The sequence below is a fragment of the Bacillus sp. 196mf genome (assembly GCF_003217275.1).
Lineage (GTDB): Bacteria > Bacillota > Bacilli > Bacillales > Bacillaceae_G > Bacillus_A > Bacillus_A thuringiensis_S.
The window spans coordinates 1-48,731 of record NZ_QJTG01000030.1; the positions used below are offsets into that span (position 1 = coordinate 1).

Below are 48,731 nucleotides of genomic sequence, written 5' to 3' on the forward strand. Positions count from 1 at the left end.
CGACCGGTGCTTCTTCTTCAACTGATTGCTCTTCTACGACCGGTGCTTCTTCTTCAACTGATTGCTCTTCTACGACCGGTGCTTCTTCTTCAACTCGTTTATTTTCTTCTGTTTCTGCAATTAAAACATTCGCAAAGCTTTGAACATCGTTCTTTGTCTGTTCATCAGCCTCAGCTACATGTATGAATTCATTGTTTTGTTCAATTACTTCATCTTCTTGCTGAATTTCCTCAAGTGCTACAAATGTCTCTACTACAGGCGCTTTTGTTTCTGCGATCACTTCTACTTCTTCTAGCTCTTCTGTTTCCGCAATTACTTCCACTTCTTCTAGCTCTTCCGTTTCCGCAATTACTTCTACTTCTTCTAGCTCTTCTGTTTCCGCAATTACTTCCACTTCTTCTAGCTCTTCTGTTTCCGCAATTACTTCCACTTCTTCTAGCTCTTCCGTTTCCGCAATTACTTCTACTTCTTCTAGCTCTTCTGTTTCCGCAATTACTTCCACTTCTTCTAGCTCTTCCGTTTCCGCAATCACTTCTACTTCTTCTAGCTCTTCTGTTTCCGCAATTACTTCCACTTCTTCTGACTCTTCTGCTTCTGCGATTACTTCTACTTCTTCTGACTCTTCCGTTTCTGCAATTACTTCTACTTCTTCTAGCTCTTCTGTTTCTGTAATTACTTCCACTTCTTCTAGCTCTTCTGGTATTTCCACAATGATTGTTTCTTCAAGTTTTTCTTCTGCTTTGACAATCACTGATTCTTCTGGAGCTTGCTTTTCTACTTCAATAGTAGGTTGTTTTATTTCTGTATTACGTTTAATTTCTTCTGATAATATTGTATCCTCGTGCTCTACTTTAGAAGCTACTAATTCTTCTTGTAGATTGTTTTCGTTTAACACCACTACATCTTTTTCTAGCTTAGCACTTTCCATCTGCTCAGCTACTGTTTTATGAAGTAATTCATCCGCTGAAACTTCCTGCGGTGTACTCATTTCTTTAATCACTTCTTTTTCTTCTACTAAAGGCACTTGGCGTTCAATTTCATAACCGTTTTTCTCTAGCCATTGATCAACAACTGATTTTTCTTCTTTTTTGCTCTGTTGGCCTTTCTGTTCAACTACTTCACCTGGAGCAGAAGACGTTGCTTGTCCTTCTGAGAAATCAGATAATTTATATCCTTTTTTCTCTAACCATGCATCAACAACTGCTTTTCCCTCTACAGATATTTCAAGATCTTCTCTTTCTTTTACTTCCTCCTGCTTTTCAACCTTTTTCTCTACTGAAGGACGATTATATCCATAAATTGGCGAAATCATTTCTGTTGGACGAAATGGTCTACGGTTACTCTCTTGCGAAGGTGCAGATACCTTTTTAACGATAGACTCCCGCACCGGTTCATATTGCACTTCCGGCTCTTCATATGTAGAAACTACCTTTTCCACATACGGTCGTCTGCTTCTTTCCACCTTTATTCCTCTTTGGGCAGTCGGTTCTTCATATGCTACTCCTTGAACAGGTTGTTCTTCAAAGCGATTTACTTCGCTTTCATCCTCTTCATCGAACCCATTATCCGGTACTAAAGGAAAACGGCATTTACCTGCATTCCTACTTGCCATTTGTGCTTCTCTTGCTTCAGTGTAGTGGTTTACACGAGGAATTTTCGGCTGACTTTCAATTTGCTTTGGTACTTCTTTATTCATCGCTGTTTGTTCTTCCTCTTTGTTAAACAGCTTTTTCATCCAATCTAACATGCTTACCACTCTTTCTACTAAATAGTAACATCCTTTATTGTATCAGCATTCGGCAAAAAGTGCAGGTAAAATTAAGCATGTCATATTTATCCACAATATTCTAATTTACGAGTGTTTTCATATGGAAAAACGCAGCCTTTCATGTAAGACTGCGTTTAAGCTTTACTCTTCCGATATGCATCTACACTATCCGTTACACTTTGCAATAAAGAATTTACATACTGCGGGTCAGATAATTTTTTGTCTTCTTCATAGTTTGACATAAACCCAAGTTCTAATAGTACGCCAGGTACTTTGGACCAATTGAATCCAGAAAGGTCATCCCTAAATTTAATTCCATTTACTTTCACTTGCTGATTTTCTCTCATTTTATTTACTATCGTTTGAGAGATTTGAAGACTTTCCGCATAAATCTCTTTCGTATACGGACTTCCTTCTGCCGGCGTCAATACAGCAAATCCACTTTGGTTTGGATTTTCAGAACCATCTGCATGAAGACGTAAAAATAAATTAGCCTTATGATTATTTGCGAATGTCGCCCGTTCTTTATTACTTATATCAACGTCTTGTGACGTTCTTGTCATTAACACTTGTATCCCTTTTTCTTCAAGCTTTTCTTTTAATAAAAAAGCCATTTCTAATACAAGTACAGCCTCTCTCTTTTTCGTCACAACACCTGTTGTACCGTCTGTCACTTTATATTTTTGCGTTGTTGCCCCCGGTCCAATCGGCTCTAAATTTAAATTCGCTTTTTGTTGATGCCCTGGATCAATAACGACGAGAAACTTTCCTTGCTTTTCATTACTCTCTACTTTTTGTTCATTATTTTGCACTGGTTGCTCAATTGGCTGCACTGGCGTAGTTTCTTCTTTCTTTCCCTCGGCTGATACTTCCTCTTGCCTATGTTCTACTTGCGATACTTCGTTCTTTTCTTGTTCTTGCTGCTTTTCTACCGGTGCGTCTTCTTTGGTATCTTTGTTTTTCTCTTGTATAGAAGATGTAGTTTCTTTTTTCGGCTGCTCTTGTGAACAACCGGCCATATATATTCCAATGAATGCAATCATGCTCATTATTTTTATATACTTCATACTTCTCTCCCATCACTTTGCACCGGATTCAAAGTTTTTCTTATAATTGCCCTATAATCTCATCCATATTTCCAATATAAACTGGCTGCCATGTTTCTGTACCACGTTCTGCAGTATAAACTGGATAAGCGTCATCATCTATATTTACGAAAACTGGATCGCCCATATCCGTTTCATATCCAATTGCAATCCATCCTTCTTGCCACTTTCCGTTTTCTTCACTTATTAATGACTTTTTATGTTTATCATATCGGTAACCGATTTGTCCTTTTTCTAATTCACTTTCACTAAACACATATATTTCATAAGTACCTAGCTCAACATCTTGCTGTTTTGAAGCTTCAATTCGTTTTAGAAGTTCTGCGATTTTTGGTTGTTGTTTCATACGTCTATCCCCTTCTATTTTTCTAAATTTTAACTAGTTTGTTTATAAAATACAATATAGATTTTAAGACAAAAGGTGACACCTTTATCATATTTACGATTTTTTGAGTATATCTATCACAACTCTCAATATATTAACGATTCAACACGAAATTTCGACTTACCAACAAAAATGACAAAAAAGAGAGGCTGCCCAAAAGGACAACCTCTCTTTTCTTATATCAATTAAAATTTAAATTCTTGTCCAACTTCAAAACTATCTTCTAATACAAGAATACCTTTTTCTTGTGGAGCGTCTGGAAGCTCTAATTCACGTGCAGAGCAGATCATTCCAGAAGAAGGAACACCGCGAAGCTCAGCTGGCTTGATTAACATACCGCTTGGCATTACAGCACCGATTTTTGCAACGACAACTTTTTGTCCTGCATCAACGTTTGGTGCGCCACATACGATTTGTAATGTTTCTGTACCGATTTCTACTTTACAGATGTTTAACTTATCAGCATTTGGATGCTTTTCTTTTTCAGCTACATAACCTACAACAAATTTTGGAGAAAGATCTGCTTCTACTGTTTCTTCAAAGCCGTTCTTCGCTAAAATTTCGTTGATTTTCTCAACAAGCTCTTTCGTTAATGTAAGGTTACCTGTTTCTGTTACTTCTAAATAAGAAGATGCATTAAAGATGTTGAATCCTCCCGTTACGTTGCTTTCACGATCATAAACGCGAGCAACATCTCCTTTGCGATCAAAAGTACGGTTCTCTAAAGTAATATCTTGTAAGGCAACAATTAAAGTGTCACCAATTCCTTCAAGGTTGTAAAAAACGTTCACTTCGTTCATCCTTTCTCTTTTCCATCTGTCTTCTTCCGATTCTTCGCTAAAATAAAGATTGGTTCAAAGTCTCCATCTTCATATACGAATGAAAGTGATGTAATCGGAACATGCCCTTCGGCAAAAAATTTCATTGTCATTTGTGCAATAATATCATAACCGATTTCGTTAACGATATCAGCAATAATTAATACATCTTGGTGAGGAACAGCAACAACCATGTCACCAGAAATCTTTTCACGCATCGATTGTAGTAACGATTCGTTTAAAATACGCGTCGCGTCATATCCATCATTTGTGTTTAAAAAGTAGAATGTATTACCCGCTACTGTGTCTTGTTTAAATTCATAACCTAATGAACGAGCATTGAATAATGCCATTTCACGTACTTGCTGTTCTGTAAGTTCTAATTTTTGTAACAGACGCTCATCGATTAGTCGATACGTTTTATTCGAATCTAACGCATAGTAAATACGTGTTTCCGCCGTATGATCCGTCATAATAAACGGATTTCCTTCTTCTGCTTGTTTCGGGAAAGAAGTAGAGCGAATAACAGGTAAAATTTTCGCTCCGCTATTTTCTTCTTTATGCATCGCAATTAGCGCTTCTTGTACATAATAAGCAACCTCTTCAATTGCTTTTTCTTTATTCACTTCCCATTTTGCCACAACTCCTGGAAGCGATACGTTAATACCTTTTTTAGAGTCTTTCTGTTCAATACGTAGAACTTCTTTCTCGCTATCATACTGAAAGTCCCATTCTGGGCGAGATAATTTCTTCATTAACTCGTCTTTCATCTTTTTACTTGTCATCTTCATCTCTTTTTCCTCCCTTCCAAAAAAATAACCTCCCCCGCGAAGGTAGAGGTTGTTTTACAATTCAATTGGCAAATTGCCTTATTTTAAACCTTCAATAAACTCTTCGATTTGTTCTTGTGTTTTACGATCTTTGTTTACATAGCGACCAGTTTCTTCACCCTTATTGTACGCTACAAAGCTCGGAATGCCAAATACGTCTAATTTTACACATAGATCAATAAACTCATCACGATCTACATAGTAAAATGAGAAATCACTATATTTCTCTTCTACTTCTGGCATAAATGGGTCTACAAAACGGCAGTCTGGGCACCATTCTGCTGAGAACATAAAGACTACATTCTCTTCATTTTTTAATTGTTGGAATTGCTCCATGCTTTCTAATGACTTCATCTATATTTCCTCCTCTAACGAGTGCATGTTTTCATGTTATAATCTTTCTTTTATACTACCATACATCACGCATGGTGCAAGGTTTATGCTTGCTTTTCGTCATACTTATATTGCCCAACAAGTAACTTAACAACGTGTACAAATAATTCCGTGCGATCAACATAATCATCTGTAAAAATACCGATTGCACCTTCGTGACTACGAATATCTTTTCTATGTACAAACTCTTCCATCACTTCACTTAACTCCTTGCCCTCTTCAAGAGGTGCTAAAAAATCATCCGGTAACGTAATACGTGCCCCGCCGGCAACAAATATTTTACCATCACTTGTTGCTAGCGCGCCCCAATTACACATAAATAAACCGTACTCCGTTTTCATTACGCCGCCTTCTAGCCCAATACCAATTTGAGCTCCTCCTTCCTCTAGCGCTCGCTTCGCTCTATTAATCGCTCCTTGCATCGTCTCTTCATCTGAAAACGGCTGATTTGCTACTCCTGAAGGAACAGAAAGAGATGTAATTTCAGCATCTTTCCAAACCTTCTCCACAGCGCCAACCTTCGTTTTATTCTTCGATCCAACTACTACCTTCATTTCGTTCACCTCTATAAAAATTCATCATTCTATTCTAATATCCGCATCAGATACGAATTAAGTATCAACCACTACCACATATCACCAAGTCATCTATTCAGCCTAAAAAAGAAGGTTTTTTCTAGCAACATTACCGTCTTCGAAAACAAAAACAGCCTTCCTCTCACTTCCTACTTGGAGTCTTCATACATCATTCGAACACCAATTAAGCACTGACCGCTCCCAATCATCGCTGGGTCATCTATTCAACCTAAAAAAAGAAGGGTTTTTCTAACAACATTATCGTCTGCGAAAACAAAAACAGCCTTCCTCTCACTTCCTACTTGGGGTCTTCATACATCATTCGAACACCAATTAAGCACTGACCGCTCCCAATCATGGATGGGTCATCTCTTCAACCTAAAAAAAGAAGGGTTTTTCGCCCTTCTTCTCTACGCGTTATTCTTAATTGTCTCTAACGTCGTTTTATCTGTTGTTCTTACAAGCTTCGTAATTAATTCTTTCGCCGCTGCATAATCATCAACATGTAAAATTGAAGCATGTGTATGAATGTAGCGTGCACAAACACCAATTACTGCTGATGGGATACCAGAGTTACTTGTATGTACACGGCCAGCATCTGTACCACCTTGTGAAATAAAGTATTGGTACGGAATGTTGTTTGTTTCTGCTGTATCTAAAATGAATTCGCGCATTCCTCTATGTGTTACCATCGTGCGATCGTAAATACGAAGAAGGGCACCTTTTCCTAATTGACCGAACTGCGTTTTGTCACCAGATGCATCGTTTGCTGGACTTGCATCAAGCGCATAGAAAATGTCTGGTTGAATCATATTTGCAGCGGTTTGCGCTCCGCGAAGACCTACTTCTTCTTGTACAGTAGCACCAGAATATAATGTATTTGGTAATGTTTCATCTTTTAATTCTTTTAACAATTCGATTGCAAGACCACATCCGTAACGGTTGTCCCAAGCTTTCGCCATAATTTTCTTCTCATTTGCCATCGGTGTGAATGGGCAAATCGGCACGATTTGTTGTCCTGGTTTTACACCAATTTCAATCGCATCTTCATAACTATCTGCACCTATATCAATTAACATATTTTTTATATCCATCGGTTTTGCACGTTGCGCGTCACTTAATAAATGAGGAGGAATAGAACCAACAACCCCAATAACAGGACCATTCTTCGTCATAACTTGTACACGCTGCGCTAATAAAACTTGGCTCCACCAGCCGCCTAACGTTTGAAAACGAAGCATTCCGTTTTTCGTAATTTGCGTAACCATGAAACCTACTTCATCCATATGACCTGCTACAAGAACACGCGGGCCAGTTTCGTCCCCTTTTTTCAGACCAAATACGCTACCTAAACCGTCTTGTACAATTTCATCCGCATATTTGCTTAATTCTTGTTTCATAAAACGGCGTACATCATGTTCAAAACCTGATGCACCTTGTAATTCTGTTAACGTACGAAATAATTGCAATGTCTCTTTATTCACGAAGTCCCCTTCTTTCAAACCTTAGTAGAATACCTCTTTTATTGTAACGAAATTTTCGAAATGTTTCTAGTTTCTTCTTTTTTAGCTGTATTTGCTTTATAATTATTATTGGTACACTATTTTTATTTTATAGAATTGAGGTGAATATATGAGCTGGAAAGGTTTAGTAGCAGGTCTTGGCGTCGGGTTCGCAGCTGGTTATCTCGTTGCAAACAAAGTACAAGAACAATCCCATATTTCTTCAGAAAAAGCATTGAAAATGGTGAAACAAGCATTAAGTCATAAAGGTGAAATTACTGGCTCTTGGGTACATATGGTTCCAGAGACATTTGAAAAATATGATGTCGCATATGAAGTTTATCGCGGCGGTCTTACAACAATGTTAGATGATATACAAGAACGATTTGAATTTTTAGTTGATGCTAAAACAGGTACTGTTTTAGAGGTTATAGCAGCATAAAACGGAGGGTTCCCATTAGGTGAACCTCTTATTTTTTTGAAATTGCGGGTATTGATTAAAATTATATCAGCGTAACTCAAATTATATCGGCGATTTTTTAAATATATCGACTTACCAACAAAACCCGACAATAAAAAAGAAGCTGCTCCAATAAATATGATGGAACAACCTCCTATTTTTATGCTTCTATACTCGTTTTCCGTTCTATTTTTTCTACGATATGACCTTCCTCATTCCACTTCACAGCGCGATAATATGCGTCATGGTAAAACGTAAACCATGCCTCTTTTTCAGCACCATACTTCATCCATTTTTGTTTATTTTCAATCGAGGTCATCGGATAATCATCGTATGCCATTACCCATAATACATTTTGATGCGCGTGCGTCGGCAAGAGATCTGCTAAATGTAGCATCGTTTCCCCTTGACTCTCCAAAATGATGACTGCATGTCCATCACTATGCCCACCCGTATGTGCCATCTTGATTTCATCTGTAATTTCTATTTCTTGCTGAAATGTAACAACTTGATCTACAATCGGTTCCCAATTTTCCTTCCAATATGTATTACGGGATCTAATATTTGGGTTCCTCATTTCATTCCACTCTGTTTCACTTACGTAAACTTTCGCATTTGGAAACGCTGGTACAAGTTGATCCCCATCCCATTTTGTTAGGCCAGATGCATGATCAAAATGAAGGTGTGTCATTAAAACATATTGAATATCTTCAGGCTTTAATCCCTGTTTTTCTAACGATTCATAAACCGATGATTCTTCTGTTACACCTTGATTTCGTTTCATCTTCTCATCCAACTTACCGTTTCCTATTCCTGAATCAATGAGTATATTTCCATCTTTCGTTTGTAAAAGTAACGGATCTGTTCGTAAGTAAATATGATTTGTGTCATTATGTTTATATTTACGTGACCAAAGTACTTTCGGCACAACACCAAACATTGCCCCTCCATCTAAATGTGTATTTCCGCCTTTTAACCACGTTACTTTTATATCTCCAATTTGTAACTGTTCCATTACACATCCCCCTTTCAATTAATCTTAACATAAAATTCTGATTATTTTAGATGTAAAAAAACCTATGCATTACTGCATAGGCTCTGTACGATATTTTGCTTCAACTCGGTAAATACGATGACCTTTACTAGAGAATTTCTCTTCGTATTCAGTCATGATGTTACCTTCAAAGTCGCTGTTATGAAGATCTAAGCTTAAGTAAGTTAGTAACATACCATACTCAGCCATACTCATAAGAGAATATTCAAATAAACCTTGGTTATCTGTTTTGAAATGAATTTCTCCGCCTTCTACTAACACTTCTTCATAATTGCGTAAAAACGTTTTATACGTTAAGCGACGCTTCGTATGACGCTTCTTTGGCCATGGATCTGAGAAGTTTAAATAAACGCGATCAATCTCACCTTTTGCAAAGAAAACTGTTAAATCTTCAGCATCTTTATTAATTAACTTTAAGTTCGGCACTTCTTCTTCAATTAATTTATCAAGTGCATCTACAACAACACTTGTGAATTTTTCAATTCCAATATAATTAATATGTGGATTCGCTTTTGCCATATCATACATAAAGCGGCCACGACCTGTACCTACTTCAATATGAATTGGTTGTTCATTTCCAAATACTTCTTTCCAGTTACCAGCGCGCTCCTCTGGGTTTCCGATTACGATATGTGAATACTCGTTAATTCGATCCATTGCATATGGTTTATGTCTTAAACGCATAGATGTCTCCCTCTCTTTACAAAACTATTTTAAAGGAATAATTCCTTCTTTCTTTTTTTAATCAATCTACCAAACAAAAAACCAAGTACGTACGAGCACTCGGTCCGTTTCTTTCAAGTATAAGATGTACCATTTTGATAAAAACTACATACAGCATTAAACATTCCATGACGAAACAGCTTTTTCTCTTACATTTGAAGAGAAAAACAATCGAAAGGATGATCCGTTCATGCCAATTAATCAACAACATCAATTAGAAGTGCTGAAAGATATTTTAGTCAACCACCAAAGTGATTGCTGCGGGACAGTTTCAGAATGCGAGCAATTAGAGCGCCTCATTCAATCGTTACTCGCAAACGATAATATAAGTAGTGACGCTAAAACAATGCTAAACGATGTATATTCTTATAGTCAATCGGGTAAATCTTCCTCTAATTTGGACAACCATATTTCCAATAATCAAGAACAACTTACTCAGTGGATTGCTGGAATGGACAATTTTTCTTAAGTATTATTCTGAAGCAAGTAGTTGCTGTAAATATTGATGCCAATATTCAGCTTCTGCTTGCTGTTTTTTTGTTGTATGCCATTGAATAGACAAAATCGTTTGTGCTATCACATACCATCTCATGCGCCTAAGCAGCGATTCATCCATTTCAATATCATAAAAACCGAGCCACTCACTCCACTCCTGGCGCGGAATGTACCAATATAATAACATACCAAGGTCTAGAGCTGGGTCAGCAATTACAGCTCCATCCCAATCAATTAAAAACAACTCATCTTCATCCGACAATATCCAGTTGTTATGGTTTACATCACAATGGCATACAACGAATTCATTGTATTCAATAGCTTTTAATGAATCCATTAAATATTGAAGGCCTTGCTGAATTGTTTCATCATCCCTTATATCTCCTCTTAAAACCAGTTGCAGTTGTTGTAATAACTCTTGTGCGTGAAGCGGCTGCTTCCCAAGTCTTTGAATCATCTGTACAAGCGCTTTAGAGGAGTGAATTTTCTTCAAAAGTTTCGCAACACGTTCTAGTTTCATATCCTCTGGCTCTAACTTCTGTCCCGGAAGCCATTTTTGAGCAGAAATTACATCACCGTTCGTTACCCTTCTTGTCCAAAGTAATTTTGGAACAATTCCTTCTGCTGACAATACCGCTAAAAAGGGCGATGTATTCCGCTTTAAAAATAACTTCTGTTGTCCGTTTTGCGCAATATATGCATCGCCCGTTACTCCACCAGCCGGTACAAGACTCCACTCTTTTCCTAATAATTGTTCCAACCATTCCATATTCATTACCCGTTAACAAATCCTTATCTTTTATAGTTATGAAAAGAAAAACCGCAACATTTCTACACATGTTGTGGATTCATATATTTTACTGTAAATGAAAAGAAAAATTAGCCTCAGCCAAAAATTCTCTATTTTATTTTACAAAACCTGTCATAGAATGACAACTTATCAAAATCGTCACCTTTGTCAATTCTACATTTATTACATTCTCATCGTCAAGTAGCGATTTGTCACATTATCGTCAATATATACGTGCTAATTGGAGCGAGCCTAAGTTCCTTTCCTCTAAATGAAGAAATTGGCTCTATTTTCGCTTGCTTTTCGTCTACTATCACATGCCACGTTTCTTCTTTCGGAAGTTGCACAGTTTTAGCTTCTAAACCGCTATTAAATAAAACGACAATCTCTTTCCACGGCCCAAACGATTCTGCATGCTCTAGGTGATATGCAAGTACTTCTGTAGATGTTTGTAAAAAAGTCATATGTTTTTTTATAAGGTCTGCGTTTTGTAATCGGAATGCCCCATGCTCTTTACGAATCGCAATTAAACCTTTTATATAGTTAACGGTCTCTATTTCTTTCTCTTTTTGATCCCAATCTAATTGATTGATCTCATCATTTGCATTATAGCTATTTTCATTTCCTTTCTTCGTACGATAAAACTCTTGTCCTGCATGTAAGAAAGGAATACCTTGTGAAAGAATAACCATTGCGCTCGCTAGCAGGTGACGTTTTTTCAAAATCGCTTCTGATTCTTCATTACTGCGCACTAGTTTATCCCACATCGTCATATTATCATGACATTCTACATAGTTAATGCTTTGCGCCGGCTCTAGAAACAGCCCTGTTTCTTTCATACTTAAAAGACTTCCTGCTGCAATATACTGCAAATGATTACAGTCTACATGCCCACCAAATGCAAAACCACGCTTATTTATATGAAATGTACTCCCTTTTATCCCATCACGAAATTGATCATTAAACTGCGCCATATGCGGCATTTTCTTCGCATTATTTAACGTTGCTTTTTCCTCACGAGGAAGCGGTGTTTGTAAATCCCATCCTTCTCCTAATAACAAAGCATCTCGTTTTATGTTTCGCACTTCTTTTTCTATCATATTCATTGTATCAACATCTAAAATTCCCATTAAGTCGAATCGGAATCCATCGACATTGTATTCAGTAAGCCAATATAAAATAGACTCTACAATGAATTTCCTCATCATTTTCCGTTCAGATGCTATATCATTTCCGACTCCCGTCCCATTAGAAGGCATACCATCTTCACCATGACGAAAATAGTATCCTGGAACAAGCTTTTCAAATGATGATAGCTCTCTTTCATAAACATGATTATATACAACATCTATAATTACCCTAATGCCATGCTCATGAAATGTCTCGATCAACTGTTTACACTCTACTATCCTGTTATACGGATCAGAGGGATTTGTAGCATAAAATCCTGTTGGTGCATTGTAATATAATGGATTATACCCCCAATTATAGGAAGATGAAGGATTCGCCTCATCTACACCACCGAAACAATATAACGGTAATAGTTCAACATGTGTAACACCTAAATCTTTTATATGAGACAACCCTGTTAAAGTCCCGTTCCGTCCTGTTGTTCCCTCTTCCATCAATCCTTTATATGTTCCCTTTTGAATCACTCCACTATTTTGATGTATAGTCGCATCACGAATATGCAGTTCATACAATATGGCATCTGTCATTGATTGTAATGGTGGTAATCCTTCTCTTCTTGTTACATTCGTTTTTTCTAAATCGATAACAACACCGTGTTTTCCGTTTACCGTCACCGACTTTGCATAAGGATCTACAGCTTCGTTCCATATTAAATTAATACAAACAAGAAATGTATAGCGTGCTCCGTCTAAATCACCTTGTAATGTTTGAATCCAAACTCCGTTTTCTCCCCTGTACATTTCATGATCGGCATATTCTTTATCGCTCTTATAAATTCTTACTTTCGCAAGCCTTGCAGTTGGGGCCCATACTTTAAATGTCGTTTCTTCTTTTTGATACACAGCACCTAAATCTGTACCTTCGTAATAATACTTTTCATCGAAAATTGTTGTTCGAATAACAGCACCTATTTGTAAATCCGTTTCTTCATTCCGTTCATCTCGTACTGTATAATACTTTCCCACATCTAGCGGCTCTTCTATAAAGCACTCATACTTCGTTGCATCTGGAAGCGCAATCGTATGAGCAATCGGTAAATCTTTCACATTACTTCCTTCTTGCAAACGAAATGTCCGACTTGTTCCATACGCATGTGGGAGCAAAATTGTAATTTTATTCATTTCATCTAAATAGGCATCAAATGGACGTTTTACTTTCAACATAAAAAAATCACCATCATTCTCAAAGTTAAAATAAAGTGAAACTTTAATGAGCGAGATAAAATGAGCTGCAAATGATAAGGCTTTTCTTATCAACAAGACTCTATACAGTAACTCCATTCTTCTCTATAGTATATTCACCTGCATAAAAAACGTTTTCACCATTCTATTTTTGTAATTTTATTTCAGCAATCGATTTATACTTCGGGGTTTCTTTCACGTGGGATTCGTATAAAGTAATTGTATCTGCTTGAAATGATATTTCAGGGACTTCTTTTATACTTTCTAAATGAAACTTTTCTTCTCCTATCCATTTACGAGCAACAGTAATATGCGGATGATATGGGCGTGTTTCTAGAGAAAATCCATTTTCTTCACAAATGGCATGTACTTGCTTTTGCAACTGAAACAAATCGTGATTCTCACTTACCTTCGCCCAAAAAATACGGGGCTGATCTTCTCTACCAAACGTTGAAAAACCTTGTAACGTGAACGATAGTTCTTTTGTTTTTGTAAGTGTTTGTAATCCATTCTTTATCCCTTTTAACTGTTCTTCTGTCGCACCTCCTAAAAAGGAAAGGGTAATATGATAATCTTCCTTATGTACCCACGAGCGAAATGGTAATTCCTCATTCGTATCCTCTTTATAGTTAGACAGCACTTCTTTTATATGATTTGGTAAAGTAATTGCGACAAAATAATGCCTATCCATGTACACCGTCTCCTTCTTTCTATTGTTTCTTTTCTTTCTTATCTCATTCAATTAAAAAGAAGCCGCCCTCTAAAGTAGAGAGCGGTCATTATTCATATATCGGCGATTAAAGTTTCACTTTACTTCGCTAGTTCATGAATTGCTTGCGCATAAATTGCTGTTGCTTTTAATAAGTCTTCAATTTCAATGTACTCATCTTTTTGATGCGCAAGTTCTTCTTTTCCAGGGAATAGCGGTCCAAATGCCACACCAGCTTTTAATGAGCGAGCATAAGTACCTCCCCCGATTGCTAATAATTCAGCTTTTTCACCTGTTTGTTCCTCATATACACGTTGCAACGTACGAATTAACTCGTGATCTTTATCAACGTGATGCGGACGAGAGTTAGAATAGTCTACTACTGCAAATCCATACGTACCTACATATTCTTTTAACTTTGCAATCATTTCTTCAAAGTTAGTCGTAACTGGGTAACGTACGTTTAATCCTAAATTACCACCATTCTCTTTCGTATAAGAAAGGCGACCAACATTCACTGTTAATGGACCGCTAATTTCATCTTTATAAGCAATAGTAGCTTTTTCACCAAAAATATCACCAGTAAATGTTTCTGTTGCAAATGTCGCAAATGCATTTGCTTTTCCATCAAGTGAAACTGTAGTTAAGAAGTTTGCTAATAATAAACCTGCATTTTCTCCTTTTTCAGGAGTAGATCCGTGCGCTGAAATTCCTTCTATTTGCAACGTCACTGTATTGCCTTCTATAGTCGATTTCCCTATTTTTTTAGCAGTGTGTAAATACTCTTCATATGCTACTGTAAGTGCATTTACATCTTCTCCTGTAATAACCGCTTCTGCAAAATCAGGAACCATATTTAAACGACGCCCTGAATCAAATGAAACAAGTTCATATGTACCTTTTTTCTCTTCACTACCATTTTGCACAACTTGTATATCAGAAATTCCTTTTTCTGCATTAATAATTGGAAAGTCTGCATCTGGTGCAAAACCGATTGTTGGCATTTCTTCGTTTTTAAAGTAGTGATCTACACATTTCCAATTGCTTTCCTCATCTGTTCCTATAATCATACGAACACGTTTTGAAAGAGGTAAGCCTAATTCTTTCACAATTTTCATTGCATAATATGCTGCCATCGTTGGGCCTTTATCGTCAATTGCACCACGTGCAAAAATCTTTCCGTCGCGAATATCCGCACTATACGCAGGAGTCGTCCAGCCATCTCCTTCTGGTACAACATCAACGTGACAAAGAATACCTACTAACTCTTCTCCTTGTCCCATTTCAAGATGACCTGCATATCCTTCTAAATTTTTAGAAGCAAAACCTTCAGCTTCTCCTTTATGTAACATGAAAGATAGCGCTTTTTCTACACCTTCACCGAATGGTGCGCCTTCTTTCGCCGATTCTTCTTCCCATACACTTTTAATTTGTAAAAATTGTTGTGTATCACGAATTAAATCATCTTTTCGTTTTGCAACTTCTTCAGTCCAATTAATCGCTGACATCACGCATCCATCCTTCACTATATTATCTCTTTCATCATAGCAAACCGAAATCCCTCATGCCATACACGAAAACTAAATACCGAACAATTGTAATATTTCAGACATTTCTTATTAGTTTTTCTTTTATTTTTTCAAAAAAATTTGCAGGAATTTGGCGTTTTACGTAGAATTTTATGTGTTAGTTGACTGACCATATATACAATGTCAACTACCAATATTTTTCTATATAAATATTTGTTAAACTTTTGTAAAATTTAAGTAGATTAAAGCATGAATTTTATCATGTAGAGTACAATGGTAGTAACGACCTTCTTTCCTGAATGGGGTCAAAAAAACTAGTAGAGGAGTGGTTTTCTCTTGAAACCTACAACTACTCGTATGCTAACACGCATTAAATCAATTTATATGTACATCAATGAAAACGGAACGGTAACGACGAAAGACCTTGTAGATGAGTTCGGGATCACACCGCGAACGATACAACGTGATCTAAATGTGTTGCAGTTTAATGAACTCGTGTATAGCCCTTGCCGCGGTAAGTGGACAACAACAGGAAAGAAAGTGAGAATGACCTCATAACGAAAAATAATTGTATGTAAATAAATACATACCCCTTTCTAACTATTAGAAAGGGGTTTTTTCTGCACCTATAAAGGTACTACTTTTCAGTATCTACTTGATATGTTCTTAACATTTCTACTTCTTCATCTGTTAGCTCTCGGTATTGTCCAAGTTCTAGTTCTTCATCTAATACTAACGGACCCATCTCCGTTCTTTTTAGGTAGACTACTTTTTTCCCTACCGCTTCAAACATACGCTTCACTTGATGGAATTTCCCTTCCGTAATCACAAGCTCAATTTCAGAAATATCATCGCTTTTCAATATTGTAAGCGTACCTGGCTTTGTTTCATAGCCATCGTCTAAAATAACACCTTTAGCAAACTCTTTTACATCCTCTTCTGTTACTACTCCTGCAACGTGTGCATAATATTTTTTCGGCACATGCTTTTTCGGAGATAATAATTGATGTGATAACTTCCCATCATTTGTTATCAATAAGAAACCTTCCGTATCGATATCAAGTCGTCCAACTGGGAACGGATCAAAGATTGCATCTTCTAATTCTAATAAATCTATTACTGTTTCATGATTATCATCTTCCGTCGCTGAAATAACACCTTGTGGTTTATGCATCATTAAGTAAACAAACTCTTTGTATTCCACAACTTCACCGTGAATCATAACTTCTTGCTCTTCTACATTTACATGAACTTTCGCATCTTTTACTGGCGTTCCATCAATTTTCACAACGCCATCTTTCAATAATTTCTTTACTTCTTTTCTACTTCCATATCCCATATTCGCTAATAATTTATCTAATCTCACGTTTTTCACCTTCTTTATTTATCATAGAAAAGGGGACGTAATTACGCCCCTCTTGATTTCAACTTTATTTTAAATCTACTACCAAGCTTACGTTGAATTTTATCTAATGCTTCTCCGCCAAATACTCTTTCAAGTACTCCTGTGCGAATTGCTAACAATCCGTAAACAAGACCGCCAATACCTGCACAAATCGCAACTGTTATAAGAGCACCAATACGGCCATCAGGCGAAATCATGAAGGATAGAAGCCATTGTGATAGTTTTACAGCAACGACCATTATAAGTGTCAGTACTGCAATTTGGAATGTTCTTTTATATACAACACCGAATGAATAGTGTGCGTATTTTTTAATTTGTCGATTTGTATACCAAACAGAAGCTAAGAAACCAACTGCGGTCGCTAGAATTGCTCCTACTGTACCGAAATAACGAATAAAGATTACGTTACATACAAATTTCAAAATAACACCCATAATAAGCGCGACAATCGCATGCTTTTGCTGATTAATCCCTTGAAGAATTGCCGCTGTTACTGTAAATAAAGCAAATAACAATGCAACTGGTGCATACCACATTAATACTTGTCCACCTAATGGATCTGAGTCATAGAAAGCAGTGTAAATTGGATATGCAAGTGTTGAAATACCGATAACTGCTGGCAATGTTAAAAACATATTTGCTTGGAATGTTTGTGTAATTTGTAATTTCAAATAGCGGTATTGTTTTTCAGTAAATGATTTTGTAATTGCTGGTACAAGCGTTAAACTAAACGCTGTTGCAAGTGATACAGGAATCATAATTAACTTATGCGTCCACATTGTGAAAATACCAAGCGCTCGCTCTGCGATATCACCTTGACCAATCGCCTGCATAATTGAGTTAAATGTCAATGTATCAATTTGTTGATATAAAGGAATTGTTAACCCAATTACAACGTAAGGAATCGCATATGCGAATAACTCTTTAAACAATTGAACAGTACTTACTGTTGATTCTGGTACAGTTTGTTCAATTAAATATTGATCCAAATATTTTTTACGTTTTAACCAGTACCAAATTAATACACCGAGTGCTCCAACCGCTGAAACGAACGCAGCAAATGTCGCTACTCCAACTGCTGTTGCAACTGTACCGCCAAGTACTTTAATAACGATAAAACTACCAGCTAATAAAAAGACGATACGAATAATTTGTTCAATAATTTGTGAAACGGTAGTTGGTCCCATAGACTGGTGACCTTGGAAATAACCACGAATTAAACTCGCTGCTGGTACAACAATAAGTGCGAAACTTACAAGACGAATGATCGTCGTAACTTCTCCTACATTATTGTGTATACTTTGTTTACCAAGCATCGCTTCTGCAAACAGTGGCGCCGTCATGTACAGTACTAGGAACGAAAGAACTCCTGTTACTATCATCATAACCATTCCCGAGCGGAACATTCTCCGGCTCGTTTTATAATCGCCAAGCGCATTATATTTGGAAACAAATTTTGAAACAGCAAGCGGCACACCTGCCGTTGCGATACTTAAAAAGATCGTATATGGAATGTATCCATATGTATAGAGCGTTCCGCCTTCTGTGCCTACTAATGCATGAAACGGAAAGACGTAAATCATGCCTAAGAACTTTACTAAAAATGTCCCTAGCGTAACAATAAGCGTTCCGCGCAGAAATTTCGAATCGGACATACAAAAATCCTCCTACATCTACATAAAGTGAAACTATAATTAGTTGGAGACTTCTCTCCTACTCCTTATTAGTTGAACCATTCGAGCATTTACAGGCTAACAGACTCCCTATTTACTTCTCCTAAATCTTGAGGTTTTAGTCTTATCGCCTACAAATAGCAGGATAGTGCTGAACTCTAACTTTTGTATTGTACCACAATTCTCTCATTAAGCAGTACTTCACTCTATTTTTCTTTTAAGGGAAAACATGCTATTCTTTTAGGCAGGAAATGTAGAAAATGAGGTCGATATATTATGCATTATGATGTTATTGTCATCGGCGGCGGTCCTTCTGGGCTAATGGCTGCAATTGGTGCTGCAGAAGAAGGCGCAAATGTCTTACTTCTTGATAAAGGAAATAAACTTGGGCGTAAACTTGCGATTTCTGGTGGCGGACGCTGCAACGTAACAAACCGTCTACCACTTGATGAAATTGTTAAACATATACCAGGAAACGGTCGCTTCTTATACAGCGCTTTTTCTATTTTTAATAATGAAGATATTATTACATTCTTCGAAAATCTCGGTGTTAAATTGAAAGAAGAAGACCACGGTCGCATGTTCCCTGTGTCAAACAAAGCGCAATCTGTTGTAGACGCACTTTTAACACGATTAAAAAACTTAGGTGTAAAAATCCGTACAAATACGCCTGTTGAAACGATTGAATATGAAAATGGTCAAACGAAAGCAGTTGTACTGCAAACAGGCGAAGTGTTAGAAACAAATCACGTCGTTATCGCTGTTGGCGGAAAATCTGTTCCTCAAACTGGTTCCACTGGAGACGGATACGCTTGGGCTGAAAAAGCAGGTCATACAATTACAGAATTATTCCCAACAGAAGTACCTATCCTGTCAAACGAGCCGTTTATACGTGATCGCTCATTACAAGGTCTTGCTTTACGTGATATAAACTTAAGCGTATTAAACCCGAAAGGAAAAGCTATCATTTCTCACAAAATGGACATGCTCTTCACTCATTTTGGCCTATCTGGTCCTGCTGCTCTTCGTTGTAGTCAATTCGTCGTGAAAGCACTGAAAAAGTTTAAAACGAACACAATACAAATGAGTATTGATGCATTGCCAGAGGAAAATAGTGAGCAATTATTTCAGCGCATGCTGAAACAAATGAAAGAAGATCCGAAAAAAGGAATTAAAAACGTTTTAAAAGGTTATGTCCCTGAACGTTACTTCCTATTCTTATTAGAAAAAAATGAAATTGACAGTAGTGAACAAGCTGGACAAGTTTCTCACGAAAAGATTCGTGCACTTGTGAAAGACTTTAAAGAGTTTACTGTGAATGTAAATGGTACGCAGTCAATTGAAAAAGCATTCGTTACTGGCGGAGGTGTATCCGTGAAAGAAATTAATCCGAAAGAAATGTCTTCTAAATTCACGAACGGCTTATATTTCTGCGGAGAAGTTCTTGATATCCACGGTTATACTGGTGGCTATAATATTACATCAGCCCTTGTTACTGGTAGAATTGCTGGAACGACAGCTGGAGAAAACGCGAAAATGCAATATTAAAAAAAGAAACAGGGATTCCTGTTTCTTTTTTAATATTGCCATGAAATCATTATCGGCAATTCCACAGATATATCAGCGATTCTGTAATTATATCGGCGATTTTCCAAATTTATCAGCGATTCTACAACTTATATCGGCGATTTCTCAAATATATCGACTTACCGACAAGAAGCGACAAACATCTGCTCCATGTAACTTTCCATTGCTTTTTTGTTGCTTTATATACCTCAGTACCTTTATATTTTATATTGTTGAATATTTAAAAAAGGGTAAGGGGAAAACAAATGAGAAAAAAAGTCATGATGTCTTTAATGTTAATGACGTTTCTTTCTGCGGTAGAAGGAACGATTGTTAGTACAGCAATCCCTCGTATAACGAGTGATTTGTCAGGCGTCGAACTTGTTAGTTGGGTATATGCAATTTATATGCTTGCAACAGCTGTTTCGACTCCAATATACGGAAAGCTCGCTGATTTATTTGGTCGTAAAAAGGTTTTACTGATCGGGGCTACAATCTTTTTAGTCGGTTCTGCACTTTGCGGAGTCGTTACATCGATGGAACAATTAATTTTCTTCCGCGCGCTTCAAGGTATCGGTGCTGGTGCTGTTATGCCAATCACAATGACGATTATTGGAGACTTATATAGCGAAGCGAAAGACCGCGCGAAAGCACAAGGTTGGATGAGTGCCGTTTGGGGTGTATCCGGTGTTATCGGACCGTTAGTAGGTGGATTTTTAGTTGATTCCCTTTCTTGGCGTTATATCTTCTTCTTAAACGTTCCATTCGGAATTATCGCTTGCTTAATGATTGTAATTTACTACAAAGAATCTATTAAGCCCGCTAAACACCATATCGACTATCTTGGTGCGACAGTCTTCTCATTAAGTACAATCGCTCTACTATATGCATTATTAACAGGTAGCAGTAAGCAAAACTGGGGAGACATAACAATTATCGGCCTATTAATCTTCGCCGTCGTTTCATTTATTATTTTCTTATTCATCGAGAAAAAATCTCCGGAACCATTAATTCCGCTAGCACTTTTCTCTAACCGTACATTATCTACGATAAATATATTAACTCTTATTGCTGGCGCAATGATTATTAGTATTACTGTGTATCTTCCAATTTGGAGCCAGGGTGTTTTAGGAAAAAATGCAACAGAAGCTGGACTCATTTTAATGCCAATTCCTGTTATGTGGACATTTGGGGCTATGTTCTCGGGTAACTTAGTTGGTAAGTTAAAAACGAAACAAATTATTTTACTTGGAGCTAGCATCTTATCAGTTGCTACGTTCTTATTATTTACACTATCAACAAATTCACCATCGTTCCTTATTTATGTAGCAGTCGGATTATTCGGCTTAGGAATGGGGCTTGTGACACCGATTTACATGGTAACAATTCAAGCAGCCGTGCCAGCTCATACACGCGGGACAGCTGTTGGTTTAAATACATTTATTAATACATTTAGTCAAACGTTAGGTGCTGCAATATTCGGTACAATCTTTAATACGATGATTCATGCACGTGGTATTAAAAATCTTGATCTTGTATCTGGTGGACATGGCGGTACTACAGCAAACGTAGTAACCGAATCACAATCCGCATTAGCATCAAGCGTACATGTCATTTATATGAGCACTTTCGTATTAGCAGTATTTACATTAATTATTGCTTGGCTTTTATTAAAGCCAGCTACACAAACAAGTGAGCAACAATAAAAAGGATGACCATTTTGGTCATCCTTTTTTTATTCTTCATTCTCCACAATATGTTTCAGCATGGATAATTTATTATCCCAAAAACGTTCATAATACGAGAGCCACTGTTGTAATTCTTCTAATGGTTCTGGATGCAAACGATATATCTTCTCTCTTCCACTTTTTCTTCCACTTACTAAATTCGCTTCCGAAAGAATATGAAGGTGCTTTACAACCGCAGTACGACTCATCGGAAAATAATCCGTTATTTTGGAAATCGGTAACTCTTTGTCACTTAATAACCGTATTACTTCTCGGCGGGTTGGATCAGCAATTGCTTGAAATACATCATATTTCGCTGCTGACGAGGACACTTAGCCTTCGACAACCTTTTTCAGTTTTTCATTTACAATCGCTACCCAACCACCGCTCATTCTATCGCGAATAATAGAGCTCTTCGCATTCGCTTTCGGAAGAATTTCATCAGGATGTTTCCAGCCGCCGTGAATTAACGTAAATTCTGTTTTGTTATCTCCTAAGTCTTTCAAATTAAATGAAACAACCCAGCCATCTGTATCCCATGAGAAAGATAAATGGTTTGGCTCATCAATTTCTAACACTTTACATGGTGATGGCCCAAATGGCGATTGCACATGAAATTCATGCCCTACCTCTAATACAAAATCATTTGGCATAAACCATGACGCAATCCCTTCTGCAGTTGATACTACACTCCATACCTTTTGAAGAGACGCGTTAAAAATGATTGTTTGTTTAATATCATTTAATGTATTTTGTTGTTCCATTTTCATTCTCCTTTACTCGGCGTTATAACATAACACCTTTTGGTTTCACTTCGATAATATAACACCTTTTAGTTTCATGTCAACACTAATTCTTTTACTGTTGAGAAATTCTCAACATTTTTTCAACAGGACAAACACCCTCTTAGCATTTCCTCATAATATACTCACAAAGGCAATACAAAATAAAAACTTCTCTCAACATGAAACTCCATCATTCATATTGAAAGAAACGCCTTACTTATATCATGCGTACTTCGTCTCTCCTCCTTCCCTCAGGGACAATACGCGAGATATGACAAATCAGAAGGAATATGCCCACCATTTGAGTAGGTAGTTATTTCTCTTCTCCTCAACATTTCCTTAGGAGCGAAATGACTACCGACTCACTTTTTTCAAACAAAATAAAAAGGGGTTGAACGCTATGTTCTATTGCATTAACTGCTCTGATATTCACCATGAAAAACATCCGAATGATAAAGTATTTAAAAACGGTTTTTATATTGATCCATTTTTAGGTGATCGTTATCACCTTGGTATGTGTAAAGATGCCCAAAATCATGAAACAGGGGAGCCTCTTTTAACGACAAAGAAATTAGGCACACCCCAATCTATTATGAACGTATTACCGACACATGTTGTCCCAACATAAAACATAAAAAAGAGCTGGGTGAGCCAGCTCTTTTTTATGCTTTATAAACGATCATTGCTGAAAAACAATAAATTTGGTTTTCATCGTCGTTAATGGAAACACCAACTTGATACTTAATATCTACAAAGTTGCTATCATCAATCTTTTTCAAAAAAACATTTACAGCGTCTTCTAAGTCTTTTTCGTGACTTTCATCAAATACTTTCACACGAATCATGTTAACACCGTCCTAGATCGCAGCCCTCCGCCGCTTGATTATTGCCACGGTGCGTATCTATGATGCGATAAAACTTTCCATTCTCATATATATATCCGTCTTCTAACACATATTCTTTATCTTCAGTATAGACATAAAACTTACCTATCATAAATTTACTCGTATATAATTCCAAATAATTTTGTCTAAATTTAGCTACAACTTTATTTGTAATATCAATTTTTATTGTGCGCCCCACCTTCTCTCCCTCCTTTGCAAAGAACGGATTTAGGTATATTGTATTAGCGCTTTTACATTTTATGCTTAAAAATAAGTGGATATGCCTTCTTTCTTCACCTGTACTATTTTTCTAAAAAAATCACTATAAATAAGGTCCCAAAAAAAACATAAAAAAGCACTTTATCTTATTGACTCGAATATAAATATTATGTTATTATATAAAATTTGACATTTTTACATACGTATGCTATCATTAAAAGTGGTTACCACATATGGAGGTGGATGATTTGTTTCAAATTGGTGATAAAATCGTTTATCCAATGCACGGTGCAGGAATCATTGAAGCAATTGAAGAGAAAGAAATATTAGGTACTTCACGTCAATATTGTGTGATACGCATCATTAGTAAAGATATGCAAGTAATGCTTCCGATGGATCAATTAAAAAAATCGGGTATTCGTTATATCGTTGATCGAGGTACGTTAGATGATATACTTCTTGAATTTCAAAACGGGGAGTCAGACCCATCACTCTCATGGAAACAAAGATATACAATGAATATGGAAAAAATGAAAAACGGCAATCTGCAAGATAGCGCAGAAGTTGTTCGGGATTTACTTCGCCGCAATAAAGAGAGAGCATTAAATGCGAGCGAAAAACAAATGCTAGATAATGCACGAAAAATGATGATTAGCGAAGTCGCGCTCGTACAAAATGTTACTGAACATCAAGCAACAGAATTTCTTCAAGATACAATTAATCACTAAATTTAAAATAGCTGGCCGCTATTTTTTTTGTAAAAAAAGGACGAAGAGTTTTATCTCTTCGTCCTTTTATATTACCCACGCCCAGCTTGAAACGATGGATATAACGTCATTCCACCATCTGCAAATAGCGTAATGCCCGTTACATAACTCGCCTCTGAAGAAGCGAGCCAAGTTGCTACTGCTGCAATTTCTTCAGGGTTTCCAATATAACCCATCGGTATCATACTTTCTACGTCAGCACGTTTTTTAGGATCAGCAAACTTTTCTGCATTAATCGGCGTATTAATTGCACCTGGTCCAATATTATTTACTCGAATACCTTTTGGCGCATATTCTAGCGCTAACGTTTCTGTCATCAGTTTAATACCACCCTTACTCGCTGCATAGTGCACAAATAGTGGCCACGGAATTTTCTCATGAACACTAGACATATTAATGACAGAACCTTTAATATCATGTTCTACAAAATATTTAATCGCTTCACGACTTCCTAAAAAAGCACCTGTTAAATTTGTATTAATTACCCTATTCCAATCTTCAAGCGGCATTTCATGCGACGGTACCGCGTTTTCTATCCCTGCATTATTAATCATAACGTCAAGCGTACCAAACTCTTTCACAGCAGATTGAATGAGATTCACAACATCTGATTCGACGGTTACATCACCTTTTACAGCAATCGCTTCGCCGCCTACCTTTTTAATTTCTTCTAACACATCATTCGCTTCTGATTCTCGTGAGCGATAATTAATAACCACTTTCGCTTTTTCCTTAGCAAACCTCACTCCCATCGCTCTTCCAAGACCAGTTGCTGATCCTGTAATAACGACAACTTTCCCTGCTAAATCACTATACATTTCCATACCTCCTTTAACTTTTGGCTATACCTAACATAATTCCGGCTGCGATAATAAAAACAATACCGACAACGATACCCGTTAATTGACGTTTCGTTTTCTTTTCACCTAATATAAGGATCCCACCAAGCGTGGAAATAATAATTCCCATTTGCGATAGCGAGAAACTTGTTGCGACTCCAACACGCGGCTGCGAAATGAATAAGAACATATTTCCAGCTGCCCAAATTAATCCTGGAATAATATTTCGGATTGCATATTTATTAAATGGATGATGTTTAAAGGTAAGCAAAATCCCACCTAACACCATACCAACTGCTTGTGGCAACAAAGCTGACCAACCATCTACGTTAAATAGTCTAATCACTACTACGTAAACTAAATAGCCGACTGTTGAAATTAATAAAATTACGATACCTCTTTTAAAGTTTGCTGCTTGCTCTGCATTCTTTTCTTCTTCACTTTGAAGTGATGTTAAAATAACACCGACAATAATACAAACGAGCGCTAAAATCCCAAGGACGACCGATATTGTCGTGGACCATTCATGAAATACGATAACGCCAAATAAAGTCGTCGCAACTAATTGAAGTCCTGTTGAAATTGGCATCGTCCTCGAAACGCCCATTAAATCAATACTTTTCAATTGATTCGCCTGACCAAGCGCCCAAAATAAACCTGACACAACTCCAACTCCGATAACGGTAGGTGTTAATACTGGCTTCATAAAAATATAAACAACAATTGAGAAAATAAGTGCTCCAAACGTTGTTCCGAGCGTTTGACTATACGGTCCCCCGCCCAGTTTTACGTTAAATAGCACAATACTTCCCCAAAATATAGCTGGTAAAATCGCTAAAAATATATCCATCACTCATTACCTTTCTTTACTAAATGCATAGGTTATCACTCTAAGTCATTAGAGTGAGCTTTTATTTTTTCTTTTTCCCGTTCACAAACTTTTTCTGCAATAGCGTCAGAAACATTCTTTTCTCGCTCCACTTTCTTTATCTTTACGTGATCTAAATGGTCTTCCAAAGTAAGCGTAACTTTATCGTTCGGGGGATTATGCGCTCCTTGAAATGTAAGAAATTGTAGCTTCACTTCATACCTAGGAACAAATTCATCTTTCTTGCCAAGACGCTTTATATTTATGACTGAAGCACATTCATATTGATCTTCTGTCACTTGTCTAATAACTGAATAGTACCTATTTGATAATGCACTCTCTAAAAGCTGTTCTCTTGATTCTTTCGCGAAAGAATCACTTGGAGAAGAGAAAAAAGACGCACATAGCATTGTCATAACTACACATATTTTTTTCATAATTCCCTCCTTGTTCTATAGATTAGTGTTCTCAAAACTGCCATAAAAAAACGACTTTCCCTATATAGGAAAGTCGTTTTAATGAATCCAATATTAACCACCGCTCACTGGTGGGATTAGTGCAACCACATCACCATCTTGGACCCTGTCATCTTCATTTGCGTATTCTTCATTAATCGCAATCATAATTGGCTCTGAAACTGGTACATTATATTCTTTCGCAACAACATCTTTTAACTCTGCAACCGTAATATTTTCTTTCTCTATTTGTAATTCACTTGTTCCTGCCTCTTCTTGCAAGTGCGCAAATAACAATACTCGAATCATACTTATAGCTCCTTCCCAGGCTCTCCCGCCGGATATGGTGTTTTTTCTAATTGATCACCAATCCATGAGTCACCATCTTCCCAAAACTCCTTTTTCCAAATCGGAACAATTTGTTTTATGCGTTCCATAATATATTCGTTTGCTTCATAAGCCGCTTTACGGTGTGGTGTTGAAACAGCAACAACAACCGCTATATCAGAAATTTGCAACGTACCGATGCGATGTGTAATCGCAACATATGTACCCGGCCATTTCTCTTTCACTTCCAGACCAATTTTCTCTAGCATCTTTTCTGCCATCGTCTTATAAGCAACATACTCTAAGTATAATGTACGACGCCCTTTCGTAAACTCTCTAACCGTTCCAATAAATGTTGTAACAGCACCGCATTCACGTCGAATCACTTTCTTCGTTACCTCTTCAATCGAGATTTCTGTATCAATTACTTCATAATATGTATTTGTCATTTCGCACTCCTAACCATTTGTAAAAACCAGTCTATGTACAACTCTTCTTCTGTTATATGAAATACTTTATATTCTTCTCGTATATTTGCCGGGACATCATACCACGTAATAATCGCCACTATATTTTCTACTTCATGTAAAAGTTCAACGTCTTCCGCAGAACGAAGTAACACTACTTTCGGGTAGTTCTCTTTTTTATAGCCCTCTATTAAAATTGTATCCACTTCAAAAAACTCATATAAGCGAATAATTTCTTGCAAGGACCATTTCTTTCTTAGTGAAGAAAGTGAAAGCAATCCAGCACCTTCTACACTACTTACGACAGCACCAGCTTTACGGTGCCTTTCGCTATCTTTTTGCGCTACTTCTGGAAAACCTCCGTGCCCGTGATGTTTAATTGTAGCAACTTTCATTTCACTTTCAGCTAACACATGCACAATTTTCTCTACAAGTGTCGTTTTTCCGCTATTTTGATATCCTACTATTTGTAAGATTGAAGGGGCTTTGCCCATGGCCAATCACATCCCTCAGAGTGCTCTAACAATAATACGGATACTTTCATTCCGGTCTCAAATCCTCTCGTTCCTCCAGGTAACACGATAAAAGCATTCGCATCTGCAAGTGAAGATACCGCACTCGATTTATCTAAACCAACCGGCATCGCTTGTAACGCTCCGTCCACAATTGTTACGTTCGCTCTTACGAAACGAGTAAATGGATTTGGCTTTGGAAAATCTTTTTGTAAAATAGCATCCGCTCTATATACGTGAGGTTCCTTCGCATACAAATATGTTTTTATAATTGGATGCACAAATAATTCAAAGCCTACATAACAAGCAGACGGATTTCCTGATAAACCGAAGAGTAACTTCCCATCAACTTCAGCTACTGTCGTTACACTTCCCGGTCTCATCGCTATTTTATTAAAGAGTACATTCGCCTGTAACCTTTCATAAATAGCTGGTAAATAGTCATAATCTCCTACTGATACACCGCCTGTTGTAATTAAAATATCGACCTCATCCATCGCTAATTGAACAGCTGTAAAACATGCATCTAGCTCATCGGCGAGTTGACCATAATAACGAACTTTCCCGCCAGCTTTCATAATTTGAGCTGCGATCATATACGAGTTACTATTTCTAATTTTCCCCGGCTGTAACGGCTCATGTACTTCTAGTAATTCACTTCCTGTTGTTACAATACCGACAACAGGCTGTTTTACAACTTTCACAGTGCTATATCCAAACGTTGCTAATAAGGCCGCAACACCTGGATTAATTGCAACACCTTTCTTAACGAGAACTTGATTTTGTTTTATGTCTTCTCCTTTAAACGACACATTGTCACCGTTATTAAAAGGGCGTTTTAACTTCATATATGTTTTCCCGTTCTTCTCAAACCCTTCTGTCAGCTCGAGCATTACGACTGCATTACATTCTTCTGGAATAGCTGCTCCTGTCATAATACGAATCGCTTTAAAAGCTCCTACTTCTTCTAAAAAAACAGACCCCGCCCCGATTTCTCCTATTACTTCAAATTCAATTGGATTCTCTTGGGTTGCTCCTTTCGTATCTTCTGCTCGAATGGCGAAACCATCGTAAGGGGAACGATCAAAATGAGGAACGTCATGATCTGAGACAACATCTTCCCCGAGAATTCTCCCGTAACTTTCCGTAATAGAAATTTCTTCTACTTCACCATGCTTCGCATATTTCATTACCCGTTCTACTGCCTCAGCAACTTGAATTGGAATTCGTTTTTCTACCATCGTTTCTCACCTCATATTTGCAATTTTTTTTATCTCGATTAAACTTTATGTATTCAATAGAAATTACTTCAAGGAGGAATTCCATGTCTTCATTTACACATTTTAATGACCAAGGACGCGCAAAAATGGTTGATATAAGCGACAAAAAAACAACCGTTCGAACAGCAATTGCGTGCTCTAGCATTGTCGTTACGAAAGAAATTTACGATAAAATCTCTCACAATGAAATTGGGAAAGGTGACGTATTAGCAGTTGCGCAAATCGCAGGCATTATGGCTGCGAAACGAACTTCTGATATTATCCCAATGTGCCATCCTTTATTATTAAAAGGTGTTGACGTTTCTTTCGATTGGAAACAATCAGAAGAACAATATCGTTTACTCATTGAAGTAAAAGTTAAAACAGAAGGTAGCACCGGTGTTGAAATGGAAGCTTTAACAGCTGCTTCCGCTACCGCTCTTACTGTGTATGATATGTGTAAAGCTATCGATAAAGGTATGATTATCGGCGAAACGTACTTACTTGAAAAAACAGGTGGAAAAAGTGGAGATTATACGAGAAATTCATAATCCTCTCCCCGTTGAACCTAAAGGATTTCCTTTAGGTTCAACCTATATATCTTGCATATAAACTTTTCGCTACATTCATATCATTCGTCCCATGAATAAACGCCCTGCCATCTGTAAATAAAACAAAACGATATTCTTCTACCGGAAATGATAATAAATAAGGTGTCGCCTTTATCTCTACGCTTCTTTGTAAGCGCTTTTTAATTTCTTCTAAATTAAAATTCTTCCGCACACCCGGGCGAATTTGTACTGTATTTCGCCCACATAACACTTCTGTTTTTGTTTGTGCTTCAAATGTTAAACTCGGATATGTACGTAACCTTCCGCAAGATAAACAAGTATCTTTTTTCTGCCTATTCACTTTAAATGCCATCTGTTGATTATTCCAAAGATCAAACGATAACATCGTTTCACGAAGCGCCCCAAAGTCTTCTACTAATATTTTCAGCGCTTCCGTAATTTGATGCGCAACTACTAATTGTACTGCCGGTTGTATAATACCAGCTGTGTCACATGTTGCTCCGCTCGCCGGATGCTCCATTAAACAGCGAAAACACGGTGTTTTCCCTGGTAAAATTGTATACGTTACTCCGTAACTCCCGACGCAACCACCATATATCCATGGAATATTATACTTTTGTGAAATATCATTAATGAGAAGACGCGTTTCAAAATTATCTGTCGCATCTAATATTAAATCTACATCACGCACTAACTCTTCCATTTCTTGCACCGTTACATCCGTCACAACCGGATTTATTTCCACCTCAGAATTAATCGATTGTAAATGTTCTGCAGCCGCTATCGCCTTCGGTTTATACTGCTTTGCATCTTCTTCCGTATATAGTTGTTGTCTTTGTAAATTACTCCATTCTACATAATCCCGATCAGCAATCGTTACTTTTCCAACCCCTGCTCTAACAATCGCTTCTGCATTTGCCGCACCGAGAGCACCAGCACCAATAATAAGCACATGCTTCTCTCTTATTTTTCTCTGTCCTTCTTCTCCAACACCAGAAAATAATATTTGTCTTGAATATCGCTCCTGCATGCGATAGCCCCCTTTCTTATCCTCCTATATAAGACATTTCGATTTTCGGACGATTTTTTGCACTTTCTTCTGTCCGTTCATCCGAATACCTATCTTTTCTATTCATCCATACATCTTGTATAACACTTAATAACTCCTCATCCGAAAGATTTCCTCTAAGAAGTTCTCTTACATTCAAACCCTCTGTCGCAAATAAGCACGTATAAAACTTTCCATCTGCCGAAATTCTCGCCCTCGTACAAGAGGCACAAAATGACTCAGAAACAGATGTAATAAAACCAACTTCAACATTTGTTCCAACGTACCGATATCGCTTTGCAACTTCACCAAAGTAATGGGCTTCAGCTGGCTCAAGCGGATACACCTTATGAATCATCTCAATCAATTCTCGTTTTGTAACGACTTGATCAAAATTCCACCCATTTGTACTACCAACATCCATAAACTCAATAAACCTAAGCGTGATTCCTTGCTCTTTAAAATACGCAGCCATCGGTAGTACTTGATGATCGTTCATCCCTTTTTTCACAACCATATTTACCTTTACTTCCAAGCCCGCCTCTTTAGCTGCTATAATTCCCTTAATTACCGGTTTCGTATTAATATTTCGACCATTAATATTCTTAAATATGTCATCATCTATCGCATCTAAACTAACATTCACTCTATGTAATCCAGCTTCTTTTAATGCCTTCGCTTGTTTCGTTAAATGAATAGCATTTGTCGTTAACCCTATATCTATTAGCCCATCAATTTTCACAAGACGTGCAATAAGTTTTGTTAAATCTTTACGAAGCAGTGGCTCACCGCCAGTAAGTCTAATTTTACGTACACCGATGCTAACAAATAATTTTGCCAAACGCTCAATTTCATCAAAAGTTAGTAAAAACTCGTCTTTCAAAAAAGCATATTCTGGCCCAAATATTTCCGCTGGCATACAATATGTACATCTAAAATTGCAACGATCAATGACAGATATACGTAAATCTTGAAGTGGGCGTCCAAAAAAATCTTTAACCATCTCCTGCATCGCCACCCTCCCTTTCTGCCAAATTTCTTTCTTTTCATTCTATTATAATATATTTTCGAACTGCGATGTTTTTGCTCAAGGGAATAAAGTGAAACTTTAAATAATTAGAGGGTATCCACTCCCTCTGGTTAACGAGGTTTACTTCCAGATACAAGGATAAAAAAACCTTGAAACATAAAAGTTTCAAGGTTTTCTGCTTATTAACTTAATCTAATAATAGTTAGAGTAGCCCCTGGCGTTGCCGTAGATAATGTAGCCAATGCAACTAATCCGAATAATTGTAAGCTGACTGCAGCTCCAGCAGGCAAGTTAGCAATTATTGTTGCACTAAATGAACCAGTAGCCACTGCCGGGGAGTTTATCGTTCCCGCAAGCGGACTGCCATTTACAGTTATACGAGAACTTACAAGTAATCCTGCCGTTAAATTAATTGTATAGGCTATATAATAGTTTCCTGCATTCGCAACTGTAAATACAGTATTTCCACCACTAACGGTTATTCCTGGTCCAATATTTTGATTGTTTGGTAACGGAATATTCGTGCCACCTAACAAAACAGAAATAACACTTCCTGATGTATTATTCGCAAACGCATACGTTGCAGTTGTACTAACTCCGGTCACCCCGGTCGCTCCTGTGGCTCCGGTTGCTCCAGCTCCGGTTGGACCAGTTGGACCTTGGATTCCTTGTGAGCCGGTTGGACCTGTATCTCCAGTTGGACCTTGTGAACCCGTTGCTCCAGTTGCCCCCGCTGGACCTTGGATTCCTTGCGGGCCTTGAATTCCTTGTGGACCTGTCGATCCGGTTGCTCCGGTTGCTCCCGTTGGGCCTTGTATCCCTTGAACTCCTTGGGGACCTTGTGCTCCCGTTGCCCCTGTGTCCCCTGTCGGACCTTGTGGGCCTTGCAATCCTTGCACACCTTGTGGACCGGTTGGACCTATCTCTCCTTGTACCCCTTGGATTCCAGTTGGGCCTTGTGGGCCTGTCGGACCTTGAATTCCTTGAATACCTTGAATTCCCTGTGGACCTTGTGCTCCAGTGGCTCCGGTTGCTCCTTGAATCCCTTGGGGACCTTGTAACCCTTGAATTCCTTGGGGACCAGTTGGACCTATGTCGCCTTGCGGGCCTTGGATTCCCTGTGGGCCTTGATCTCCTGTCGCACCAGTTACTCCTTGTATCCCTTGCGGACCTTGTATCCCTTGCGGACCAGTTGGACCAATATCTCCTTGCACACCTTGGATTCCTTGGGGACCTTGTAACCCTGTCACTCCGGTTGCTCCCGTTTCTCCTGTCGCTCCTGTCACTCCAGTTGAGCCTGTCGCCCCGGTATCCCCTGTTACTCCTGTCGCCCCAGTTGCTCCTGTCGGGCCAGGTGGTCCACCCGATGGACCAGTCACTCCCGCCGGACCTGATGGCCCCGTTGGGCCGGTCGGTCCTGCTGGTCCTCCAGATGGTCCTGTTACCCCTGTCGGACCAGTTACTCCTGTTGGGCCTGTAGTGCCTTCCCCTGTCGCCCCAGTTGCTCCCGTATCTCCTGTTGCACCCGTCGGACCTTGAATTCCTTGTATTCCTTGAGCACCTTGCACTCCTTGTGCACCCGTCGCTCCTTGAATGCCTTGGATTCCTTGCACTCCTTGGGGACCCATCGGACCTGTTGGGCCAATCCCCCCTTGAGCACCTTGCACTCCTTGGGGACCCTCCGGACCTGTTGCTCCTATTTCCCCTTGTATCCCTTGAATTCCAGTTGCTCCTTGTGCTCCTGTTGCTCCCGTTATCCCTTGCACACCTTGAATTCCCTGAATTCCTTGTGGACCTTCTGGACCCGTTGCTCCTACCGGTCCTTGAATGCCTTGTATCCCCTGTGGTCCCTCAGGACCCGTTGCTCCAACTGGTCCTGGCACTCCTTGTATTCCTTGCGGGCCCTGAAGTCCCTCTGGGCCTTCTGGACCTGTTGGTCCTATATCACCCATCGGACCTTGTATCCCTTGAACTCCCTGTGGTCCCGTTGCTCCTGATGGCCCTGGTACTCCTTGTATTCCTTGTGGACCTTGATCTCCTGTTGCTCCTGTGACCCCTTGAGGCCCTATAGCCCCCTGTATACCTTGTGGACCTTGATCCCCTGTTGCTCCCGTTACCCCTTGAATACCCTGAACTCCTTGGATTCCTTGTTCACCAGTTACTCCCGTCGGACCAGGAATACCTTGAATACCCTGTGGACCTTCTGGACCTGTTGGTCCAATTGGCCCTTGAATTCCTTGGATTCCTTGCAAGCCCTGTGCTCCTGTACTTCCAGTCGGACCTGTACTTCCCGTTGCTCCTGTTACCCCTGTACTTCCTGTAGCCCCAGTATCACCCGTTGCTCCAGTCGCACCTGTACTTCCACTCGGTCCGCCACCCGGTCCTGTCGCACCAGTTGGCCCCGTTGGACCAGGAGGTCCTCCAGATGGTCCAGTTATCCCTGTTGGGCCTGTTATTCCAGTCGGACCTGTTAGCCCCTGACCCGTTGCTCCGGTTGCACCTGTATTTCCACTCGGTCCTTGTGCTCCTTGTATCCCTTGTGCTCCTTGTATTCCTTGTGGACCAGTTGCACCCGGTAACCCTTGGACACCTTGAATTCCTTGAGGTCCCTCAGGTCCTGTCGCTCCAATTGGCCCCTGTAATCCCTGTATCCCTTGTATACCTTGTGCCCCAGTCGCTCCCGTTGGACCAATCGGACCTTGAAACCCTTGCACACCTTGAGGTCCTGTCGCTCCAGTTTCTCCTTGTGGTCCTCTCAATCCTTGTGCTCCCTGCTGTCCTTCTGGACCAGTTGCACCTATTGGCCCAACTGGTCCTTGTATCCCTTGCACACCTTGAGGTCCTGTTGGGCCCATCTCCCCCATCGGACCTTGGAATCCTCTCGGTCCTTGAGGACCAGTTGGGCCTTGTGGACCGGTTGGACCAGTAATCCCTATACCTGTAAATCCAGTTGGAACAGGAGGGAAAGTAGGCCCAATAAGTTCGGGTGGAATTCTAAAATTAGAGCTTAACGAATTTTGCTTCCCATTATTATCACGTTTCTTCACACTTTCACCACCTACAAACCTTCTTTTTCATAATAAATAAACCTCTTCTTAATCTATTTACAAAAATAATTTCCAAGACTATTTTTATTTTAAATAATAAAAACTCCCTTAATTTCTTAAGGGAGTCCTGCAATTGAATCCATATTATCTGTATTAGGGACAGCTTGCGCTATACCCGATGCATTTACACTTTGCCCCATATTTGCTCCTGTTACAGTACCAGCAGGAGTACCTCTCGTATATGTTGTTGTGACAGAGTCTCCTGGTTGTAAACAAAGCTTTGTCTCCGTCCCTATTACTGTAACAACATCAATCCAAGTACATCCCATCGAACCACTATATGATTTCGAAGCAGTAAATGAAGTATCACTCAAATTATCACCGGTAAATATATTTCCAGTATTATTAACAATAACAAATTCTTTTATATGCGCAGGCATAATTACACTCTACCTTTCCTTTATGAACCTAACGTACGTGTACTTGTTGCCAAAGGCGGAAGAAATACCGATGTTCTAATCACCGCTTCTGGCTGCCTTTTTCCATTTAAAAAAATAGCCGCACTCGATCCTCCAGCACCTGCATATACTTTTGCCACAGCTAAAGGCGAGATATCATAACAGTCACCGACATTAACAGCGCCTGTATTATTAATAATTTTCACTTTACGCAAATTAATTCCCATTTCCCCCTCCTCCTTTTTTATACTGTATGCAAAAGAAAAAAACTTGAAACAGACTCGTTTCAAGTTTTTAACTATAAACTATTTCGTTTCACCTTCATATTGAAGCATACCGCCAACCATGTTCACTGTTTTAAACCCTTGCTCATTTAAATAATGACATACATTTTCACTGCGCATTCCCGAACGACAAATAAAGATATATTCATTCTCTTTATTAAAGAAATCTACTTTATGTGGGATATCGCCCATTTTAATATGTACAGCTTCTGGAATCTTTCCTGCCGCTACTTCTTCATCTTCTCTTACGTCTACTAGGAATAACGTTTCTCCATTTTCTAAACGCTCTTGTACCTCTTCTGTAGTAATTGTATTAACTTCTGTCATATGTAGTTCCTCCTTATATACAATAAAACCTTTAGTTTCTTTTTCACAAACATTCTCTACCAATTTTAGCACGCAAAAGAAAGAACGCAAAGAATCGAAAAACTATTTCTCAATTTTCTCTAAAAATTTATTCTTTACAAACATAACTAGCACATTGTATCCTCAATATACTTGTTTTATGAAAGGAGTCGATTAAAATGACGCTTTTTCTTTTCATTATGGGCATTGTGTTCTTACTCGCTGCAATTATTGCTCTTAGTATGAAAAATAATAGAAAAATAAACTCCCCACAAGAAATGTCATTCTTATTTCTATTGCTTAGCATAGCGTTTTTCGGTATAGCAATCGCTACATATATTTTCCGTCTACAAATTATGTAAAAAAAGGTGCCTACTACAAACATTGCACCTTTTCCCCATCATTTGTCTTTTACACAAAACTAGATACTTTCCGATTCAAAAATTCATAAACCTTTTTTTCAAATAAATGAATATCAAATGCTCCTGCCATATGCCCATTTATACTTTCAATCTCATACACTTCCGCATATTTTCCTTGTTTTTGCAAAATATCTACCATTTTATAATTATAACGAGACGGCTGAAGCAAATCTTGTTTACACGGAATCATAAGCACATTCGCTTCTATGTTAGAAAGAGATTCTTCTAGTGAAGAAAACCCATGTGCAATATCATGCAATAAAACTGCCTTTGCAGTATACATCCATGAATTTGCATCTACTAACTCCATACTTCTATATGTCGCTTTATTTATTTCTTTTTCAAATGATGTTAGTGTAGAAAAATTTTCATAAGGTTCTATCTCTATACTATTACGAGGAAATGCCATTTCATAAAAATGCTCATCAAACGCGTTCATAAACATCATTCTATTTGCTAAATGAAGCCCTTTTATCGGCTGCTCTTCTCCGTATTTTCCATCTTTCCAACTTGGATCCAGTTGAATTGCCTCAATCGCATTTTGTGCTACGTTTACAGACGTAATAATTGGATTTTGTGGGTTCGTAATAACGCCAATCATCCGCTCTACCATATGTGGATAGTGAACCGCCCATTGTTGTGCAATCATTCCCCCCGCCGACGGTCCGATTACAGCGTGTAACCTTGAAATTCCCATACCTTTTATTAACTCATATTGCATACGAGCTACATCAAGAAATGTAAAAACAGGAAAATCCATAGCATATTCTTCTCCAGTTTCTGGATTAATCGATTTCGGTCCTGTTGTAATCACATATGGATTCCTCGCCTGCACATTACAAAGATTATCCGTACATATAACAAAATACTTATTTGTATCAATTGCTTTCCCAGGTCCAATGAGCCCATCCCACCAACCAGACTCCTCATCATGCACTGTATATTTTCCTGCCGCATGACTTGTTGCACTAAAATAATGACAAACCAAAATTACATTTGACCTTTCTCTATTCAACGTACCATATGTCTCGTATCCCATTTGAACAGGAATTTCCCTGCCATTTTCAAACGTAAACTCTTTTAACACAAACTTCTCCTTTTTTACAATTTGCACAGACTCTCCCTCTCCCCGTTATAGTATGAACTGCTTACTAAAGATTTTTTTCTATGCAAACTAATCTCCTTCTTCTTTTCATAAATAAATGAATAATATACAAAATTAGCCACAAAATAGCACTATATTACAAGATTAAAGAGGGCGTACATATGATTTGGAATTGGTTACGTAAGAAAAAAAAATCAAATACACCAGAAGCAAACGAAACAGATAACTGGGAGCAGCATTCTAACAATCAAGAGGATGATAACAAAGAACAGACTAGAAGTATGAAACATAATAAAGATAAAAATAACGAGAAACAAGATTCCTCTCAGGATAAGCAACAAAGTGCTAAACAGGAGGACTCGTCTCAAGCTAAACAACAAAGCGCTAAACAAGAGGATTCCTCTCAAGGTAAGCAACAAAGTGCTAAACAAGAGGATTCCTCTCAAGATAAGCAACAAAACTCTAAACAAGAGGATTCCTCTCAAGATAAACAACAAAGTGCTAAACAAGAGGATTCCTCTCAAGGTAAGCAACAAAGTGCTAAACAAGACGAACCTTCTCAAGAACAACAGCAACATTCTAAGCAAGACAACTCAGAGCAAAATCAACAACACTCTAAGCAAGACAACTCGAAGCAAGGGCAACAGCAACATTCTAAGCAAAACGACTCAGAGCAGGATCAACAACAAAGTGCTAAACAAGACAAATCTTCTCAAGGACAACAGCAGCAAAACTCTAAAGGTAATAGTATTTATGACTTTACAAAACCAGAGAAAGACCGTATTCATTCTCTACAAGATTTAATAGAGAAACTCAAAAAGTCTAGTGATTTTATTAATTACCATACATCTGACGATGAAACGATGCCTTATTGGATTTCTTACTATCGCCCTTCACTTGATGGAGAGAAATTACAGAAATATTTAATGCCCACTCTTTTAGAGAAACCTTGCGCTTCTCTAGAACAACTAAAAGAACATATTCCGATGAGCGGCATTACAATTACGAACGACTTACAAAAAATTGAGGATATGGTTTTAAAGGGGCATGCGATCATTCAATTGAATCAGCAAGATCAAAAATGTATGCTTGCAAACATTGCAATTGATAATTATCGTGCACCAACCCCTCCTTTAAACGAATCAACTGTTATTGGTCCGCAAGAAGGTTTCGTAGAGGATATTGATACAAACATTAATTTAGTTCGAAAACGTCTTCCTGTTTTAGATTTACAAACAAAAGAAATGATTATCGGCGAGTTTTCCAAAACAAAAGTTGTCATGATGTATTTAGACAACCTCGCTGAAAAAGATAATGTAGATTTTCTCGAGGAATCATTACGCGCTCTTGAATATGATCAAATTAATGATAGTGCTTATATACAAGAATTGATGGGTGAAAAATCGATTTTCCCTCTCTATATCAATACAGAACGTACTGATAGAGTCACAAAAGCACTAATTGATGGGAAAATCGCTATTTTTGTGGATGGTTCTCCAAGTGTTTTACTAACACCTGTATCCTATTTCGATTTTTTCATTTCACCAGAAGACTATAACGTCTCTTGGTTATACGCTACATTTTCACGCATTTTACGCCTTATAGCTGTTCTATTTTCAATCTGTGCTACACCGTTATACGTTGCAGTTTTAAATTATCATTATGAACTTATTCCAAGTGATTTACTTGAAACTTTGATTTTATCAAGGGCGCAAGTACCATTCCCACCTTTAATTGAAGCACTCTTTTTAGAACTCGCAATCGATTTATTAAGAGAGGCTGGCGCGAGGTTACCGATGAAAGTTGGTCAAACGCTCGGTATTGTAGGCGGTATCGTAATCGGGCAAGCATCTGTACAAGCTGGGTTAACGAGTAACATTTTATTAATTATCGTTGCACTATCAGCACTCGCTTCCTTTATTACACCTATTTATAAAATGGGTAACGCTGTTCGATTATTACGCTTCCCGTTTCTCATATTTGCAGAAATAGGTGGACTTTTCGGTATTTCTCTTGGATTTATCTTTTTATTTACTCATCTATTTAGACTTACTTCCTTACGTAAGCCATACGCTTTATTTTACCCGACAAGGCAACAATCAGTTAAAGATTCTTGGATTCGTTTCCCATTAACAATGATCGATACAAGAGATGTACAAGCAAGGCCACAACATGTAAAAAAAGCAGCGAAAGGAATTTCAACAAAACATAGATCAGACTTTGATGATTAAGAAATGAGGTGCATTCGATGAGTAAAGTTCAAGAAAAATATCAAATATCTCCTGTCTTTGTTTTCTTCTTAATTCACGGTGCACAGTTTGGAGCTGGCGTTCTCGGATTTGCTCGAATCACCGCAAAGGCCGCTGGATATGACGGCTGGATGGGCGTTCTAATCACAGGACTCTGTATCCAAATTCTTATATGGATGATGTATTTTTTATTAAAAGAAACAAACGGGAATTTAATTGATTTACAACGACAAACCTTTGGAAAGTGGATAGGGAACGTCTTTAATATCATCTTTGCAACTTATTTTTTAATCGTCAGTATTTCGGTTATTCGAACATATGTTGAAATTATTCAAGTATGGATGTTCCCAACTGCCTCCACCTTTATGTTAACACTCTTTTTGTGCCTAGTTAGCTATTACATCATTTCTTCTGGTTTTCGTGTCATTACAGGCATTTGCGTCATCTCTGTTGGTGGTACACTAGGGTATTTATTTCTAAGCTTATTCGTTTTGAAATACTCACATTGGGAGAATTTATTACCCATCTTCACACATTCTTTTTCAGATATTTTAAAATCCGCTCAACTGTCAATCTACAGTATGACTGGTTTTGAGATTTACCTTATGGTTTATCCATTTGTGAAAAACCCTAAACAATCTCATAAATTTGCTCAATATGGGGCACTATTTTCAAACCTTCTATATTTATTTAGCACCCTTCTAGCCTTTTCGTTTTTTAGTGAAAAACAATTATTAAAAACGATATGGGCCCAACTTTCTATGACCCAAGTTATTCAATTACCATTCATAGAAAGGCTAGAATATATCGCAATTTCAGCTTATGCCCTCGTTATTATTACAAGTTTTATTCTACCTTTATGGGCAGCAGCGAGAGCAACGCACGAAATATTCCGTGTAAAACAAAGAGGTGTTTTAATCGCTTTTATGTTTATCACTCTCATTGTTTCACAACTTTTAACAAACAGACACGATATTAATAATTTTATTAGTAATGCATCAAAAGGAAGCTTTTGGCTCATTTATGTATACATCCCAATTCTATTTATTATTGTGTGGGTGAAAAGAAAATGGAAAAAATCAAAAATAAATTAATACTTATCTCTTGTATAACACTCTTTAGTCTAACTGGATGTTTACAAAAAAATATTATCGATGACGTACACCTTATCCAAGGAACTGTCTTCGATGTAGCAAAAGATAATAAAATAAAGGTAACATTTGTTTGTCCTATTCAGCAAAAAGGGAACAAAGTTCAAGTTTTTGAAGGAACAGCAAATGCGGTAAAACAAGTAAAAGCCGACACATCTTTAGAGTCTTCTCAACCATTTGCTAGCGGGCAAATGCGGGTTGCTCTATTTACCACCCGAATTGCTAAGAAAGGAATGGTTGCTTCCTTCGATACATTAATTCGTGATGTAAACATCGGAAATGCCTTATATGTTGCTTTACTTGAAGGTAATGGTACTGAGCTTTTAAAAGGAAAGTACACGACTTCATCCAACGTTGCAATTTATATAAAAAAAATGCTAGAACATAATATGGAGACCGGTCCTTTACCAACAGATAATCTGCATGTAGGAGCATTCCGTTATTATCAAGAAGGGCAAGACTACTATATTCCAATTTTAAAGAAACATGGTGATAAAATAAAAATCACGGGAATTGGTCTTTTTAAAAAGGATAAATACGTTGGTAAAATCGCGGAAAAAGATATGTTTATATTCAAAGGACTTTTAGAAAAACATAAGTTAGATTCACATGAATTTAAAGCAGATCCTGGGTACGTAATGATTAATAATATTCGTTCTGTTCCAACATACGATATAAAAATAAAAAATGGTAAGCCTTTCTTTTCCATTCATGTTAAACTTGAGGCTCGTATTCAAGAAGTATCGAAACAGATTAACTTAGAGAATGCTAAGAACACAAAAAAGATTGAGAAGGTTGTTCAAAAACAATTGGAGACACAAGGTAAGAAATTAATTAAGCAGTTTAAATCTTTAGATGTCGACCCTCTCGGGCTAGGAGCTAAATATAAGCAACATTATCGCCCATTCAAATTAGAAGAGTGGAAAAAAATGTACAAAGATGTTCCCGTTACTATAAAATACACCGTAGACATTACAAATTCTGGTGTAATTGAATGAGAAATGATTGAACTCCTCTCTCCAGCATGATACAACGGAGAGAGGAGTTTTTTATTATCAAATAGAGAGAGAAGATATTTATGGGGGAGCTTATGTCTAAAAAATTAGTAAAGCCTATTTTAAATGGTATTTTATTTCTCGGCGTCTTTTTATTTGCTCATACATACTTAAAAAATGTTTCCTTCACACGTTACTTGCTTGTCGTTATACCAATGTTACTCGTCGGTATTTTTGGCATCGATCTTATTCTATCCATTTTAATAAAAAAAGAAGAATAACGAGCGAACATCTTATTTCGATAAGATGTTCTTTTCATTTCATAATCACCTTATGTTACAATAAACTTCGGCATAACGTAAGAAAGGATGAAACAACATGACAAACGAAAAAGGTTTAGATAAAGGATACGAACTTGTTGCGAAAATGCATGAAGTATTCGGACATCCTGTGACAAATACTCCAACAAAATTAACAGAAGAGCGTGCAAAAATCCGTGCAAGTTTTATGCAGGAAGAACTAGAAGAATTTCTAGAGGCAACGACTGTTGAAGATCAATACGATGCACTGATTGACCTTATTTACTTTGCATTCGGAACGTTTGCAGAAATGGGCGTACGTCCAGATAAAGGATTCGAAATTGTAAACAACGCCAACATGGCAAAACTATTCCCTGATGGGAAGCCTCGATTCCGTGAAGGCGACGGTAAGATTCTAAAGCCAGAAGGCTGGCAAGCACCGGAACCACAACTTCGTGCTGAAATTGAACGTCAGCGTCAAGAAGCTGAAAAAAACTGCTAGGATTTCCTAGCAGTTTTTTATTATGGCTTTTTTTCTGCCAATCATTAATGACCCACGTGCCCTGCGTGTCCTGCTGCTCCACTAATACTAGCTGCTCCTGCCGCTGCCCCTGCTGCTCCTGCCCCAATTCCACCTGTCCAAGGAGAAGATTGTTGCTGTTGTTGATATTGCTGATATTGTTGATGATGTTGGTGCTGTTGACCTTGGTGTCCATGATGTTGGCCTTGGTGCCCATGATGACCGTGTTGGCCTTGATGACCTTGGTGATGGTGGTGACCTTGGTGTCCATGATGTTGGCCTTGGTGGTGATGTCCATGGTGACCATGTTGGCCTTGGTGAGTTTGATAAAGAACAGCTTGCGGATGAATGTGGTGGTGACCTTGATGATGTACTTGTTGTTGGTGATGACCATGATGGCCTTGGTGACCTTGATGGTGATGATGACCATGATGGCCTTGGTGACCTTGATGGTGATGATGACCGTGGTGGCCATGTTGGCCTTGATGGTGATGATGACCATGATGGCCTTGGTGGCCTTGGTGGTGGTGATGTACATGATGACCGTGGTGGCCTTGGTGATGGTGATGTACATGATGATCGTGAACACCCTGTGGATAACCACCTACTCCTCCTGCCACTACACCTACTCCCGGTACAGGGAATCCTGTCTGCACTCCTCCAACGAAAGAAGGAAATGTAGTTGGTCCCCCTACTGGAATTCCTGTCTGTACGCCAGCTACTGATGTTGGAAATCCTCCTGTTACTGTAGGCATTCCAGCCCCTGATGTCGAAAATCCTCCCATTAATGTAGGCATTCCAGTTTGCATGCCAGCTACCGATGTTGGAAATCCTCCTGCTGCTCCACCCATCCAGCTCGGAATTCCACCGTATCCTTGTTGTCCTCCTCCCATTAACATCATTTGTTCATAACTATCCGATCCACCCCCGAAGAAACCATGTGGTGCATTATTGTCCATCCCTTTCATTCCTTTCACCTCTTCTGCTCAATTTTACCTACCTTTTTTATCATATTTCCTAGTGAAGAATAGGTGTTTGTCTTTATAAGAATTCCTCAACAAACAAATTAAAGGAAAAGATGCAAAACGCCTTTAAAGTAAACTTCTTTATAAATTAAAAACTTATATAAAAGTGATCCAAAGATTATTTTTTACACAAAAAAGCCCAGAGTATAAATACTCTGAGCTTTCATTTAGAATAAATTAGTTTGCAACAACGTTAACAAGTTTTCCAGGAACAACAATTACTTTACGAACTGTTTTCCCTTCAATTTGGTCTTGAATTGCTTCAAGTGCAAGTTGTTCCATTTCTTCTTTTGATGCGTCTTTACTCATTGTTAGTTTTGCGCGAACTTTACCCATAACTTGAACAACGATTTCAACTTCATCTTCTACAAGTTTAGACTCATCAAATGTTGGCCAGCTTGCATATGTGATTGTTTCATTGTATCCAAGTTTGCTCCATAGCTCTTCCCCGATATGAGGTGCAACTGGTGCAATCATTTTTACGAAACCTTCTACATATTCTCTTGGAAGTGTTTCAGCTTTGTATGCATCGTTGATGAATACCATCATTTGAGAAATCGCTGTGTTGAAGCGAAGCTCTGCATAGTCTTCTGTTACTTTCTTCACTGTTTGATGGTAAGCTTTTTCAAGCTCTTTATTTGGTGCGTCAGTAATTTTCTCACTTAATTCACCGTTATCTTGAACGAATAGACGCCATACGCGGTCTAGGAAACGACGAGCTCCGTCAAGACCATTTTCAGACCAAGCAATTGAAGCATCTAATGGTCCCATGAACATTTCGTATAGACGAAGTGTATCTGCACCGTGGCTTGCTACGATATCATCAGGGTTTACAACGTTACCTTTTGATTTACTCATTTTCTCGTTGTTTTCACCTAGAATCATACCTTGGTTGAATAATTGTTGGAACGGTTCTTTCGTTGGAACTACACCGATATCGTATAATACTTTATGCCAGAAACGAGCATATAGTAAGTGAAGTACAGCGTGCTCTGCACCACCGATATAAATATCAACTGGAAGCCATTGTTTTACTTTTTCAGGATCTACAAGTGCTTCGCTATTGTTTGGATCGATGTAACGTAGGTAATACCAACAGCTACCAGCCCATTGCGGCATTGTATTTGTTTCACGACGACCTTTTTTACCAGTCTCAGGATCAACAACATTTACCCACTCGTCAATGTTAGCAAGTGGTGATTCACCTGTACCTGAAGGACGGATGTTTTCTGTTTTCGGAAGAACTAATGGTAATTCCTCTTCTTTCACAGCTGTCATTGTACCATCTTCCCAGTGAATTACTGGAATTGGCTCACCCCAGTAACGTTGACGGCTGAATAACCAGTCACGTAGACGGTACGTTACTTTTTGATTTCCTGCGCTCGTTACTTCAAGCCATTCAATCATTTTTGCGATTGCTTCTTCTTTATTTAATCCATCAAGGAATGCTGAGTTTACGTGTGCACCATCACCTGTGTACACTTCTTTCGTAATATCTCCGCCTTTTACAACTTCCTTCATTGGAAGATTAAATACTGATGCGAATTCATAATCACGCTCATCGTGAGCTGGAACTGCCATTACAGCACCTGTTCCGTAAGTTGCAAGAACATAGTCAGCAATCCAGATTGGTAATTTCTCACCGTTTACTGGGTTAACTGCGTAAGCACCAGTGAATACACCAGTTTTTTCTTTCGCAAGTTCTGTACGCTCTAGGTCACTCTTCATTTTTACAGCGTTAATGTAAGCTTCTACCGCTTCTTTTTGTTCTGCTGTTGTAATTTCTGCAACAAGTGCATGTTCCGGAGCAAGTACACAATATGTTGCACCAAATAGTGTATCAGGACGCGTTGTGAAAACTGTGAACTTCTCATCTGTACCGTCGATGTTGAAGTGTACTTCTGCACCTTCAGAACGACCGATCCAGTTACGTTGCATATCTTTTAAACTTTCAGGCCAATCAAGCTCATCTAGATCTTCTAATAGACGATCTCCGTAAGCTGTAATTTTTAACATCCACTGTCTCATCGGACGACGCTCAACCGGATGTCCACCACGCTCACTCTTACCGTCAATGATTTCTTCGTTTGCAAGTACTGTACCAAGTGCTGGACACCAGTTTACAGGTACTTCATCAACGTAAGCTAAGCCTTTTTCAAATAGTTTTAAGAAGATCCATTGTGTCCACTTATAGTAGTTTGGATCTGTTGTATTTACTTCACGGTCCCAATCATAAGAGAAACCTAATGATTTAATTTGGTTACGGAACGTATTAATATTATGCTCTGTAAATTCAGCTGGGCTGTTTCCAGTATCAAGTGCATATTGCTCTGCTGGAAGACCAAATGCATCCCATCCCATTGGATGAAGAACGTTATACCCTTGCATACGCTTCATACGAGATAAAATATCTGTCGCTGTATAACCTTCTGGATGTCCTACGTGTAGGCCTGCACCTGATGGATATGGGAACATATCTAGTGCATAAAATTTTGGTTTTTCTGTCTCATCTGGCGTACGGAATGTTTTATTCTCTTCCCAGTACCCTTGCCACTTCTTCTCAATGTCTTGATGATTAAAGCTCATGAGATACCCTCCTTGAAATTCTATTTATTTTCACCGCCCAAAATACAAAAAACCTCTCATCCCTAGAAAGGGACGAGAGGTTATAGATTCCCGCGGTACCACCCTAAATTAATGTACAAATATACATTCGCTTAGATCCGTAACGTGGATTAACGGCAATTGCTACTATTAGTTTCACAACTGCAACTCAAAGGCGAGTTCATAACGAAACGTGGATTGACTTGCACCGACCGTCAACTCTCTAAACCAGCTTCTATTACTACTACTCCTTCTCACTGTTATTACACATATAAGTTAAGTGAACTATCCTTCACCTAGTATCTCTTAAGAGCTTACTTAAAGCGAGGACTTCTCGGTTAATCGTTACTCTTAATAACTAACGAATTTATCTTAAGACAGCCGAGCTATCTCCCTTGTTCTAAAGGTTGTTTTATTTAAATATATTCTAAAACATGTGAACATGTTCCGTCAAACTAAACTGCAATTTTTTCTTCAACTGTTTCTTCTACTTTTACTCGTTTATCATAAATACTCGTTGCTATAAGCGCTACTACAAGCATTACCATGATTGCTATAAACAATACTTCCATATTGTATAAATCCACAATTGCTCCGCCAACGACCGGCCCGAACATTTTCCCTACAGTCGCCGCACTATTTACGACCCCTTGATAAAACCCTAATTTATCTTTTGGTGCAAGTATATTTGCAATCGTTGGAACCGCAGGCCATACAAATAACTCACCAATTGTTAATGTTACCATCGCAATGAGGAACATCGTAAATTGCTGCGCTTGACTTAACACAATGAATGACGCCGCAAAAATGAAAATTCCAATCATAATTTGTTGCTTTAAAGAACGCTTCATCCAGCGAATTAACATACTAACTAACGGCTGCGCACAAACGATCATCGCTCCGTTTATCGTCCATAATAAACTATAGTGGCGAAGGCTAATATTCAATTCTTGCATATGTGTTGCAATCGCTCCTTGCCACTGTACGTATGTAACCCAGCATAAAGCATATGCTACACATACGATAAGAAGTGCTTTGAATCCAGGTGTAAGTGACCAACCTTTTTTCGTCTCGACTTCTTTTTGGACTCCTGGCTCTTTCTTGTCTTCCATACCACGGAATCCAATAAAAGCAATTAAGAAGAAAACAAAGTATAAAATAAAGTTCGCTAAGAAAATATAATCAAAACGATATGAAGCAACTAAACCACCGCACGCTGTTCCAATCGCAATACCAACGTTTTGTCCAACGTACATCGCATTAAACGCTCGTCTTCCGCCCTCTGGCCAAACCGTACCAACCATCGCGTACATCGATGGGAAGACCATCCCAGAACCGAAGCCGATTAACGCTAGCCACACAACATATAACGGCCAACCGTGGAAGAACACAAGACCTAAAATCGATACAAGTGTAATGACAATCCCTACTAAAATTGATTTATAACCGCCCCATTTATCAAATAAAACACCGCCGAGCAAGTTTCCGATTACACCAGTAAGCGAGTTGATCATTAATACCATTCCGGCCACAGATAAAGATTTGCCTAGGTGATCATGCAAATAAATTGTATTAAAAGGCCATAAAAAAGAAGCACCCGTGACATTAATAATCATCCCAGCTACTAATAGCCATACTTTCCTTGGCATAGTTTCCCCTCCTATTCTATTTTTTTCGTTCATATATATAACAGTAAAATTGTAGTCGTTTTTAAATAGGAAGGCAACTGATTAATAGTTGATGAAATTCAGATAATGGTTTTGCGGTAAATGAAATTATATTGATTACTTCTTGGATTATATCAGCGATTATTAAAATATATCGACTTACCGACAAAAAACGACAACAGTAACAATATATAAAAGGGTAGACTGCATGAAATTTTCATGCAGTCTACCCTTATTTGTACTATCCAACTTCTTTTTCTCGCTTCGCACTTTCTTTAGCGCTCCATTTAAATATTTTATCTATATAAGTTGAATTAAAAGGTTACAGCTACTATTTGTCGAAATATATACGTAACACTTATCGACAAATGGAGCGGAGCCAAATGACAAATGCACATCAAAACGAAAAAGAGAACCTACTTGTAGCAATGAAAACGACTAAAAATAAACGCATGTATGAACGTTATCAAACGATCTATTTCTATGTACAAGGCTATTCTATAAAAGAAATTATGAACATGATCGGTCGTTCTGAAAAAACGATTTATAATTATGTGAATGCTTATAAAGAAAAAGGATTAGATGGCTTAATCATGGGACAATCAACAGGAGCACCACGTAAATTATCCCCTGAACAAGAACAGGAGT

At 38.2% G+C, this 48,731-nt stretch carries 51 protein-coding genes, 1 pseudogene and 1 other annotated feature; of the genes and pseudogenes, 15 read left to right on the top strand and 37 right to left on the bottom strand.

Annotated elements, in window-relative coordinates; genetic code table 11:
* The 8 genes and pseudogenes from ATL10_RS25805 to ATL10_RS25840 form a co-directional block, all read right to left on the bottom strand.
* Positions 1–1,747, bottom strand: a pseudogene (locus ATL10_RS25805) (DNA translocase FtsK); the annotation flags it as partial.
* 155 nt (positions 1,748–1,902) lie between these two features.
* A complete protein-coding gene (locus ATL10_RS25810) occupies positions 1,903–2,835 on the bottom strand; it encodes an N-acetylmuramoyl-L-alanine amidase (RefSeq protein WP_142670011.1) in 933 nt (310 codons plus the stop codon).
* A gap of 40 nt (positions 2,836–2,875) precedes the next feature.
* Positions 2,876–3,220 (bottom strand): thiamine transporter, encoded by a 345-nt coding sequence (locus ATL10_RS25815; protein ID WP_110497807.1) that lies wholly within the window; start codon positions 3,218–3,220, stop codon positions 2,876–2,878.
* A 224-nt stretch (positions 3,221–3,444) separates the two neighbouring features.
* The gene (gene ytpR / locus ATL10_RS25820) at positions 3,445–4,059 is read right to left on the bottom strand and encodes a YtpR family tRNA-binding protein (protein WP_001006777.1); all 615 of its coding nucleotides are present in this window, start codon (positions 4,057–4,059) and stop codon (positions 3,445–3,447) included.
* On the bottom strand, positions 4,056–4,868 hold the full coding sequence (locus ATL10_RS25825; RefSeq protein WP_000784605.1) for a DUF1444 domain-containing protein: 813 nt from the start codon (positions 4,866–4,868) through the stop codon (positions 4,056–4,058). Before ATL10_RS25825 ends, ytpR begins: the two co-directional genes overlap by 4 nt.
* A 78-nt stretch (positions 4,869–4,946) precedes the next feature.
* Complete coding sequence (locus tag ATL10_RS25830) at positions 4,947–5,261, bottom strand: thioredoxin family protein (protein WP_000838193.1); 315 nt, start codon at positions 5,259–5,261, stop codon at positions 4,947–4,949.
* An 83-nt stretch (positions 5,262–5,344) separates the two neighbouring features.
* A complete protein-coding gene (locus ATL10_RS25835; RefSeq protein ID WP_000869932.1) occupies positions 5,345–5,854 on the bottom strand; it encodes a DUF84 family protein in 510 nt (169 codons plus the stop codon).
* 431 nt (positions 5,855–6,285) lie between these two features.
* Positions 6,286–7,359: a M42 family metallopeptidase gene (locus ATL10_RS25840; RefSeq protein ID WP_001031517.1), complete on the bottom strand. Its 1,074-nt coding sequence runs from the start codon at positions 7,357–7,359 to the stop codon at positions 6,286–6,288.
* Positions 7,360–7,507: 148 nt separating this feature from the next.
* Here ATL10_RS25840 and ATL10_RS25845 point away from each other — a divergent pair, with 148 nt between their 5' ends.
* The gene (locus ATL10_RS25845; protein WP_000118541.1) at positions 7,508–7,819 is read left to right on the top strand and encodes a PepSY domain-containing protein; all 312 of its coding nucleotides are present in this window, start codon (positions 7,508–7,510) and stop codon (positions 7,817–7,819) included.
* Between the two features lie 178 nt (positions 7,820–7,997).
* Here the strand turns inward: ATL10_RS25845 and ATL10_RS25850 are convergent, their stop codons facing one another.
* Positions 7,998–8,852, bottom strand: a complete 855-nt coding sequence (locus tag ATL10_RS25850) for a YtnP family quorum-quenching lactonase (RefSeq protein WP_098284218.1) — start codon at positions 8,850–8,852, stop codon at positions 7,998–8,000.
* A gap of 69 nt (positions 8,853–8,921) precedes the next feature.
* Complete coding sequence (trmB, locus tag ATL10_RS25855; protein ID WP_001239383.1) at positions 8,922–9,575, bottom strand: tRNA (guanosine(46)-N7)-methyltransferase TrmB; 654 nt, start codon at positions 9,573–9,575, stop codon at positions 8,922–8,924.
* Positions 9,576–9,804: 229 nt separating this feature from the next.
* Between trmB and ATL10_RS25860 the strand changes: the two genes are divergently transcribed.
* The gene (locus tag ATL10_RS25860) at positions 9,805–10,083 is read left to right on the top strand and encodes a YtzH-like family protein (protein WP_001122235.1); all 279 of its coding nucleotides are present in this window, start codon (positions 9,805–9,807) and stop codon (positions 10,081–10,083) included.
* Positions 10,084–10,086: 3 nt separating this feature from the next.
* Here ATL10_RS25860 and ATL10_RS25865 read toward each other — a convergent pair whose 3' ends face one another.
* From ATL10_RS25865 to pepV, 4 genes are all read right to left on the bottom strand, one after another.
* A complete protein-coding gene (locus ATL10_RS25865; RefSeq protein WP_002094168.1) occupies positions 10,087–10,884 on the bottom strand; it encodes a phosphotransferase family protein in 798 nt (265 codons plus the stop codon).
* A 227-nt stretch (positions 10,885–11,111) separates the two neighbouring features.
* Positions 11,112–13,253, bottom strand: a complete 2,142-nt coding sequence (gene pulA, locus ATL10_RS25870; protein ID WP_110497809.1) for a type I pullulanase — start codon at positions 13,251–13,253, stop codon at positions 11,112–11,114.
* Between the two features lie 163 nt (positions 13,254–13,416).
* On the bottom strand, positions 13,417–13,962 hold the full coding sequence (gene thpR, locus ATL10_RS25875; protein ID WP_000373841.1) for an RNA 2',3'-cyclic phosphodiesterase: 546 nt from the start codon (positions 13,960–13,962) through the stop codon (positions 13,417–13,419).
* Between the two features lie 119 nt (positions 13,963–14,081).
* Positions 14,082–15,488 (bottom strand): dipeptidase PepV, encoded by a 1,407-nt coding sequence (pepV, locus tag ATL10_RS25880; RefSeq protein ID WP_090976866.1) that lies wholly within the window; start codon positions 15,486–15,488, stop codon positions 14,082–14,084.
* Between the two features lie 357 nt (positions 15,489–15,845).
* Between pepV and ATL10_RS25885 the strand changes: the two genes are divergently transcribed.
* The gene (locus tag ATL10_RS25885) at positions 15,846–16,067 is read left to right on the top strand and encodes a DeoR family transcriptional regulator (RefSeq protein ID WP_000805512.1); all 222 of its coding nucleotides are present in this window, start codon (positions 15,846–15,848) and stop codon (positions 16,065–16,067) included.
* 79 nt (positions 16,068–16,146) lie between these two features.
* Here ATL10_RS25885 and ATL10_RS25890 read toward each other — a convergent pair whose 3' ends face one another.
* Positions 16,147–16,875: a pseudouridine synthase gene (locus tag ATL10_RS25890; protein ID WP_090976864.1), complete on the bottom strand. Its 729-nt coding sequence runs from the start codon at positions 16,873–16,875 to the stop codon at positions 16,147–16,149.
* A 41-nt stretch (positions 16,876–16,916) separates the two neighbouring features.
* Positions 16,917–18,569 (bottom strand): putative polysaccharide biosynthesis protein, encoded by a 1,653-nt coding sequence (locus ATL10_RS25895; protein ID WP_001284026.1) that lies wholly within the window; start codon positions 18,567–18,569, stop codon positions 16,917–16,919.
* Between the two features lie 294 nt (positions 18,570–18,863).
* Here ATL10_RS25895 and ATL10_RS25900 point away from each other — a divergent pair, with 294 nt between their 5' ends.
* Positions 18,864–20,135 (top strand): BaiN/RdsA family NAD(P)/FAD-dependent oxidoreductase, encoded by a 1,272-nt coding sequence (locus ATL10_RS25900; RefSeq protein ID WP_110497811.1) that lies wholly within the window; start codon positions 18,864–18,866, stop codon positions 20,133–20,135.
* A 284-nt stretch (positions 20,136–20,419) separates the two neighbouring features.
* On the top strand, positions 20,420–21,859 hold the full coding sequence (locus ATL10_RS25905; RefSeq protein WP_001228030.1) for an MDR family MFS transporter: 1,440 nt from the start codon (positions 20,420–20,422) through the stop codon (positions 21,857–21,859).
* A gap of 29 nt (positions 21,860–21,888) precedes the next feature.
* Here ATL10_RS25905 and ATL10_RS25910 read toward each other — a convergent pair whose 3' ends face one another.
* Both ATL10_RS25910 and ATL10_RS25915 read right to left on the bottom strand, forming a co-directional pair.
* On the bottom strand, positions 21,889–22,212 hold the full coding sequence (locus ATL10_RS25910) for an ArsR/SmtB family transcription factor (protein WP_016512230.1): 324 nt from the start codon (positions 22,210–22,212) through the stop codon (positions 21,889–21,891).
* Positions 22,213–22,644 (bottom strand): SRPBCC family protein, encoded by a 432-nt coding sequence (locus ATL10_RS25915; RefSeq protein WP_016512229.1) that lies wholly within the window; start codon positions 22,642–22,644, stop codon positions 22,213–22,215.
* A gap of 421 nt (positions 22,645–23,065) precedes the next feature.
* Here ATL10_RS25915 and ATL10_RS25925 point away from each other — a divergent pair, with 421 nt between their 5' ends.
* Complete coding sequence (locus tag ATL10_RS25925; RefSeq protein ID WP_000498988.1) at positions 23,066–23,293, top strand: DUF3973 domain-containing protein; 228 nt, start codon at positions 23,066–23,068, stop codon at positions 23,291–23,293.
* Between the two features lie 34 nt (positions 23,294–23,327).
* Here the strand turns inward: ATL10_RS25925 and ATL10_RS25930 are convergent, their stop codons facing one another.
* Both ATL10_RS25930 and ATL10_RS25935 read right to left on the bottom strand, forming a co-directional pair.
* Positions 23,328–23,510 carry a sporulation protein Cse60 gene (locus tag ATL10_RS25930; RefSeq protein ID WP_000621751.1) on the bottom strand — a complete coding sequence of 61 codons (183 nt, stop codon included), beginning with the start codon at positions 23,508–23,510 and terminating at the stop codon, positions 23,328–23,330.
* Between the two features lies 1 nt (position 23,511).
* Positions 23,512–23,748: a DUF2553 family protein gene (locus ATL10_RS25935; RefSeq protein ID WP_000533806.1), complete on the bottom strand. Its 237-nt coding sequence runs from the start codon at positions 23,746–23,748 to the stop codon at positions 23,512–23,514.
* Positions 23,749–24,001: 253 nt separating this feature from the next.
* On the opposite strand from ATL10_RS25935, the gene ATL10_RS25940 reads away from it, so the two are divergent.
* On the top strand, positions 24,002–24,496 hold the full coding sequence (locus ATL10_RS25940; protein ID WP_000451442.1) for a CarD family transcriptional regulator: 495 nt from the start codon (positions 24,002–24,004) through the stop codon (positions 24,494–24,496).
* 71 nt (positions 24,497–24,567) lie between these two features.
* Here the strand turns inward: ATL10_RS25940 and ATL10_RS25945 are convergent, their stop codons facing one another.
* The 7 genes from ATL10_RS25945 to moeA all read right to left on the bottom strand — a co-directional run bounded on the left by ATL10_RS25945 (position 24,568) and on the right by moeA (position 29,244).
* Positions 24,568–25,353, bottom strand: coding sequence for a glucose 1-dehydrogenase (locus ATL10_RS25945; RefSeq protein WP_000286674.1), 786 nt, complete (start codon positions 25,351–25,353; stop codon positions 24,568–24,570).
* Between the two features lie 13 nt (positions 25,354–25,366).
* Positions 25,367–26,224 carry a glucose uptake protein GlcU gene (gene glcU / locus ATL10_RS25950; RefSeq protein ID WP_110497813.1) on the bottom strand — a complete coding sequence of 286 codons (858 nt, stop codon included), beginning with the start codon at positions 26,222–26,224 and terminating at the stop codon, positions 25,367–25,369.
* A 35-nt stretch (positions 26,225–26,259) separates the two neighbouring features.
* Complete coding sequence (locus ATL10_RS25955; protein ID WP_000717684.1) at positions 26,260–26,679, bottom strand: DUF3888 domain-containing protein; 420 nt, start codon at positions 26,677–26,679, stop codon at positions 26,260–26,262.
* Positions 26,680–26,772: 93 nt separating this feature from the next.
* The gene (gene moaD / locus ATL10_RS25960) at positions 26,773–27,006 is read right to left on the bottom strand and encodes a molybdopterin converting factor subunit 1 (protein WP_110497815.1); all 234 of its coding nucleotides are present in this window, start codon (positions 27,004–27,006) and stop codon (positions 26,773–26,775) included.
* Positions 27,007–27,008: 2 nt separating this feature from the next.
* Positions 27,009–27,473: a molybdopterin synthase catalytic subunit MoaE gene (gene moaE / locus ATL10_RS25965; RefSeq protein WP_000185943.1), complete on the bottom strand. Its 465-nt coding sequence runs from the start codon at positions 27,471–27,473 to the stop codon at positions 27,009–27,011.
* Positions 27,470–27,985 (bottom strand): molybdopterin-guanine dinucleotide biosynthesis protein B, encoded by a 516-nt coding sequence (gene mobB, locus ATL10_RS25970; RefSeq protein WP_090976855.1) that lies wholly within the window; start codon positions 27,983–27,985, stop codon positions 27,470–27,472. Before mobB ends, moaE begins: the two co-directional genes overlap by 4 nt.
* On the bottom strand, positions 27,955–29,244 hold the full coding sequence (moeA, locus tag ATL10_RS25975) for a molybdopterin molybdotransferase MoeA (protein ID WP_090976853.1): 1,290 nt from the start codon (positions 29,242–29,244) through the stop codon (positions 27,955–27,957). Before moeA ends, mobB begins: the two co-directional genes overlap by 31 nt.
* 83 nt (positions 29,245–29,327) lie before the next feature.
* Here moeA and moaC point away from each other — a divergent pair, with 83 nt between their 5' ends.
* Positions 29,328–29,813 (top strand): cyclic pyranopterin monophosphate synthase MoaC, encoded by a 486-nt coding sequence (gene moaC, locus ATL10_RS25980; protein ID WP_048558777.1) that lies wholly within the window; start codon positions 29,328–29,330, stop codon positions 29,811–29,813.
* A 37-nt stretch (positions 29,814–29,850) separates the two neighbouring features.
* On the opposite strand, the gene ATL10_RS25985 is transcribed toward moaC, so the two are convergent.
* From ATL10_RS25985 to ATL10_RS26015, 6 genes are all read right to left on the bottom strand, one after another.
* Positions 29,851–30,864: a molybdopterin-synthase adenylyltransferase MoeB gene (locus ATL10_RS25985; protein WP_075716899.1), complete on the bottom strand. Its 1,014-nt coding sequence runs from the start codon at positions 30,862–30,864 to the stop codon at positions 29,851–29,853.
* 16 nt (positions 30,865–30,880) lie between these two features.
* Positions 30,881–31,894, bottom strand: coding sequence for a GTP 3',8-cyclase MoaA (gene moaA / locus ATL10_RS25990; RefSeq protein WP_075716900.1), 1,014 nt, complete (start codon positions 31,892–31,894; stop codon positions 30,881–30,883).
* Positions 31,895–32,094: 200 nt separating this feature from the next.
* A complete protein-coding gene (locus ATL10_RS26000) occupies positions 32,095–34,959 on the bottom strand; it encodes a BclA-related collagen-like exosporium protein (protein WP_098284223.1) in 2,865 nt (954 codons plus the stop codon).
* Positions 34,960–35,075: 116 nt separating this feature from the next.
* Complete coding sequence (locus ATL10_RS26005) at positions 35,076–35,399, bottom strand: hypothetical protein (protein ID WP_001110849.1); 324 nt, start codon at positions 35,397–35,399, stop codon at positions 35,076–35,078.
* A gap of 20 nt (positions 35,400–35,419) precedes the next feature.
* On the bottom strand, positions 35,420–35,644 hold the full coding sequence (locus tag ATL10_RS26010) for a spore germination protein (protein WP_000512463.1): 225 nt from the start codon (positions 35,642–35,644) through the stop codon (positions 35,420–35,422).
* A 78-nt stretch (positions 35,645–35,722) separates the two neighbouring features.
* A complete protein-coding gene (locus tag ATL10_RS26015; protein ID WP_000141254.1) occupies positions 35,723–36,028 on the bottom strand; it encodes a rhodanese-like domain-containing protein in 306 nt (101 codons plus the stop codon).
* Between the two features lie 197 nt (positions 36,029–36,225).
* Between ATL10_RS26015 and ATL10_RS26020 the strand changes: the two genes are divergently transcribed.
* A complete protein-coding gene (locus ATL10_RS26020) occupies positions 36,226–36,408 on the top strand; it encodes a hypothetical protein (RefSeq protein WP_000171889.1) in 183 nt (60 codons plus the stop codon).
* A 49-nt stretch (positions 36,409–36,457) separates the two neighbouring features.
* Here ATL10_RS26020 and ATL10_RS26025 read toward each other — a convergent pair whose 3' ends face one another.
* Complete coding sequence (locus ATL10_RS26025; protein WP_097821790.1) at positions 36,458–37,582, bottom strand: homoserine O-acetyltransferase family protein; 1,125 nt, start codon at positions 37,580–37,582, stop codon at positions 36,458–36,460.
* Between the two features lie 152 nt (positions 37,583–37,734).
* On the opposite strand from ATL10_RS26025, the gene ATL10_RS26030 reads away from it, so the two are divergent.
* From ATL10_RS26030 to ATL10_RS26050, 5 genes are all read left to right on the top strand, one after another.
* Positions 37,735–39,804: a spore germination protein gene (locus tag ATL10_RS26030; RefSeq protein ID WP_110497817.1), complete on the top strand. Its 2,070-nt coding sequence runs from the start codon at positions 37,735–37,737 to the stop codon at positions 39,802–39,804.
* A gap of 17 nt (positions 39,805–39,821) precedes the next feature.
* Positions 39,822–40,916, top strand: a complete 1,095-nt coding sequence (locus tag ATL10_RS26035; RefSeq protein ID WP_000049088.1) for a spore germination protein — start codon at positions 39,822–39,824, stop codon at positions 40,914–40,916.
* Entirely contained in the window at positions 40,892–41,971 is a 1,080-nt protein-coding gene (locus ATL10_RS26040; protein WP_000411350.1) for a Ger(x)C family spore germination protein, read from the top strand. Before ATL10_RS26035 ends, ATL10_RS26040 begins: the two co-directional genes overlap by 25 nt.
* Before the next feature lie 92 nt (positions 41,972–42,063).
* Positions 42,064–42,249 carry a hypothetical protein gene (locus ATL10_RS26045; protein WP_000038779.1) on the top strand — a complete coding sequence of 62 codons (186 nt, stop codon included), beginning with the start codon at positions 42,064–42,066 and terminating at the stop codon, positions 42,247–42,249.
* A 97-nt stretch (positions 42,250–42,346) separates the two neighbouring features.
* Positions 42,347–42,769 carry a pyrophosphohydrolase domain-containing protein gene (locus tag ATL10_RS26050; RefSeq protein ID WP_000180554.1) on the top strand — a complete coding sequence of 141 codons (423 nt, stop codon included), beginning with the start codon at positions 42,347–42,349 and terminating at the stop codon, positions 42,767–42,769.
* Positions 42,770–42,813: 44 nt separating this feature from the next.
* On the opposite strand, the gene ATL10_RS26055 is transcribed toward ATL10_RS26050, so the two are convergent.
* The 3 genes from ATL10_RS26055 to ATL10_RS26065 form a co-directional block, all read right to left on the bottom strand.
* Positions 42,814–43,755, bottom strand: a complete 942-nt coding sequence (locus ATL10_RS26055; RefSeq protein WP_075716903.1) for a hypothetical protein — start codon at positions 43,753–43,755, stop codon at positions 42,814–42,816.
* A 234-nt stretch (positions 43,756–43,989) separates the two neighbouring features.
* Positions 43,990–46,398, bottom strand: coding sequence for a leucine--tRNA ligase (gene leuS, locus ATL10_RS26060; protein ID WP_000009442.1), 2,409 nt, complete (start codon positions 46,396–46,398; stop codon positions 43,990–43,992).
* 65 nt (positions 46,399–46,463) lie between these two features.
* Positions 46,464–46,683, bottom strand: a binding site (T-box leader).
* 188 nt (positions 46,684–46,871) lie between these two features.
* Entirely contained in the window at positions 46,872–48,065 is a 1,194-nt protein-coding gene (locus ATL10_RS26065; protein WP_029443455.1) for an MDR family MFS transporter, read from the bottom strand.
* Positions 48,066–48,466: 401 nt separating this feature from the next.
* On the opposite strand from ATL10_RS26065, the gene ATL10_RS26070 reads away from it, so the two are divergent.
* Positions 48,467–48,731, top strand: a 265-nt coding sequence (locus ATL10_RS26070; RefSeq protein ID WP_033694658.1) for a helix-turn-helix domain-containing protein, incomplete at its 3' end; no start/stop codon positions are given.

Excerpts from the sequence above, each read along its gene's own strand:
- ATL10_RS25810 (WP_142670011.1), bottom strand. The coding sequence starts at position 2,835 with ATGAAGTATATAAAAATAATGAGCATGATTGCATTCATTGGAATATAT.
- ATL10_RS25815 (WP_110497807.1), bottom strand. The coding sequence starts at position 3,220 with ATGAAACAACAACCAAAAATCGCAGAACTTCTAAAACGAATTGAAGCT.
- ytpR (WP_001006777.1), bottom strand. The coding sequence starts at position 4,059 with ATGAACGAAGTGAACGTTTTTTACAACCTTGAAGGAATTGGTGACACT.
- ATL10_RS25825 (WP_000784605.1), bottom strand. The coding sequence starts at position 4,868 with ATGAAGATGACAAGTAAAAAGATGAAAGACGAGTTAATGAAGAAATTA.
- ATL10_RS25830 (WP_000838193.1), bottom strand. The coding sequence starts at position 5,261 with ATGAAGTCATTAGAAAGCATGGAGCAATTCCAACAATTAAAAAATGAA.
- ATL10_RS25835 (WP_000869932.1), bottom strand. The coding sequence starts at position 5,854 with ATGAAGGTAGTAGTTGGATCGAAGAATAAAACGAAGGTTGGCGCTGTG.
- ATL10_RS25845 (WP_000118541.1), top strand. The coding sequence starts at position 7,508 with ATGAGCTGGAAAGGTTTAGTAGCAGGTCTTGGCGTCGGGTTCGCAGCT.
- ATL10_RS25850 (WP_098284218.1), bottom strand. The coding sequence starts at position 8,852 with ATGGAACAGTTACAAATTGGAGATATAAAAGTAACGTGGTTAAAAGGC.
- trmB (WP_001239383.1), bottom strand. The coding sequence starts at position 9,575 with ATGCGTTTAAGACATAAACCATATGCAATGGATCGAATTAACGAGTAT.
- ATL10_RS25860 (WP_001122235.1), top strand. The coding sequence starts at position 9,805 with ATGCCAATTAATCAACAACATCAATTAGAAGTGCTGAAAGATATTTTA.
- ATL10_RS25865 (WP_002094168.1), bottom strand. The coding sequence starts at position 10,884 with ATGAATATGGAATGGTTGGAACAATTATTAGGAAAAGAGTGGAGTCTT.
- pulA (WP_110497809.1), bottom strand. The coding sequence starts at position 13,253 with ATGTTGAAAGTAAAACGTCCATTTGATGCCTATTTAGATGAAATGAAT.
- thpR (WP_000373841.1), bottom strand. The coding sequence starts at position 13,962 with ATGGATAGGCATTATTTTGTCGCAATTACTTTACCAAATCATATAAAA.
- pepV (WP_090976866.1), bottom strand. The coding sequence starts at position 15,488 with ATGTCAGCGATTAATTGGACTGAAGAAGTTGCAAAACGAAAAGATGAT.
- ATL10_RS25895 (WP_001284026.1), bottom strand. The coding sequence starts at position 18,569 with ATGTCCGATTCGAAATTTCTGCGCGGAACGCTTATTGTTACGCTAGGG.
- ATL10_RS25900 (WP_110497811.1), top strand. The coding sequence starts at position 18,864 with ATGCATTATGATGTTATTGTCATCGGCGGCGGTCCTTCTGGGCTAATG.
- ATL10_RS25905 (WP_001228030.1), top strand. The coding sequence starts at position 20,420 with ATGAGAAAAAAAGTCATGATGTCTTTAATGTTAATGACGTTTCTTTCT.
- ATL10_RS25915 (WP_016512229.1), bottom strand. The coding sequence starts at position 22,644 with ATGGAACAACAAAATACATTAAATGATATTAAACAAACAATCATTTTT.
- ATL10_RS25925 (WP_000498988.1), top strand. The coding sequence starts at position 23,066 with ATGTTCTATTGCATTAACTGCTCTGATATTCACCATGAAAAACATCCG.
- ATL10_RS25930 (WP_000621751.1), bottom strand. The coding sequence starts at position 23,510 with ATGATTCGTGTGAAAGTATTTGATGAAAGTCACGAAAAAGACTTAGAA.
- ATL10_RS25940 (WP_000451442.1), top strand. The coding sequence starts at position 24,002 with ATGGAGGTGGATGATTTGTTTCAAATTGGTGATAAAATCGTTTATCCA.
- ATL10_RS25945 (WP_000286674.1), bottom strand. The coding sequence starts at position 25,353 with ATGTATAGTGATTTAGCAGGGAAAGTTGTCGTTATTACAGGATCAGCA.
- glcU (WP_110497813.1), bottom strand. The coding sequence starts at position 26,224 with ATGGATATATTTTTAGCGATTTTACCAGCTATATTTTGGGGAAGTATT.
- ATL10_RS25955 (WP_000717684.1), bottom strand. The coding sequence starts at position 26,679 with ATGAAAAAAATATGTGTAGTTATGACAATGCTATGTGCGTCTTTTTTC.
- moaD (WP_110497815.1), bottom strand. The coding sequence starts at position 27,006 with ATGATTCGAGTATTGTTATTTGCGCACTTGCAAGAAGAGGCAGGAACA.
- moaE (WP_000185943.1), bottom strand. The coding sequence starts at position 27,473 with ATGACAAATACATATTATGAAGTAATTGATACAGAAATCTCGATTGAA.
- mobB (WP_090976855.1), bottom strand. The coding sequence starts at position 27,985 with ATGGGCAAAGCCCCTTCAATCTTACAAATAGTAGGATATCAAAATAGC.
- moeA (WP_090976853.1), bottom strand. The coding sequence starts at position 29,244 with ATGGTAGAAAAACGAATTCCAATTCAAGTTGCTGAGGCAGTAGAACGG.
- moaC (WP_048558777.1), top strand. The coding sequence starts at position 29,328 with ATGTCTTCATTTACACATTTTAATGACCAAGGACGCGCAAAAATGGTT.
- ATL10_RS25985 (WP_075716899.1), bottom strand. The coding sequence starts at position 30,864 with ATGCAGGAGCGATATTCAAGACAAATATTATTTTCTGGTGTTGGAGAA.
- moaA (WP_075716900.1), bottom strand. The coding sequence starts at position 31,894 with ATGCAGGAGATGGTTAAAGATTTTTTTGGACGCCCACTTCAAGATTTA.
- ATL10_RS26005 (WP_001110849.1), bottom strand. The coding sequence starts at position 35,399 with ATGCCTGCGCATATAAAAGAATTTGTTATTGTTAATAATACTGGAAAT.
- ATL10_RS26010 (WP_000512463.1), bottom strand. The coding sequence starts at position 35,644 with ATGGGAATTAATTTGCGTAAAGTGAAAATTATTAATAATACAGGCGCT.
- ATL10_RS26015 (WP_000141254.1), bottom strand. The coding sequence starts at position 36,028 with ATGACAGAAGTTAATACAATTACTACAGAAGAGGTACAAGAGCGTTTA.
- ATL10_RS26020 (WP_000171889.1), top strand. The coding sequence starts at position 36,226 with ATGACGCTTTTTCTTTTCATTATGGGCATTGTGTTCTTACTCGCTGCA.
- ATL10_RS26030 (WP_110497817.1), top strand. The coding sequence starts at position 37,735 with ATGATTTGGAATTGGTTACGTAAGAAAAAAAAATCAAATACACCAGAA.
- ATL10_RS26035 (WP_000049088.1), top strand. The coding sequence starts at position 39,822 with ATGAGTAAAGTTCAAGAAAAATATCAAATATCTCCTGTCTTTGTTTTC.
- ATL10_RS26040 (WP_000411350.1), top strand. The coding sequence starts at position 40,892 with ATGGAAAAAATCAAAAATAAATTAATACTTATCTCTTGTATAACACTC.
- ATL10_RS26045 (WP_000038779.1), top strand. The coding sequence starts at position 42,064 with ATGTCTAAAAAATTAGTAAAGCCTATTTTAAATGGTATTTTATTTCTC.
- ATL10_RS26050 (WP_000180554.1), top strand. The coding sequence starts at position 42,347 with ATGACAAACGAAAAAGGTTTAGATAAAGGATACGAACTTGTTGCGAAA.
- ATL10_RS26055 (WP_075716903.1), bottom strand. The coding sequence starts at position 43,755 with ATGAAAGGGATGGACAATAATGCACCACATGGTTTCTTCGGGGGTGGA.
- leuS (WP_000009442.1), bottom strand. The coding sequence starts at position 46,398 with ATGAGCTTTAATCATCAAGACATTGAGAAGAAGTGGCAAGGGTACTGG.
- ATL10_RS26065 (WP_029443455.1), bottom strand. The coding sequence starts at position 48,065 with ATGCCAAGGAAAGTATGGCTATTAGTAGCTGGGATGATTATTAATGTC.